Source organism: Methanofollis fontis, from assembly GCF_004297185.1.
Lineage (GTDB): Archaea > Halobacteriota > Methanomicrobia > Methanomicrobiales > Methanofollaceae > Methanofollis > Methanofollis fontis.
This window is the reverse complement of sequence record NZ_PGCL01000003.1, coordinates 397,256-454,926: the sequence shown is the minus strand read 5'-3', so window position 1 is coordinate 454,926 and position 57,671 is coordinate 397,256. Positions and strand designations below refer to the sequence as shown.

The 57,671-nt window shown below is 57.3% G+C and carries 48 protein-coding genes, 2 tRNA genes and 1 pseudogene (2 of these 51 running past the window's edge); 16 read left to right on the top strand and 35 right to left on the bottom strand.

What is annotated here, in order from left to right:
• The 5 genes from CUJ86_RS09080 to CUJ86_RS09060 form a co-directional block, all read right to left on the bottom strand.
• Positions 1-1,434 carry the start of a hypothetical protein gene (locus CUJ86_RS09080; RefSeq protein ID WP_130647245.1) on the bottom strand. It extends 2,097 nt beyond the left edge of the window, so 1,434 of the gene's 3,531 nt are visible here — the first part of the coding sequence; the start codon lies at positions 1,432-1,434; its stop codon lies beyond the left edge, outside the window.
• A 230-nt stretch (positions 1,435-1,664) separates the two neighbouring features.
• On the bottom strand, positions 1,665-3,059 hold the full coding sequence (gene glmM, locus CUJ86_RS09075; protein ID WP_130647244.1) for a phosphoglucosamine mutase: 1,395 nt from the start codon (positions 3,057-3,059) through the stop codon (positions 1,665-1,667).
• Positions 3,060-3,068: 9 nt separating this feature from the next.
• Positions 3,069-3,821, bottom strand: coding sequence for a molybdopterin-guanine dinucleotide biosynthesis protein B (gene mobB / locus CUJ86_RS09070; RefSeq protein ID WP_130647243.1), 753 nt, complete (start codon positions 3,819-3,821; stop codon positions 3,069-3,071).
• Positions 3,818-4,351 (bottom strand): DUF5806 family protein, encoded by a 534-nt coding sequence (locus CUJ86_RS09065; protein WP_130647242.1) that lies wholly within the window; start codon positions 4,349-4,351, stop codon positions 3,818-3,820. Before CUJ86_RS09065 ends, mobB begins: the two co-directional genes overlap by 4 nt.
• A 1,397-nt stretch (positions 4,352-5,748) precedes the next feature.
• The gene (locus tag CUJ86_RS09060) at positions 5,749-6,345 is read right to left on the bottom strand and encodes an SANT/Myb-like DNA-binding domain-containing protein (protein ID WP_130647241.1); all 597 of its coding nucleotides are present in this window, start codon (positions 6,343-6,345) and stop codon (positions 5,749-5,751) included.
• A 543-nt stretch (positions 6,346-6,888) separates the two neighbouring features.
• Between CUJ86_RS09060 and xerA the strand changes: the two genes are divergently transcribed.
• Both xerA and CUJ86_RS09050 read left to right on the top strand, forming a co-directional pair.
• Positions 6,889-7,809 (top strand): site-specific tyrosine recombinase/integron integrase, encoded by a 921-nt coding sequence (xerA, locus tag CUJ86_RS09055; RefSeq protein WP_130647240.1) that lies wholly within the window; start codon positions 6,889-6,891, stop codon positions 7,807-7,809.
• A gap of 173 nt (positions 7,810-7,982) precedes the next feature.
• Positions 7,983-8,492, top strand: a complete 510-nt coding sequence (locus CUJ86_RS09050) for a type 1 glutamine amidotransferase domain-containing protein (RefSeq protein ID WP_130647239.1) — start codon at positions 7,983-7,985, stop codon at positions 8,490-8,492.
• A gap of 49 nt (positions 8,493-8,541) precedes the next feature.
• On the opposite strand, the gene CUJ86_RS09045 is transcribed toward CUJ86_RS09050, so the two are convergent.
• Both CUJ86_RS09045 and CUJ86_RS09040 read right to left on the bottom strand, forming a co-directional pair.
• Complete coding sequence (locus CUJ86_RS09045; protein ID WP_165394850.1) at positions 8,542-10,371, bottom strand: PKD domain-containing protein; 1,830 nt, start codon at positions 10,369-10,371, stop codon at positions 8,542-8,544.
• A gap of 362 nt (positions 10,372-10,733) precedes the next feature.
• Complete coding sequence (locus CUJ86_RS09040) at positions 10,734-11,579, bottom strand: MBL fold metallo-hydrolase (protein ID WP_165394849.1); 846 nt, start codon at positions 11,577-11,579, stop codon at positions 10,734-10,736.
• A gap of 115 nt (positions 11,580-11,694) precedes the next feature.
• Here CUJ86_RS09040 and CUJ86_RS09035 point away from each other — a divergent pair.
• Positions 11,695-11,767, top strand: a tRNA-Gln gene (locus CUJ86_RS09035).
• 196 nt (positions 11,768-11,963) lie between these two features.
• Here the strand turns inward: CUJ86_RS09035 and CUJ86_RS09030 are convergent.
• Both CUJ86_RS09030 and CUJ86_RS09025 read right to left on the bottom strand, forming a co-directional pair.
• Complete coding sequence (locus CUJ86_RS09030; protein WP_130647236.1) at positions 11,964-12,920, bottom strand: nucleoside recognition protein; 957 nt, start codon at positions 12,918-12,920, stop codon at positions 11,964-11,966.
• A gap of 640 nt (positions 12,921-13,560) precedes the next feature.
• Positions 13,561-15,099, bottom strand: coding sequence for a sodium-dependent transporter (locus CUJ86_RS09025; protein WP_130647235.1), 1,539 nt, complete (start codon positions 15,097-15,099; stop codon positions 13,561-13,563).
• 316 nt (positions 15,100-15,415) lie between these two features.
• On the opposite strand from CUJ86_RS09025, the gene CUJ86_RS09020 reads away from it, so the two are divergent.
• The 4 genes from CUJ86_RS09020 (at position 15,416) to CUJ86_RS09005 (ending at position 17,715) form a co-directional block, all read left to right on the top strand.
• On the top strand, positions 15,416-15,778 hold the full coding sequence (locus tag CUJ86_RS09020) for a hypothetical protein (protein ID WP_130647234.1): 363 nt from the start codon (positions 15,416-15,418) through the stop codon (positions 15,776-15,778).
• Positions 15,779-15,936: 158 nt separating this feature from the next.
• Positions 15,937-16,512, top strand: coding sequence for a type-4 uracil-DNA glycosylase (gene udg, locus CUJ86_RS09015; RefSeq protein ID WP_130647233.1), 576 nt, complete (start codon positions 15,937-15,939; stop codon positions 16,510-16,512).
• A 171-nt stretch (positions 16,513-16,683) separates the two neighbouring features.
• A complete protein-coding gene (locus CUJ86_RS09010; protein WP_130647232.1) occupies positions 16,684-17,139 on the top strand; it encodes a YbhB/YbcL family Raf kinase inhibitor-like protein in 456 nt (151 codons plus the stop codon).
• A 129-nt stretch (positions 17,140-17,268) separates the two neighbouring features.
• Positions 17,269-17,715, top strand: a complete 447-nt coding sequence (locus CUJ86_RS09005) for a CBS domain-containing protein (RefSeq protein ID WP_130647231.1) — start codon at positions 17,269-17,271, stop codon at positions 17,713-17,715.
• Here CUJ86_RS09005 and CUJ86_RS09000 read toward each other — a convergent pair.
• From CUJ86_RS09000 to CUJ86_RS08935, 15 genes and pseudogenes are all read right to left on the bottom strand, one after another.
• Positions 17,681-18,871, bottom strand: a complete 1,191-nt coding sequence (locus CUJ86_RS09000; RefSeq protein ID WP_130647230.1) for a cation:proton antiporter — start codon at positions 18,869-18,871, stop codon at positions 17,681-17,683. The genes CUJ86_RS09005 and CUJ86_RS09000 overlap by 35 nt on opposite strands.
• A gap of 8 nt (positions 18,872-18,879) precedes the next feature.
• Positions 18,880-20,793 (bottom strand): sensor histidine kinase, encoded by a 1,914-nt coding sequence (locus CUJ86_RS08995; protein WP_130647229.1) that lies wholly within the window; start codon positions 20,791-20,793, stop codon positions 18,880-18,882.
• A 154-nt stretch (positions 20,794-20,947) separates the two neighbouring features.
• Entirely contained in the window at positions 20,948-21,280 is a 333-nt protein-coding gene (locus tag CUJ86_RS12300; RefSeq protein ID WP_268878248.1) for an SPASM domain-containing protein, read from the bottom strand.
• Between the two features lie 159 nt (positions 21,281-21,439).
• Positions 21,440-21,853: pseudogene (locus CUJ86_RS12295) on the bottom strand (radical SAM protein); the annotation flags it as partial.
• Positions 21,854-22,068: 215 nt separating this feature from the next.
• Entirely contained in the window at positions 22,069-24,135 is a 2,067-nt protein-coding gene (locus tag CUJ86_RS08985; RefSeq protein ID WP_130647227.1) for a fasciclin domain-containing protein, read from the bottom strand.
• Positions 24,126-24,851: a hypothetical protein gene (locus CUJ86_RS08980; RefSeq protein WP_130647226.1), complete on the bottom strand. Its 726-nt coding sequence runs from the start codon at positions 24,849-24,851 to the stop codon at positions 24,126-24,128. Before CUJ86_RS08980 ends, CUJ86_RS08985 begins: the two co-directional genes overlap by 10 nt.
• A 1,591-nt stretch (positions 24,852-26,442) precedes the next feature.
• Positions 26,443-28,281, bottom strand: coding sequence for a threonine--tRNA ligase (locus tag CUJ86_RS08975; RefSeq protein WP_130647225.1), 1,839 nt, complete (start codon positions 28,279-28,281; stop codon positions 26,443-26,445).
• 62 nt (positions 28,282-28,343) lie between these two features.
• The gene (gene dcd / locus CUJ86_RS08970; RefSeq protein ID WP_130647224.1) at positions 28,344-28,901 is read right to left on the bottom strand and encodes a dCTP deaminase; all 558 of its coding nucleotides are present in this window, start codon (positions 28,899-28,901) and stop codon (positions 28,344-28,346) included.
• Positions 28,902-28,926: 25 nt separating this feature from the next.
• On the bottom strand, positions 28,927-29,643 hold the full coding sequence (locus CUJ86_RS08965; RefSeq protein ID WP_130647223.1) for an RNA methyltransferase: 717 nt from the start codon (positions 29,641-29,643) through the stop codon (positions 28,927-28,929).
• A gap of 7 nt (positions 29,644-29,650) precedes the next feature.
• The gene (locus tag CUJ86_RS08960; protein ID WP_130647368.1) at positions 29,651-30,340 is read right to left on the bottom strand and encodes a phosphoglycerol geranylgeranyltransferase; all 690 of its coding nucleotides are present in this window, start codon (positions 30,338-30,340) and stop codon (positions 29,651-29,653) included.
• Positions 30,341-30,359: 19 nt separating this feature from the next.
• On the bottom strand, positions 30,360-33,173 hold the full coding sequence (locus tag CUJ86_RS08955; RefSeq protein ID WP_130647222.1) for a DNA topoisomerase I: 2,814 nt from the start codon (positions 33,171-33,173) through the stop codon (positions 30,360-30,362).
• Between the two features lie 3 nt (positions 33,174-33,176).
• The gene (gene gatB, locus CUJ86_RS08950; protein WP_130647221.1) at positions 33,177-34,613 is read right to left on the bottom strand and encodes an Asp-tRNA(Asn)/Glu-tRNA(Gln) amidotransferase subunit GatB; all 1,437 of its coding nucleotides are present in this window, start codon (positions 34,611-34,613) and stop codon (positions 33,177-33,179) included.
• On the bottom strand, positions 34,610-35,905 hold the full coding sequence (gene gatA / locus CUJ86_RS08945; RefSeq protein ID WP_130647220.1) for an Asp-tRNA(Asn)/Glu-tRNA(Gln) amidotransferase subunit GatA: 1,296 nt from the start codon (positions 35,903-35,905) through the stop codon (positions 34,610-34,612). Before gatA ends, gatB begins: the two co-directional genes overlap by 4 nt.
• Positions 35,906-36,175: an Asp-tRNA(Asn)/Glu-tRNA(Gln) amidotransferase subunit GatC gene (gene gatC / locus CUJ86_RS08940; RefSeq protein ID WP_130647219.1), complete on the bottom strand. Its 270-nt coding sequence runs from the start codon at positions 36,173-36,175 to the stop codon at positions 35,906-35,908.
• The gene (locus tag CUJ86_RS08935; RefSeq protein WP_130647218.1) at positions 36,165-37,172 is read right to left on the bottom strand and encodes an asparagine synthase C-terminal domain-containing protein; all 1,008 of its coding nucleotides are present in this window, start codon (positions 37,170-37,172) and stop codon (positions 36,165-36,167) included. Before CUJ86_RS08935 ends, gatC begins: the two co-directional genes overlap by 11 nt.
• 144 nt (positions 37,173-37,316) lie before the next feature.
• On the opposite strand from CUJ86_RS08935, the gene CUJ86_RS08930 reads away from it, so the two are divergent.
• Positions 37,317-37,748 carry a nuclear transport factor 2 family protein gene (locus CUJ86_RS08930; RefSeq protein ID WP_165394848.1) on the top strand — a complete coding sequence of 144 codons (432 nt, stop codon included), beginning with the start codon at positions 37,317-37,319 and terminating at the stop codon, positions 37,746-37,748.
• 23 nt (positions 37,749-37,771) lie between these two features.
• On the opposite strand, the gene CUJ86_RS08925 is transcribed toward CUJ86_RS08930, so the two are convergent.
• The 3 genes from CUJ86_RS08925 to CUJ86_RS08915 form a co-directional block, all read right to left on the bottom strand.
• Entirely contained in the window at positions 37,772-39,433 is a 1,662-nt protein-coding gene (locus tag CUJ86_RS08925) for a PAS domain-containing protein (protein ID WP_394342418.1), read from the bottom strand.
• Positions 39,434-39,775: 342 nt separating this feature from the next.
• Positions 39,776-41,110 (bottom strand): adenylosuccinate lyase, encoded by a 1,335-nt coding sequence (gene purB / locus CUJ86_RS08920; protein WP_130647215.1) that lies wholly within the window; start codon positions 41,108-41,110, stop codon positions 39,776-39,778.
• A 63-nt stretch (positions 41,111-41,173) separates the two neighbouring features.
• Positions 41,174-42,145, bottom strand: coding sequence for a mechanosensitive ion channel family protein (locus tag CUJ86_RS08915; RefSeq protein ID WP_130647214.1), 972 nt, complete (start codon positions 42,143-42,145; stop codon positions 41,174-41,176).
• 82 nt (positions 42,146-42,227) lie between these two features.
• On the opposite strand from CUJ86_RS08915, the gene CUJ86_RS08910 reads away from it, so the two are divergent.
• The 4 genes from CUJ86_RS08910 to mobA are packed head-to-tail and all read left to right on the top strand — an operon-like array spanning position 42,228 to position 46,259.
• Positions 42,228-44,237 (top strand): ATP-dependent DNA helicase, encoded by a 2,010-nt coding sequence (locus tag CUJ86_RS08910; protein ID WP_130647213.1) that lies wholly within the window; start codon positions 42,228-42,230, stop codon positions 44,235-44,237.
• On the top strand, positions 44,228-44,662 hold the full coding sequence (locus CUJ86_RS08905) for a methylated-DNA--[protein]-cysteine S-methyltransferase (RefSeq protein ID WP_130647212.1): 435 nt from the start codon (positions 44,228-44,230) through the stop codon (positions 44,660-44,662). The genes CUJ86_RS08910 and CUJ86_RS08905 overlap by 10 nt, the downstream gene beginning before the upstream one ends.
• Positions 44,663-44,703: 41 nt before the next feature.
• Positions 44,704-45,621 carry a ketopantoate reductase family protein gene (locus CUJ86_RS08900; RefSeq protein WP_130647211.1) on the top strand — a complete coding sequence of 306 codons (918 nt, stop codon included), beginning with the start codon at positions 44,704-44,706 and terminating at the stop codon, positions 45,619-45,621.
• Between the two features lie 2 nt (positions 45,622-45,623).
• The gene (mobA, locus tag CUJ86_RS08895; protein ID WP_130647210.1) at positions 45,624-46,259 is read left to right on the top strand and encodes a molybdenum cofactor guanylyltransferase; all 636 of its coding nucleotides are present in this window, start codon (positions 45,624-45,626) and stop codon (positions 46,257-46,259) included.
• Positions 46,260-46,323: 64 nt separating this feature from the next.
• On the opposite strand, the gene CUJ86_RS08890 is transcribed toward mobA, so the two are convergent.
• Both CUJ86_RS08890 and CUJ86_RS08885 read right to left on the bottom strand, forming a co-directional pair.
• Positions 46,324-47,142, bottom strand: coding sequence for a dihydroorotate dehydrogenase electron transfer subunit (locus CUJ86_RS08890; protein ID WP_130647209.1), 819 nt, complete (start codon positions 47,140-47,142; stop codon positions 46,324-46,326).
• Positions 47,135-48,022 (bottom strand): dihydroorotate dehydrogenase, encoded by an 888-nt coding sequence (locus CUJ86_RS08885; protein ID WP_130647208.1) that lies wholly within the window; start codon positions 48,020-48,022, stop codon positions 47,135-47,137. The genes CUJ86_RS08890 and CUJ86_RS08885 overlap by 8 nt, the downstream gene beginning before the upstream one ends.
• A 50-nt stretch (positions 48,023-48,072) precedes the next feature.
• On the opposite strand from CUJ86_RS08885, the gene CUJ86_RS08880 reads away from it, so the two are divergent.
• The 3 genes from CUJ86_RS08880 (at position 48,073) to CUJ86_RS08870 (ending at position 52,624) form a co-directional block, all read left to right on the top strand.
• Positions 48,073-48,942: a malate dehydrogenase gene (locus CUJ86_RS08880; RefSeq protein ID WP_130647207.1), complete on the top strand. Its 870-nt coding sequence runs from the start codon at positions 48,073-48,075 to the stop codon at positions 48,940-48,942.
• Positions 48,935-51,370 (top strand): DNA-directed DNA polymerase, encoded by a 2,436-nt coding sequence (locus tag CUJ86_RS08875; RefSeq protein ID WP_130647206.1) that lies wholly within the window; start codon positions 48,935-48,937, stop codon positions 51,368-51,370. Before CUJ86_RS08880 ends, CUJ86_RS08875 begins: the two co-directional genes overlap by 8 nt.
• A gap of 81 nt (positions 51,371-51,451) precedes the next feature.
• Positions 51,452-52,624, top strand: a complete 1,173-nt coding sequence (locus CUJ86_RS08870) for an MFS transporter (protein WP_130647205.1) — start codon at positions 51,452-51,454, stop codon at positions 52,622-52,624.
• Between the two features lie 91 nt (positions 52,625-52,715).
• On the opposite strand, the gene CUJ86_RS08865 is transcribed toward CUJ86_RS08870, so the two are convergent.
• The 5 genes from CUJ86_RS08865 to iorA are packed head-to-tail and all read right to left on the bottom strand — an operon-like array spanning position 52,716 to position 56,980.
• Positions 52,716-53,246, bottom strand: coding sequence for a flavodoxin domain-containing protein (locus tag CUJ86_RS08865; RefSeq protein ID WP_130647204.1), 531 nt, complete (start codon positions 53,244-53,246; stop codon positions 52,716-52,718).
• Positions 53,239-54,168 (bottom strand): DUF2156 domain-containing protein, encoded by a 930-nt coding sequence (locus CUJ86_RS08860; RefSeq protein WP_130647203.1) that lies wholly within the window; start codon positions 54,166-54,168, stop codon positions 53,239-53,241. Before CUJ86_RS08860 ends, CUJ86_RS08865 begins: the two co-directional genes overlap by 8 nt.
• Positions 54,152-54,586 carry a GNAT family N-acetyltransferase gene (locus CUJ86_RS08855; protein WP_130647202.1) on the bottom strand — a complete coding sequence of 145 codons (435 nt, stop codon included), beginning with the start codon at positions 54,584-54,586 and terminating at the stop codon, positions 54,152-54,154. Before CUJ86_RS08855 ends, CUJ86_RS08860 begins: the two co-directional genes overlap by 17 nt.
• A 40-nt stretch (positions 54,587-54,626) precedes the next feature.
• The gene (locus CUJ86_RS08850; protein WP_130647201.1) at positions 54,627-55,211 is read right to left on the bottom strand and encodes an indolepyruvate oxidoreductase subunit beta; all 585 of its coding nucleotides are present in this window, start codon (positions 55,209-55,211) and stop codon (positions 54,627-54,629) included.
• Positions 55,208-56,980: an indolepyruvate ferredoxin oxidoreductase subunit alpha gene (gene iorA, locus CUJ86_RS08845; RefSeq protein WP_130647367.1), complete on the bottom strand. Its 1,773-nt coding sequence runs from the start codon at positions 56,978-56,980 to the stop codon at positions 55,208-55,210. Before iorA ends, CUJ86_RS08850 begins: the two co-directional genes overlap by 4 nt.
• A 126-nt stretch (positions 56,981-57,106) precedes the next feature.
• Between iorA and CUJ86_RS08840 the strand changes: the two genes are divergently transcribed.
• Positions 57,107-57,179, top strand: a tRNA-Ile gene (locus CUJ86_RS08840).
• A gap of 219 nt (positions 57,180-57,398) precedes the next feature.
• On the opposite strand, the gene serS is transcribed toward CUJ86_RS08840, so the two are convergent.
• Positions 57,399-57,671, bottom strand: the final stretch of a protein-coding gene (gene serS, locus CUJ86_RS08835; protein ID WP_130647200.1) for a serine--tRNA ligase. Its footprint extends 1,005 nt past the window's final position; the window shows 273 of its 1,278 coding nt (coding positions 1,006-1,278); its start codon lies off the right edge, out of view; its stop codon occupies positions 57,399-57,401.

Below are 57,671 nucleotides of genomic sequence, written 5' to 3'. Positions count from 1 at the left end.
GAGTTGTTCATCCCGGTGTCGGTGCATTCCGGCAAGGGCGACAAGGGAGGAGATATGATGAATGATCTCGCCCAGACTCGTATGTTTGCAGATATCTGCAATGCTCCTCTGGATCAGATTCTCCCTGGTCTCTGTATCCATCCGCGCGAACACCTGATCCCGTATCTGGTCGACGCGGTCCCTGAGGACACCTGCACTGACTAGCATCACCGAGGTGTCCCAGAACTGGGTGCCTGTCTGGATGAGCTCCGTGAATGAAGTGATTCTGGTATAGATGTCGACGGCATGGGTGAAGGCGCCCCGCTGGAGCATGGTGTGGACGAGCTGCAGATAGATTGCATAGGCCCGCGGTCCGGTGACGGCTTCTTCGACGATCGGGACGATGTCAAGCAGAAACTTTGCCTCTCCTGTCCGTTCGACGACCGAGATTCCCGCACGGATGATCTCTCTGATCTGGACTTCATCGGATGGAGAGAGCTGAGTATTGAACCTGAGTGCCGATTCAAGATAATATGGGTCTCCGAAGTGTTCCGCTGCCTTTAACAATTCGGTGATGGTGGCCTGGAGGGTGAAGGGATACTCTTTCAGCACCTCTTCCAGGTGTGATATGACGGCGCCCTTGTCATGGGCGCGTCTGATCTTCTCACCGATAAGTGCGGCGGTGATCTCTGAGATCTGCTCCTCCTCCAGCCCCTCCATCCGGGCAAGCACTGCCGGAATATCTGATATCGAGGAGCCAAGGGGTGATTTCCATACCTGACCGATAATCGAATCGATGCTGTTTGTCCGGCGGATCTTCTGTTTGATCCCTGCGGCATCCCTGAGTGCATCGATGATCAGATTAAATTCCCTCTTTGCAATCCCGATCCGCCCGATGGCCTTCGTGACCTCGCTCTGGAGAAGGGAACGTTTGGATATATCTCCTATCCCTTCGATCAGACCGAGCGCCTCCTTCAGGAGAGTGGTGTCGCGGATGGTGATGCTCCAGACAATATGCAGGGGAACAATGTCCATCAGAATCGCCGAGCGGTATTTTCTGAAACTGATCTGATGGAATGTTTTCATGCCCGCCTCAATCAGGTCGGCATCTGCGTGATCCACGCCGGATTCGATGAGGTTTTTTGTGACTTCAGAGAGGATCTGGGACTGTGAACTTTTCCGGTCAAGAGATTCGGCAAGATCGTAAACGGCGTTCAGCCATGCGGGCTCTTTGGTATCGATAAAATGATGGGTTGCCCTGTGGATATAATCATAAATCTCATTTTTGGGAAGAATGACTGGAAGTCTGGCCAGTTCCGGGTGGTTTTCACGAAAGGCGGTTTCGAGAATGGTGGCATGGATTGTCTCCAGCAATTCCTTCTTCTCTTTTCTGCGGGGAATCTGCGAGATGTCACTCAGAAGAACTTCAATCTCGTCTTCGTTTCCTCGTGCCACGACCGAATGTATCCGGTTTACGATCTCAACTTCATTATTGGGCAAGGTTCTTCCTACCAAAATATAATCCAACAATAGTTAAAAAAGTTTCCCTCTGGTGACTTTTGATATTATATTCCCAATAACAAATTGAAGAATATTACATGTATTGAACCGGTCTGATATGGTGAAAAAGAGATCCGGGAGTGATGGCGGTGTGCATTATAAAATGTTTTAAATATTGGGTGTATTTATTGGTGGCCGGCCTGCGGTTCGAGAAGATCCGGGGCTGCAGCATGAATGCTCTCCATTATCTCCTCGAAAAATTCCTGACAGGTGGAGTCGTCGGTTGCCTCCACGATTATGCGCATCATGGGTTCGGTGCCCGAGGGGCGGACAAGTGCCCATGCTCCCTCCCGGTTGATCCGGATCCCGTCCCGGCAGTCGATCCGCTCCGTTGAATGCCGTTCTTTCAGGGTGGCGATGACCTCCTCGGCATGGGCGGTTTTTACCTTCTCTTTGATAATCCGGTAGGAGGGCATTGCATCGACGAGAGTCGAGAGTTTCTCTCCCCGGGCGTGCAGGACGGCGACCATCATGGCAGCGGTCATCCCCCCGTCGCGGCAGAACTGGTGTTCGGGAAAAATCAGCCCTCCATTCCCTTCACCGCCAAAAGCGACTTTCTCACCTGCGGCGATGAGTTCTCGCATTTTTCTGGCGACATATATGCTGCCGACCGGGGTGAATTCGACCCGACAGTCATTCTTTCCGGCGACGGTCTCTGCAATCATGGAGGTCGATACCGGAGTAACCACAATTCCCGTCCGTCCGCTGCAGATGTGTCCTTCTATCAGGCCGAACTCCATGTTCTCCTCGATATATCGTCCCTGATCATCGACAAACACGGCCCGATCAGCATCACCGTCGTGGGCGACACCGAAGGCGGCGCCTGTCGCCCTGACCATCTCTGCGAGGGGGGCAAGCCCTTCCGGACTTGGTTCAGGGAGTCGGCCCGGGAACCGCCCGTCCATGCGGGCATTGATGGTATGGACCCGGCAGCCGAGGCGGGTGAGGATCTGCGGGGTGGTCTCTGCCGCCGGTCCGGAACCGGGGTCAACGACGACGGTCATGCCGTCGCCCGCACCTGCGGGAAAATGGTTGACGATGGCATCGACATAGGTGGTGCGCAGGTTTTTGTCCTCGGTCTTCTGCCCGACCCGTTCCCATGCGACCTCTTTGAAGTCGCCTGAAAAGATGAGGTCTTCAAGTTTCAGGGTTTCCTGATCGCCCATCTCGGTCCCGTCTGGTTCGATGATCTTGACGCCGTTGTACTCCGGGGGGTTGTGGGAAGCGGTGATCATGGCCCCGGCATCAAAGTGGTCCCTGACGATGTACTGGAGTGCAGGGGTGGGCAGGACGCCGCAGTCGACAACATCACATCCGGTTGCCATCAGCCCTGCAGAGATGGCGGATGACAGCGCCTCTCCTGATGTCCGTGTGTCCCGCCCGACGGCGATCCGTCCGCCCCGCATGCTGCCGAGCGCCTTGCCGATCCGCATCACCAGGTCGGCGGTCATATCTGATCCAACGATGCCCCGTACTCCGTTCGTTCCGAACAATCTCTTTTGAACTCTTGTTTCGCTCATGCACTCTCCTCACGGTTTATTGTGTGCCTCACTCTTGAGGCGGTCGATGGCGCGGCTCATTGCGGCGAAGGCCTCCTGCCGGTGTTCGGCGATCAGTGCAAAGTAGGTGATGTCCTCTCCTGCACAGAGTCTTCCTTTCTGGTGGTGGAATCTGGCGCCGATGACGCCGGGCGTGTTTCTGGCCTCTTCTTCGAGGCTTTCGATGATGGGATCGATGGAGGGGGCGAAATCCAGGTATTCGGTCCGCTGGTCTCCGGTGATCTCCCGCACGAGACCGTTGAAGGTGAGGATGCAGCCTGCCCGTTCGGTGGATATGGTCCGCCTGAGTTCTCTGACCACTCCCTGCATCGTGTAGTAGTCTTCAAACAGGGCGAGAGAAGAGATGACGTCTGCAGTCGACGGATTTCTCAGGACCGCCCCCTCTGTTTCCAGGTCGCCGATCACAATTCTCGGGAAGGGGATGGTTTTGAAGCCTTCGATGATACAGACCTCGACTCCGGCATCGCATATCTCGGTGAGGGCAGTCTTCAGGTCGGCGGTGTCCAGAATTGCGACCGATTTGATATCGTCGATGCCGACCGATCGATCGGCGCCTGCCGCCATGTAGCGGGAGGTGTCCTTTCCCTCATTGACCGCAAAGCGATCATGTCCGAGGTGCTTTATGACTGCGATACTTCCCTGCTCCCTGAGAATGGGGATCAGGGCTTCGATAAATGTGGTCTTACCACTGTTTGATCTGCCGACAACCTGAATTATCTTCATGTATCCTCACCATGGTGCGCATTTTTCATCCTTTCATTGAGCAGTTCTGCCGATGAACGGGAGACTTTTTTCATTACCTCTGAAACCCGGTCTTCGAGTTCGATTTCCTCATCGATCCCCAGGTTGGTCCCCTCGATCTCCATGAGGAAACGGGCGACCTCGCTTGCTTCGAACAGGATATCGTCAAGCTCCTCGGTTGTAAAAAAGCCGCAGAGGGCCCCGTAAAAAAACGTGGCTCCGGCCATTTTCACCTTATTTTTAAAGGCGTTTCTTGCCTGATTGACCGCCTGCGGGGTGTAGGGCTCGGTCATGAATGGGACGAGTTCGGGGAGGTGTGCGCCGATGAATGTCATCTCCGCTCCGCTCGTCGTCTGGAAATCAGCACAGAGGCGGGCGATTGCCCACTCTCGTGCAGTGATGTAGGTGTGTTTCCTGAGAAACTGGTTTACTCGATGGTAGGTCGAACCTTCAACCTTTCTGAATTTCCGGTATTTCTTGATCTCTTCAGCACGGTCTGCTGATTCCTTCATCTGATGATCTCTCCTGCCTTCGATCTCCCTGCCCTGATCGGTCTTCTTTGTATATCGCATGATATGGTTTATATTTGTGGTGTTTTCGTCCTGAAAAATCGGTTATAATCTCCTGTTTCTTTTTCTATCCGGTGCAATGGCGCCTGATAGGAAAATTCGGCGGAGTTGTCCGGGTGGTGGTTGAACTCTTCTGCATCTGAGGGGGCGAGACCCTCTTTTGAGCCTTTCCGGATCGGCAGGGGGTCTTATCCGAAAGCTCCTCTCTAAATTGTCCTGCCCGCCGGGCCCTTCATGCTCCTCTGTCTTCGGCACGCCATTCCGGCACCCGCTGTAAGGGCGATCCGGTCCTCATGCGCCTGATCGCCGGGATACCTTCCGCGTAATATTTGGAGAGAAGAACCGGGGGGGGAGTTGTGCTGTGGCGTCTCCCCTCTTTGGGGTGCGCCGATCGCTGTGCAGGATCGGTTGTGGCGAGGGGTGCATCGTCCATGATCGTGGATCTGAATTATCTGGCCATCATCAGATTCCCGGCAGATGAATGGTTGGGCCTCCAACGCGCCTGGGAGCGTTCAGTCGTCGCCACACATGCGGGGGATGCAAGTGATCCGCTGATCGTATGGTGGGTCCCAGCGTCACGGCAGGTTCGGTTATCGCTGGCTTTGTGGTCTGCTTCCCTTTGTGATCAACGCAAAGGGCGGTCAGCGACGATTGTGATCCGGCGTGGGTCATCATCATTTTCTGTCTGGTGCTGTTCCATACGTGGTGGACGGCGGGGCGTGGTCGTCGACTTTTTTCTGTGGTGTGTGGGTGCGTGGCGGGTGGTGAGAGCCGGTTCTGGGGGCGCCGCTTACATATAGCATCATATGGTTTATGGGTGGAGGATGTGAGGGGTCTTTGCTGATCCTGAAATGAAAATGGGGGGAACAGGTATTCTTCTCCGGGCAGGAGGCTTTCAAAAAGGCCCGGTTTATGGGGCGTTATTTAAAAAACAAGAATGAAACTCTCATTCAATCATTTTCGTCCAGGGGGGTGGCCGGGTCTCGCTTCTAAATCGGATCGCCGTTGAAACCGCGGTTATTTCCTGGCAATTTACATCGGTGCCCGCAATGGGATTCTATTTGTCTTCGGCAGTAAAAATTGACACATTTTCTCCCCTCCCCTGAATTTTTCTGGTATGGGTGATTGTGGGGTGTATTCGACGGCAAAATGTATTCTCCATTGCGGCGGCTGCCGGGAATTCTCCGGGCTTTTCCCCCTGGAACTCTAAAAATTCCTCAGTGTCCGGTTTTGGCCTTCCCCCATTCGATCATCCTGATTGAATTTTGGGGGGTCGGTGTTTTGAAACATTTCAACCGTGCCTGAATGCTCTGAATTCCACTCCGGCCGAGTTTATGCTGTCAAAGGCGTTCTGATAAATGGTTGTCCGGGTTGATATTTTCGAAATGTCTCGCAACGGATATGCACATATTTATGAAATCTCTAGCTTTGTGCTCTCGTTTGCATGAGTTGATGATGGAGCAGCATAATGCGACGTTGTTCTTGGTGTAGCCTTCGTCTGGGTTAATTCGGTCCACGGACAGGCAACGGGGATCCCTGGGATCTGTGCTCATTTCAACTCCGGAATAGAAACATTTTCCTCTCTGCTTCTCCCAGATTTCTTTTAAGTCTCCAACTCCCAATTCGAGCACATTCGCATTCTTTTTTATCAGGGATGGTTGCTGTATGTGTTGGTTCATTGTCTTGAGGCGAACGTTCAGAAGTCCGTCGAGATCTAGATTATTATAATATTTTTTTGCTCGATCTCGTTCGTAATCGAATATTTCGGGATTCTTTAACTTCTTATATCTGTGGGCAATGGAGGAGTATGATCTCTCCATCAAACGTGCCGCGATATACATGTCCTGGTGTTGATCCATTAATTGGGTGAGGGTCATGTCTTCCTCTGGCGTCCATCTCCCTCTCTTTTTTCCCTTAATATTGTAATCTCTGCTCATTTAATCATCGAATGGTGTTTGCCAATCAAATAAGTTGTGTTTTCAATTGCTCTTTATTGGGGTTCTCATTCGCCCGGGCTTGATGAAATATATTGCAGGTGTTGTGGGGGCGAATGAGTGGCTGTTGGGTGGGGGTGCCGGAGTCCGGGGCATCTGGCGTCTGGGTGGTGAAAACTCTGAATCTGCGAATGTTTGTGGAAAAACATTGTATTCTCTCTTTTTGAGGGCACTATTTTGGTATTAATTGTGGATGTCAATGGTTTGGGATTGTGGGTCGGAAATCTGGCTCTTGTATCTCATTGAAAAACGATAAATTGGGACTATTTTGGTGTCCATTTCTTTGTTGGTGTCTGGGTGGGGTGGCGGTTCCTATTGGTTTTTTGGAATTAAATTCGGGCCTATTTTACATCCTCTTATTGTTTTGATCCTGGCGTCCTGTTTTCTCTCTCTTTTCAGGTCGGCAATCCTGGATCTTTTTGGGGTTGTCGCCAAATGTATATTCTGCGACAAAGTTATATGTGGGCAAAACAGACAAAATAATGGATGGATAGTGGATTTTTTCCAGAATGGCTTGATCGATATGTGGGATACTTAAGGATGAGGAATTATTCGCCTCGGACGGTCCGAAGTTATGAGCAGACGGTACGGCATTTTGCCCGTTATGTCTTCCTCCGGCAGCATGCGGGTGGTGACCGGCGATCCTTCGGGCCGGATGAGGTGGACGGGGCGAGGTGCGATGTGTGTGTTGCTGTTTCAACCGCGATTGTTACTGATTATTTCTCTTCTCTTGCAGAACAGTATGAATATAAGCCGAAAACTCTCCATCGAATGATTTCGACGCTTGCGTCATTTTATTCGTATCTCTATGCTCAGGGCGGCGTGTCGGTGAACCCGATGCTTGGTGTTGAAAGGCCCAGGATAAAAAATCAGGACTTAAAATACCTGAAGCACAGTCAGGTGGTGCGTTTGATCAATTCTATTGACGATCCTGCCGATCGGTTAATTGTTCGGTTGATATATGCGACTGGCGTTCGGGTTTCTGAACTGTGCAATATGAATATTGAGGATATTGACTTCGAGGAGCATACGATACGGGTAACCGGGAAAGGGGACAAAATCCGTGTTGTTTTTGTGGATGAGGCGACTCTTTCGGAAATTGATCGTCATATTGGGCATCGGATCATGGGGCCGCTCTTTGTGGGTCAGCAGGGGCACCACATTTCTCCCCGGACGATCCAGAGGATCTTCCGAAAATATGCCCCTCCCGGCATCACTCCTCACAAGATCCGCCACAGTTATGCCTCCGAACTCTACCGGCGCTCCAAAAATCTCAGGGTGGTGCAGGAGAACCTGGGGCACTCGTCCATCAAGACGACCGAAGTCTACCTGCATACCGATCTCGATGAACGCCGTGCCGTGTACCGGGAATTTTTCCCGCTCTCCAATGGCAACTCCGGGCCATAAACCGTATGATGCTATATGTCCGGGGGTCCCCGGTGGATCAGGGAGGGGGGAACTTCGGGCGTGGATATCATGCTGCGGGAGGGGAAGAGATCAGGGGGCAGTGCCCTCCCTCCTTCAGGTTGTGACGATATCTTGATATGGGGAGAACAGAACCCGGTGTATGGGGGACGATCATGAAACGGGTTGCTGTTCTGATTGACGGGATGTTTGAGGATTCGGAGTACACTGTGCCGGTGCGTGCCATCCGGTCCGCTGGCCATGAGGTTGTCAATCTCGGGCTGAAGGCAGGGAGTATGGTGAAGGGGAAGACCGATGCCAGTTCTGTTCGTATCGATGTATCAGTCAGGGATTCTTCAATCGATGATTATGATGCCCTCCTGATCCCGGGGGGCTACTCGCCGGATCGGCTGCGTGCTTTTCCTGAACCGGTCCGGTTCGTGCGAGATTTTGTCAGGAAGGGGAAACCCGTCTTTGTCATCTGTCATGGCCCGCAACTCCTGATCTCGGCACGGGTGCTGGACGGAAGACGGGTGACCGGGTGGCGTTCGATCGAGATCGATATCAGGAACGCAGGCGCCGATTTTCTGGATCAGGAGGTGGTTGTGGATGGAAATCTTGTATCGAGCCGGAGCCCGGACGACCTTCCGGCGTTTGTCCGGACCGTGCTGGATGTACTCGGGTAGGGGGTGTTATACCCCCTGCCGAATCTCCACAAGCACCGTTGGGGCCTCTTTATCCGCCACCCGGGGGGTGCGGTGGTGATGGGGTGGTGGTGTTTCTATTCCAGATGATCCCCGGTGCAATGCTCATGATCCTGGATGTCAGGGTGCCGGGGACCGGAGAACCGAGTACGCCGTCCCTCTCCATAAAGATCCAGTAGCCCTTCATCGGGTGGACCGGATCGGAAACCTCTGCCGGATCGCTCTCATTGTTGACAATGGTCAGTTCATAGAACTGTCCGGCCGCGTCATACCCGATCAGATATCTCCAGGCGTCCCGGACTGAAATGAGCGCCGTGCCGGCGGTCCGGTCGCTGCTCCCGGTGAAGCCGATGGCATTCCAGCCGCTGAGGAGGTGTTTTTCGGGAGGGGGCGAGACCGGATCATCGTCATAGATCAGGTCCACGACCGAAGAGGCGTTGGCATATATCCAGATGCCGTCGAGCGGTCTGAGTTCATTGTCCGCCGCCATGGGGATGAACCCCTCTCCCGGTTCATATAGCAGGATCTCGTTTCCTGCCATGTCGACATCAGTGAAGACCTCTGTTACGGTTGAAGAACCGGGCGCCAGTCGTTGCGGAACGGAGATAAAGTTCCACCCCTCGTACAGGTGGAGCGCCCCCACCGGTTCTGCCACCCTGATGTAATCCGGTTTTGTCATGGTGTCGCTCCCGGTCGCGGTGCTCACCGTGAGGCTGACCGTATAGGTGCCAGGGAGTCCGTAGGTGTGAACCGGGTTCTGCTCCTCTGAAGTGGCCCCGTCACCGAACTCCCATGCCCATGATTCCGGCATGCCGCTGCTGGTGTCATTGAACTCTACTGTCAGCGGTGCGGTCCCGACTGTGCGGTTCGCCCTGAAATCTGCAACAGGGATGAAACCGGGTCCGTCTTCGGGGGTGTAGAGATAGATGTCCGGGTTGCCGTTCCGGTGGTCCTCCCAGACGATACGCCCGCCGGAGATGGACGGGTCGGATTGCCATGCCGGATCATCGGTGATCCGGGTCTCTGCCCCGGAGGAGATATTGAAGAGATAGATCTCCTTGTCCCCGTTCCGCCGGTCTTCCCAGGTGATCAGGTCGCCATCGATGGCCGGCATCGCCTGTGATGAGTTATTGGTGCAGATCGGTGTTTCGTTCTCGGTGGTGAGGTCGTACATATAGATGTCGCTCTGTGTCACTTCGCGGTAATCGGTCCAGACCACGCGGTCGCCCCAGATCTTCGGGTGGTTTTGCTCGTCCGGGATGCTCAGTCTGACATATCTGCCGGTTGGAATATACCATGCATAGATGTCGCCGCCTGATTCATAGACCAACCATTCGTCATTGATGTCGGGATGGACGGTTCCATAATGATCAGAGACCTTCACGTCTTCTTTCAGCGTGAAATCGTAGGTGTATATTGTATAGGAACCGTGCCTGAGGTCCTGCCAGACAATCTGCCCCTCATTGACGGCTGGATGCCGCTGTGCATGCCGTTCGGTACAGATTTCCATCTCCTGCCCGGTACTGAGGTCATAGAGATAGATATCGTGGTTTCCGTTGCGCTCGTCGTCCCAGACGATCCAGTTTTCGGAGATCACGGGGTCCCACTGGTCGGCAGGATCGGTGCAGATCGGGCGCTCTTCTCCGGATGTGAGGTTGTAGAGGTAGATATCATAATTGCCGTTCCGGTAGTCCATCCAGACGATCAACTCCCCGTCGATGTCCGGCAATACCTGCGATGAGTTATTGGTGCAGATCGGAATCTCTCGAGCTGCGGCGGGCACCATGCCGCAGGCGGCGATCACCATGGCCAGAATGACGACCATGGATCTGATGGGGATCATTCTGTTCCTTTTCTCCATTGAGGACTCACCTCTTTTATTCCGTCCTGGAAGTGGATCGCTCCGATTGTGTGATACTGTACTCGCTTGTTTCTGCACATGCATGGTTTTGGTGCGGATGCGTGGCCTTTTGGTGGTTTATGGTGGCACTGTCCCTTCCATGGTGGGGGGTGAGGTCATTGACAATTTAAATAATTTGTGCGTGGGGGTGCCACAAGAAGGGGTCCTGTGATGTGATTTTTATCGCGTATGTGCGTCGTATTTGTTGGTTTGGTGATGGGGGGATTGTTGTGATCGTCGTGGATTTTTTGACATCGGTGTGCACCTGGATCTCTGGAACGCCTGTCCGGTGTTCTACATAAAACCCCATTCTGTCTCTCTATTCAGGGTGGGATGCCACACGCCCAGAGTTCTGCCCTCATCGCTTCCAGAAGTCTGGGTTCTTCCCCCATGAATTCGGCTGCCGAGAGGATGCGGCATGCTGTTGCTTTTCTGAGGCCTTTCATCCACCGATCGCCCACCATCGACCTGAGAAGATGGTGATCGATGACAAGGCAGGTGCATGAGCGTGCGAGATGGAGCGCATTTGAAAAGGCGTTTTCCTCCTGCTCCCTGGTGAATGAGTGCAGATAGAGCGGCGGGCCGGAAACGAAGACGAGTGACGGGTGCCATCCGGCGACCACCCCGATTGCATCCGGGGAGGTGCACTGGATGTCGGATGCATGGACGAAGCATGCCTCACCCTCCCTGACCGCGGTCATCATCACCGAACCGCCGCTGCTCCCATGGGGGACGGGCGGGGAACAGGCCACCACTCCGTCGTCTGTTCCCTCTGCGTTCGGGAATCCGCGACCGAGGGCGTTCTCAAGATCAGATCTCCGTTGTGCCGAGGTCCGGGAGATCCCGTCCGGTCCTTTTGCGTGGACGACGACACCCTCCGGGGGGGTGAAATCGTCCAGAGCAATCTGATGGCAGTCCGGGTCTTTGAGGGGCACATGGTCGCCGTGGTAATGGGTGAAGACGATGTCGGTCGTCCGGGGGAGATGTCTGAGGATCGATTCCCTGATACGTGCCGCCGCTGCCGCCTCATCGGGGTGTGGAGGGAGCCTGAACCGGAACCGCCCGAGGGCGACACCGGGATCGATGAGCACTGTTCGATCCGCTGTTTCGACGACCGTTGCCATGGAGCGTGCGCCGAGGGACTCGGCACCAAGGATGAGGACACGCATTTGATGCTCTCCAGAGGTGGTGGTATCATGATCCATTGTCCTTATATCACCACCCCCGTCCTTGTATCGGAAAACACTATGATATAGCATGAAAACCAACACCTAACGGCAGTTCACCCCCGTAGTGTAGTGGTCAATCATACAGGACTTTGGATCCGGTGACGGCGGTTCGAATCCGCCCGGGGGTATTGTATATTCACGCTCGAATCCTTTGAAAAACGCTTATATTTTCTTTTCCCGACCACACATTGTGGTGTTCTGTGAGGGCGGCATTCTGGCTGATTTCCGTCGAATTTCTGGCATTCAAGGGTTAATTTGCCGAAATAGCACGGAATGGGCTCAATCTCATCCATGGAAGATGCGGTCGGAAACGATCCCCTCTCATCACCAGCCAAGGCCGTACGCCAGCACGATGACTAACACCGCCATAATACTGTTCCGGAGTGCTGTCGAAATCAACATGATCTCCGTTCCGGTCCGCATCCCGAATATCGCCGCATAGGATGAACCGAACCAGCGGATGCTCCGGGTTACGCTGGTGAGAATGTTGCCGACGAGCAGGGTAAGCACAATCTGCTGCCAGTTCATGTCCCCTGCCGCGAGCAGGGCGGACGCGACGCTCGCACCTGCAACGAAACTCCCGAACTGAGCGGCGATGATCGCGAAACCTTCCGGAGGAATCGGGAAGAACCCGCCTGCACCCTGCATCATCCCGGCGAGTCGGTCGAATGTACCTGCGTTGATGAGGAAAGCGACGATGATGATGGTAGGGACGGTGACTTTAAGCAGGCGCGTCAGGGTTTTCCGGGAAGAGGCGCCTGCCTCCCGCAGCGCCTCACGCAACGTAACTGCGGCTGGCTCCTCCACGGACCGAACCTGAACGGTCGGAGCCGGTGTGAGGACGACCCGCCCGGCAACCATGATGATCGCGGTCTTCGCAAGCCCCACCAGCATCAGCAGACCGAAATAGATGAGGCCGGGAATACCAAGAAGGGGGACGTAGACCGGGAGGAGGTAGCGCCAGTGCATGACAACCGTCGGAAACGAATTCATGATGGCTGCAATGATAACCTCGCGCCGGCTAATGATCTCCTTCGCATGGTAATCCACCAGCATGGCGTTGGCGGCAGGAGGCGAAACGAAGGCCATGAGGAAACTGGTGCCACACTCCTCACGGAGGCAGGCGAATCTGGTGAGCGGACGGGAGAGAACTGCAATCCTCCCGGCGATCTTCATTGCGACGAGCAGCTCGGCGAAAAAGACACCGATGACCATCATTGGGACTATCTCACCGAGCAGTCCGACCGCCAGCGTCACCGTCTGAACAATACTGTCGTACATGGCCCATTAACAGAGGATCTCATAACCTGAGGTCGTGCACTGAACAGGGGGGTGCGTCTCTCAGTGTATCCGGTGCTCCCATATCAGTGGGTGTGAGTATGTTGTATAAATGAATTACTTATTTGGCAAACATTTTAGCATTTACATATAATGTGCGAATGATGTTATGATGGGTAATACGATACAGGGTCTGTGCATAAGCCGGACAATCTTCCGCTCTTCTTCGTCATTGTTGTGAACGGATGTAAACCGCAATGCCCTACTTCTGCTCCTCATCGTTCCCACAGGAAAAGAAATAAAATCCGGCTTTGTTGAATCGGATAAGCCAGGAGTATGACTCAGGCAGATCGGTATAAAAGAAACACGAAAGATCCGGAGAACAGAAGAACGGTACAGTTCGATCTGGATCCTTATAGGATAAGAGGAGTTGTTGAACGATCCTTTGGCCGGGTTGGAGTGTTTTAGAAAATTTTTCCCGGGCATGAACAAAACGAGGGTCATTCATTGGATTCATCCTCTTTGCATGCAGCATCATGATCTGCAGGATTGTGGGATGACTACTCTTACATTTTCATGACAGATGTCTCCTGCGTATTGCACACCTTCCATCTGTCGTCTCCGCTGTTGCGGTACGGCAGTATCAGTCCTCAGCAACCGGTTCGGCATCCTCCTCTTCGGTCTGCAACGCCCATTCGGATGGTTCATCCCTACTGGGTTTGCCTCCAAACACCCCGGATATCGCCACGGCGGCGATCGGAGCGCCGAAAACGAGCGCCAAACCCACGGCCTGTGCGAGGGGCGGGTATCCCCCATATGGCGTGCCGATCCTGTCGATGAGGTTCATGGCAACTGCGACGATCAGGACGACAGGAACGAGATACCTGATACAGACGTCCCACCACTCCCCGACCGGGTGCGATGCTGATTCGTTCATGAACGAACGGAGTCTCCCGGCGCCGTACAGGTGACCGATCGCTATCGCCTCCAGGATGCCGACGATGAGAACGGCGAACGAGTTGTAGTAGGAGTCGATGAGATCGATCCAGTACAACCCCCCGTTCGTCATGAAGAGCAGTCCGACGAGGAAGACTCCTGCGGAGACCATGGCGGAGAGCAGCACGCGCGGTATGCCGAGATAGTCCTCCAGTGATATGCTGATCCCCTCGACCGCAGCGAAGATGGAGTCGACTGCAAGGGTGACGAACATCAGAAAGAAGAGGATGCCGAATATCTCGGGAGCGAGAGGCAGGAGGCTGATTGCCGCCGGGTAGACCACGAACACGAGTTCGACGCCTCCTTTCACGACTTCGGGGACCGGGACGCCGGTGGTGTGGGCCAGGTATCCAAGGGTCGAAAAGACGGCAACTCCGGCGATGAGCGATGTCACACCATTCGCGATGCAGATTACATATCCGCTCCTGACGAGGTCGTGGCGGTCCGGGAGAAACTTCGCGTAGGCGATCATGATCCCCATACCGATCGAGAGCGAGTAGAAGATCTGTCCGAACGCGGCCACCCAGACACCGGGTCTCATGAGCGCCGCAAAGTCCGGCGTCAGGTAGTATACAAGCCCGTCGAGCGCTCCCGGCAGCGTCACGCCCCGGACGACCATCATGATCAGGCAGAGCCAGGGAAGGAGGACCGTCAGCCAGACGACCTTTTCAACGCTCCTGATCCCGCGGAAGATCGAAACGTATACTGCCGTCCAGGAGATGACGGCACCGAGAACGACCGCCCAGTTCAGGCCGCCGAGCGTAAAGATGTCGGGAGAGAGATGGAGAAAGGTCTCGTGGAAGAACCCTTCGGGATCCGACCCCCAGGCCAGCGTTGAGGCAAATCCGATGTAGTTCACGCCCCAGGCCATGATCACCGAATAGTATGCCATCAGGATCACGGTCAGGATCACGACGAGCCAGCCGATCCATTCGACCTTTCGGCCGATAAGCGTCCGGAACGAACCGGGCACTCCTGCCCGCGCCCGGTATCCGAGAGCGCTCTCCATGAGCCAGAGCGGTACGCCGGCGAAGAGCAGGGCGACGATATAGGGTATAAGAAATGCCCCGCCACCGTTATCATAACAGACATAGGGAAAACGCCAGAGGTTTCCGAGGCCTATTGCCGCCCCTATCCCGGCGAGAATGAAGGTGAACCGGGAACTCCAACGTTCTTCTGCACTCATTGCCCAGATTTCGTGTTCCGGGGAGGAAAGATGTTTCGTTTTCTTTCATGGGGCTCTTCACCCTTCCCTGTGGGCAACGCTTCCACGCCTGCCTATCGATCAACCCTGAGAGAGGTCAGATGAAGAAGCATGGCCACCCGCACAGAGATCCTTTCTCTCCGAACGCCCCTCGATTGCATATGAGCGGGAGCGACCCCCTGAAGATTTTCAGTTTTGCATTACAGGTTGTCACGGAACAATGAACTGCTCATGCCTGTGAAAATAGCCTTGTTTTCCCGGCAAAAGGATTAAATTGGACCTGCGGAGACATCTGAGCATGAAGGCGTGGACCAAAGATGCGCTGTGCCTCGGTACGTTTCTCTGGCTGATCGGGTATCTTGCCTCCCTCGTGCTGTTCTTCACCCCGTTTGCGGAGATGATGGGGTGGGTCCTGACGGCCGTCTTCACGCCTGTCACCATCGCAATTACATGGTGGTGGTTCAGACAACGGCACCTTCCACTCATCTATTTCGTAAAAGTGGGAATCGTATGGGTGGTGATCGCAGTGGTGCTCGACTACCTCTTTATCGTCCTGCTGTTCCAGACCGCCTACTACAGCACCCACGTATTTCTCTACTATGCCCTCACCTTCCTGATCCCGGTGGGCATCGGCCTTTCCCTGAACCGGGCTCGAGAATAACGGGCGGCTGAGTGGAGATGAAGAGGTGTTCACGCAAGATCGCGCTCCCTTTGTGGTATTCACCTTTCTCTCCTGCTCCATCTGCCCTAAAACCGTCTTCAGAGCAATCTCTGGATATCCATAACACTCTTTCCTGTCGAACATCAAGAAATGGGTATATGCATGAGGTTGAACGCCTGAAGACCGAGATCCTGAACTGCACACACTGTCCCCTCTCAGAAACGAGGACACACGCAGTTCCCGGTGAGGGACCGAAGGATGCAGAAATCGTGTTCATCGGCGAGGCGCCGGGCAGGCAGGAAGATCTCCAGGGCAGACCGTTTGTCGGGCGTGCAGGGCGAATTCTGGATTCAATGCTGGATTCGGCCGGCATATCCCGTGAAGAGGTGTTTATCACCAATGTCGTGAAGTGCCGCCCCCCCGAGAACCGCGACCCGCAAAACGAGGAGATCGCCGCCTGCCGTCCATATCTTGTAGAGCAGATCTCGGCGATCAGGCCCCGTTTCATAGTTACCCTTGGAAGGTTTGCGATGCGTCTGGTTCTTGAGATGTTCGGGGTGGAAGCGGGCAGCATCGGTGAAATGCACGGGCAGGTGATCACCGTGTCGCAAGGGGGGGCGGTGTTCACTGTAATTCCCATGTATCATCCAGCGGCATCCATCTACAACAGGCAGGTCAGGGCGGACCTTGAGGACGATTTCCAGACCCTCGGACGTCTGCTCAGGGGAGAGTGATGGTTGCCTTTTTTCCGGGGGATTGCGGGAGCAAATCCCGAAAATATGGGTATGAGGGTGATTCGTCGCCATTGATCGTCTTCTGTAATGATACGGGTCGGTGTGTTCTGCGGTCATGATTAGAGTTTTATATTCGTGGGGCCATGTTTCGCCGGAGAGAGGAGGTTGTCCATGGCAAATCCCATAGTCGAGATCGATTTCACTGTCTTTCCAAAGAGGCACACCTGTGTGGGTGAGGACGTATCGCCGGAAATTCGTATATCCCGTCTTGAATCGCCGTATTGTGCATTAATTCTCTCAGACCCGGGTGCGCCGGGCGGGGAGTTTGCGCACTGGTTGATCTGGAACATCAAAAAGCCCGACCGCATCCCGGAAAACATCCCGAAAACACCCGAGGTGTCTTCACCCTTCGCCGCTCTGCAGGGGACGAACGATTTTGGAAAAATCGGTTACAACGGGCCGTGCCCGCCAAAAGGGTCGGCCCATGAGTACTACTTTAACCTCTATGGCCTTGATGCCCCGCTCCAGTGCGCACCCGGGGCGACACTGGCCGAACTCAAACAGGCAATGAAAGGGCATGAGAAGGAGTATAGCGGCACTGCCGTTGCCACGTTCAGGCGGGAGTGAGCACCCCAGGGTGGACTGACCCACCCTGACCGATGGAACCGATCAATCAGGGGGATCCCCCCTGATTGGTGGCGTTCCAACAGGGCGAACGACTATTAGGCATCGGGGCAACTCTCAATCTGACCTTCTATGGAACCTGGCGAAATACCGATCAAACTGGTGATGTCGCAAGAAATCGTCACCATTGGCCCCGACACTCCGCTTCCCGAAGTTTTCGAGCGTTTTTCTGAGAAAGGATGTACCGACCTCATCGTAGCCGCCCCGGACGGACAATTTCTCGGTTTCATCACGGCCCTCGATCTCCTCGCCTCGGTCGGGCCGGTGATCGGGGTCAGGACCCTAAAAAAGACCACGTGCATCGATTGTCTGCTCAAGCGTGACACCACGACGGCGGCCGATATCATGACACGCAGTCATATCGCACTTTCGGACGATTCCACGCTCAGGGATGCCATGGAGGCGATGGAACGCTACCGCTATCCTGTGCTGATCGTCGTCGATGAGAGGGGTGCCGCCGTCGGGCGCCTGGAGGTCTGCATGATCATCTCGCATTTGCGGGTTGCCGGTCACCTCTGATCTCAAGGCGTCGGAAGGCAGATGTCATCAGGACCGGTGTGAGCAGCACAGATATGATCACCATAATGGTAAATGAAGAGAAGAGCGCCTGTCCAATAATTCCTGTCATCAGGGCGATCTGTGCAATCACCAGGGTGATTTCGCCCCGCGGGCAGAGGCCGATGCCGACAATGAGCGCCCCTGCCTGCGAATCCATAAATTGTGTCGAACCCGCCCATCCTCCGAGGATCTTGCCTGCGAATGCAATGACGATGAGTGGCAGGATAAAGGGGGAGAACAGGGTTTCAGGAGTGATGGTGACCAGGAGCCCGATGGAGGCGAAGAAGAAGGTGACAAAAAAACCGAATGAAAAGTCTGCTATGCCTTCAAAAAGGCTGCGATCGTTTCTGATCTGGTCACCCAGCAGTAAACCCGCAAAAAACGCTCCTATGGCATAATGGAGTCCGGCAAGGTCGGATAGATAGGCCATGCACAGGGCGATTGCAATCGCTGCCGTATAGGTCATCTCATGGGTCTGTGTTGAGCGGGCCCGGTCCATTATGGCGGGAAGCACCCGCCGTCCGACGACCAGGCTCCCGCCGATGAAGAGTCCGCCGGTGATGAGGGTCGAGAACAGCGACCCCTCGCTCCCGGTAAATACCGCTGTTAGCCCGGCCAGCAGCAGGATCCCCAGGATATCATCGATCACCGCTGCCCCAACGATGGTGGTCCCTGCCGGCGTTTCCAGTTTTTTCAGGTCGATCAGTGTCCGGATTGATATGCCAATGGACGTAACCGAAAGGGCAATCCCGATGAAGATGGCCTCAATGGAATCAAAACCGGCGATATGGGCAAACCCTGCCCCCATCAGGAATGGCACCACCATACCGGCAATTGCGGTGAACAATGCGGGTTTTTCAGAAGCGGCAAACGATCGCATATTCATCTGGATGCCACTGATAAACAGGAGGGCGATAATTCCTATATCTGCAAGAAATTCCATCGTCCCTTCATAAGCAACAATTGAGAGCAACGACGGACCGAGTACGATCCCTGCCGCTATTTCCCCGATGAGGGAGGGATACCCGGCACGTTCGGCCAGTTCACCCGCCAGCTTCGCAACGGTCAGGATCAGGATCACCTGAAGGATGGGATCCATTGCGGCGTAGTCGATCATGACAGGATTTATCCCTGTCGTCCCTTCTCCTTCTCAGCGACCCGGACAAGGGTGAATCGGATCGCCGCACCGGCAGTTTGTTGTCCGGGTATCCGGTCATCTGCCCAGACCCTTCCACCGTAATTCTCCACCAGCGATCTGACGATATAGAGGCCAAGGCCCTTTCCTGTCTGCCGTTCGCTCCCCCTCTTGAAGCGGTTGAAGATGACCTCCTTGAGTTCATCGGGAATGCCCGGTCCTGTATCCTCCACCGAAACCATGATCTCCCTGTCCTCATCGGAGACGCGAATCGTGATATCGCCATCCTTCTCCATAAACTTCAGTGAGTTTGAGATCAGGTTCGAAAAGACTTCTGAGAGGAGCGAATCCGCATAGACCTTCAGACCTTCGCAACCCGAAAAATGGATCCTGGCCTCGGGATTATGGGCGATCTCATCTCTGATTACCCGGTCCAGGTCCACTGGTTGGAGGGGGAGGCGTTTCTGGTGTATCATCCTGATGGTTGCGACATTATGGATGATTCCACTGCTTCTGTGAATGGTTCTGGTGATTTTTTCGGCATACTCCCTATCTCCACCTGAGAGGCGCCGTCTTAATATGTGGACATATCCAAGCCCGATGGTATTCACATTGTTGATGTCGTGGGATATGATGTCAAGATAGAGGTTTGCCTCTGCATTTGCATTCTGGAGATCTGCGGTTCGTTTTTCAACAATTTTTTCAAGGTTCTCATTCGTCTGTTTCAGGGCCTCTTCTGATTCCTGTGCCCGTGTAAGGCTTGATTTCAGGGTGCCAACCATGGCGTTGATGCTCTCCTCCAGTCTGGTGAGTTCAACACCCCGGGTATGCTGGATCCGGTGATCCAGGTCACCATGGGCGATCTGATCGACGTCGGCAACCATACGGGAAATCGGTTTTGATATATATCGAATCAGGGAAAATGCGAGGATCATGCTGATCAGGAGAGCGAGGAGTGCGATCAGGAGATGGGTGAAGAAGATCGAATTCAGACTTCTTTCAAGGGGGGCGGTGGTGAAGGTGAGTTCGATCACCAGACTCATATCAGAAGGATAGTCAGGATCGAAGAGATCGATAAAGATATAGTCAGTCGCGGTTTTGTTCGCCGGATCATAGGACTGGTTCCCTGTGCGCTCCTGTATCGCCGCTTTGATCCGTTCTTGCTGGAGGGGGGTTGGGACATGACTCTTGTTGCCGACAGTTTTGCCAAATATATCATAAATTCGAATGGATTGCAGGTTCCGGTTTATTTTTTTGAGATCTTCGGCGGCATCCACATAGGAGAGTCCGAGTTTCCGGTCTTTCAGGAGATCCGGCACCAGTCCGAGTTCGAGGATATACCTGTGGTCTGGCGTTGGCATATAGGCAAATTTCCTGATTGCACCCGTAGAGCTCTCCCGCACCACCCGGTCCGCTGAAAAATTGTCGCTCTCCCTGATAGAGGTGAGATATTGATAAAATTCCGGGATCTGAGAAAAATCAACGCCGATTTCTTCAGCAACAGTGCTGTATTCGATCACGCCGCTTGAATTGATGATATAGAGGTCCATTGTATTGTCAAGCCCGGTTTTGAGATCCTCCAGATTCATCCTGGAGGGATCGCCCCCCGAATCCTGGTATGCCTCGAGAAAACCCTCAAAACTGTCTTTCATCCTTAAATCGAGGGTGTCATCATACATCTTCAGGCCCTCATCGACAAGGGTCATCCACTGGATGATGCTCTGTTCGGTCTCTATCTGGAGCAGGCGTTCACGCTCTTCAAGCCCGGACTGTGCTTCATAATAGGAGAAGGCGGAAAGCGAGGCAATTATGAGCACGATCAGTATGATCACCGAGATCATGAGGTGTTCGGTGAGGGGTCGATCCTTCAGTAAACGCGAAAAAAAAGCCTTTATATCCAGCATTGTTCCGACCCTGTTCTCCTGCCCGCTTCCTGTGGGAAGGGATTTATCACTGTAAATTATCAGGGAATTACTTATATCCTTTCCCTTTTTGATGCAACATCAATATGGAAAATTGTTATTTTATGGAACAGGTTTTAAAAATTGGTTATTTTTCTCACAAATGACATATTTGTTCGGCAACATGCCGGAAACAGGGTGCCTGACAGATCAGTCGTTCATTGGAGCTTGCCGCCATCTTTCTGAACCACATTGCTGTAGAACCGGTCCATATTCTCATAAATGAGTCGTTTCGGATATTCCCAAATACAATCTGTGGTATTGATGAACAGGGCAGAACCTCTCCATAGGGTGACACATATGCTGTTGCTGTTCCTGCCCCGCAGTTCTGGACCCCTGAAATCCCTAATTTTCCATCTTTTGCCTCTTCTGCCGATACCGGGAAATCATCGGATGAGAGCTGCACCTCGATTCCGAAACGTTGCCCCATTTCTATGAGTCGCTTCGCACATGCCAGATCTCCTTTAGGTCCATGCAAATCCGCATTTTCAGGATCAGATGCTCTTCCGCTATTTTTTATAACTGAAACCTTCACAATTCTGGCATTCCGTGATTGCAGGTCTGCAAATAGATGATCCAGGCTCTCTTCACTTCTCCGGGAGAGTGTCAGGCGGCAGACAGTGCGGTTTCCTGTATCAACCAGGTGTTCTATGGCCCTGAGTGCCCGGTCATATGTGCCGTTTCCCCTGATACCGTCATTCACCTCCCGGCATCCTTCGAAACTGACTCTGGTCTCCATCACGCCCAGTGCCGCCAGCTTTTGTGCGATTTCATGAGTGACCAGCATGCCATTGGTGGAGATCATCACATTCATCCGGCAGTTTCGGATTTGATCCATCAAAGAGAAAATCTCCGGATAAATTAAGGGCTCTCCACCAGTTATAGCCACTTCCAGGACGCCGGCACGGCAACACGATCGAATGAGGCTTCGGAGGTGCTCCATGCCAACTTCCCTGTTTTTCTCTGCTACGGGAGAGGAACGGGTGATGCAATGACGGCAGGCAAGGTTACAGCGTTAGGTGGGATCGAGATAAAGGCGGAGGGGTGCGAGGGGATTGTGGTCTGGCGGTGCCCAGATCTCATTGTCATCGATGAACGCGGGCCGTTGCTTCTGCATGACCCCGGTCCTGGTGTTGTAATATATCTCATCCTCTCCGTTTACTCTCCACGTCCACTCCTGTTCCACTTCTTTCCCCCCCGTTTTCCGATTATTTGGTTTTAGATCATTCCGTACAGCGTTACCACATCGTCATAGTCCAGAACACCGTTTGCATTGAAATCAAACAAGGCCGTCAGGTTATTCTCTTCAATCCATAAGAAGTTCCTTGAGAAACCCACGACATCGTCGTAGTCCAGCATTCCGTTTCCGTTGACGTCCTCATAGAGTCCATCACCGTCCAGATCGGCTGGCGGGTTGGTGTATCCAGGCAACGGTGGAATGGCGGTCACTTCGATTGTTGCCTCGCCGGTTTTGGGTGTGACCGCCTCACCTCCGTCTGCTGTCATCGCCACCACATCGACTATCAGGGTGGTGTTCCCTGCCGAGAGTCCGGTGAGGATCACGGTCCCGAGAACGACGTCTGTTGCATTTGATCCGACCATCTCTCCGAGATCGACCGTTTTCATCCAGGCGCTTGCATTGGGAAGATCTGACGTTCCATTGATCTCTGCCCACTCCGGGAATGTGATGCCGGAAATTGTCGCAACGGCAGGATTGACGACACTCAGGTTCAGTGTATATCCTGCAAGACCTGAGGGCGCAGAATCAAGGATCATTGTGAATTCAGCCGTCTGACCTCCCCCCACCGTTGCGTTGACCGGTGTGAAGGATATGGCCGAACCGGCGGCAGGTTCGGTGACCTGGATATAATCGATCTTCACCTCAGAATAGGTCTCGTTCATTGCGTCCTTGATCGTCAGGCCGACAGTGTAGATGCCGGGCATTGCATAGGTGTATGTCGGGTTCTGTTCTGTGGATGTGGCATTCTCCACGCCGAAATCCCACGCCCATGCCGTTATATTTTCGACGGTGCTCATGTCGGTGAAGGTGACGGTCAGCGGCGCTGGACCGGAGAGGACGTCCGCCTCAAAGTCTGCCTCTGCCTCTTCTTCCGGCGGGATCAGCACGGTGTCGACTGCATGGATGACCCCATTGGTGCACTCCATGTCGGCGATGATCACGGTTGCGTCATTCACCATCAGCGTCGCATTCGCATCATCCCAGGTGATGCTTACCGTCGGACCGAGCAGTGTCTGGAGTTTATCCATTGCGGTGAGGTCTTCAGCCATGTACGATTCTCCGGCCACATGGTAGAGGAGCACATCGGTGAGCGCAGCAGTATCGTTGAGAAGGGCATCGAGGAGATCATCTGGAAGTGAGGCAAAGGCGTCATCCGTCGGTGCGAAGACGGTGTATGTGCCGGGTTCATGGAGCGTGGCGTTCAGGCCGGTAAGATCGAGCGCACCGACAAGGCTTGTGAAGTTCCCGTCTGCAACTGCTGTCTCATAGATGCTCATGCCTCCCCCTTCGCTGACATTGATGTAGCCCTCTCTGACTATGGTGTTATTGTCCCCCATCTCATTGGTGACTGTCAGGCTGACTGTGTAGATGCCGGGCATCTCATAGGTATATGTCGGGTTCTGCTCCTCTGATGTGGCATTTTCCATACCAAAATCCCATACCCATCCGGTCGGGTTTCCGGTGGAGAGGTCACTGAACGCAACGGTCAACGGCGCCTCTCCGGAGGTCACGCTGGCGGTAAAGTTGGCGATGAGTTCCTCAACCGGTTCTTCTGCAATGACACTGATGCTTGCGGGGACAACCGTGATCGCATAGAGGTCACTCCGCCGGTCCGCGACGGTGATCGGTCCAATGGTGATCTCGCTCGATCCCGGTACGTCACCGCGGACGGTGACGGTTAAGAGTTCAATATTCTCAAAGCCTGACCCGCCTGTCAGATCAACCGTCTGAATCGTCACTTCATCGGCAGGAAGTATAACGTCCTGCGGGATCTGTGCCCAGTGCGGGACGTTAACCCCGACGATCTCACCGACTGTCCCGTTTTCAAGGGATACTGTCATGGTATACCTTGACACTCCCCACATGGCGGTGTCCATGACAAATGAATAGTCCATGGTCTCATTCACATCAACTTCCGCCGTTGCCGGCAGAATCGAGATGGTGGCGAACTCCACATTTGGTATGGCCTCTGCAGCCAGCGCCCCCTGCACCAGAAGGATGCAGAAAAGCAGTGTGCTGAAAGCCAGCATCGTTTTCATTTCCATCTTTTTTCACTCCGTTTAATGATGTAAAGTCCGGCAAACAGGGTTAGAAGGCAAATAAAAGGGGAAATAAAACCTGATTCTGCGTTCTGTATGGTTGGTGCTGCCTCAGTCTCAATCTGCGGGGTCGGGGGGGGTGAGGTTGTCATTGAAGGAGAGGGGGTATCGGTGATATTCATGGTTGGTCCGGGTGTTGATGTGGCGGGGGGTTCTGTTGAGACCTGTTCATCATTGCCTCCTCCCCCGCTGGAAGCCTCCACATGGATTTCAACCTCATATCCGTCGATCTCATAGGAGTTACCCCTGTTGTCCTGAATATTCAGGGAATGAATGCGGAGGGTGGTCGTCCCTGCCGTGTTGGCCTGAAGTATGACACTGCCGAGGCTGATCGGTCCCTCATTTCCTTCAGCCGTATCTCCGATATCGATGGCTTCTATCCAGGTTTCTCCTGCAGGAAGTGTGCCATTATCATGCAGTGCTGCCCATTCCGGGTAAGAAAACCCTCTGATATGAGCAATCTGGGAATCAATAACTGAAAGCGACATATTGTATCCAGAAAGGCCGTTTTCAGCGTCCTTGAGGATGATAGCGGCGGTGATATCCTCTCCATCTGAGATCAAGGTCGATTGTTGGGTTATCAGGACTGGCGTGGCCTGACAGGCTCCTGAAAGAAGAATACATAACACAACAATTCCTGTTACAGATATTGGCAGTCTCATTCTATCTCCTCGCAAAACTCGAAGGCGCCACAAAAACTGATTCTGGGTGTGATATGATCGATTTTATGATGGTTTGATTGTCTCCATCGACCAAATCGAAATAATTCCGACGATGTCCCGAAATCGGATCGGCGTCCCTCCGGTCGCAATCGGCACCATCATACACTTCCGAGAACGGACCCGCCGGCACCTCCTCTCTGACCGTGATTCTGTCTGGTTGCGCCTGGATTTGCACCCTCATGTACATGGACCAAAGAAGTGGAACGTACGGGCGCTCCGGTGTGGGTGCTGGATCGGTTCTGTTCCGGTGGTGGCACCTCATCACCGAAAAACCATAGTCCTCGGTTATTCCATCCGTCCTATTCTCTGGTGCTCCCGCTCTCCGGCGGCGCTGCATCCTTCTGGTGTCTGGCTGAGACACAAAGAGGCGGTGATCTGTCGGCACCCGGGGCCGGAAAGATCGTGCGGGTTGTGGTCCTGTTGTTGAAATATAATTCCATCCTGGAGGATCGGGTTCAAGGGTCATCCGCCCCGGGATGGTATATCCCTGTCCGGAGAGCTGGTCAGTCCTGAGGATAGGGGTTCTATTTCGTATCTCTGGTTCGGAGTGTAGCATGGACACGAGGCTGAGAATCGAAAGGCGTTCAGAGGCGGTGGGATCACAGGGATCTCTCCCCGGCGTATACATCTCAGGGTTTCGGGGTCCGCCCTGACATAATGTGAATGAATGAAAAAATGCTGCCGGCTCTGTCCCCCGGTGACCGATGGTGATCGTTTCCATCGGGACGTCATCGCCGTTCTGACCTGGTGTGCTGTCGGTTATTTTGAAGCGTTTCTTTTTATCATCGTTTTCCGGCATCACCACGGTCTGTCCCTCTAAAATTCGGTTGTCTGGGTGTTTCCATTCCGGGAGGCCATATCCTGCAGGGTTGCGATGGGATCGGGCCCGGTGGAGAGGGAGCCATCGTCCTCATGATGGTTCGATTCTCCCTCCATTATGACAGGTGCCCTGTTCGCGATCTCGATTACAGCCAGACCGGTATGGAAGCGATATATGTGATGTGGATATGATTTTCTGGTGAGATCTCCATCTCCCGTTCTCTGTACAATGCAACGATGACAGGTGATCGATGGTGCCAATGTGCGGAAATGGTGATTTTTACACAATGATCGTCTGGTCATGGACTCTCTGAATATCCTGGATGATTAGCAATATCGATCCACTATCGGTATCTTTCCCGCATTCTGAATACAATATTATATTAATATTTGCATGGTTCGGTGCATCCTGTGGTGGCATCGGAGTGCAGAGATGCTGGATTGGGGGTCGTGATGGCGGTAAAATTATTGTCCTGAAAAATTGACGGAAATGGATATTATGACAATTGGCCCTTATGAGGCCGGCGTGGTTCCGGAATGATGCGAGGATTGAATGACATGAACCATTTCTGATCTCCATCTGACGGGAAGGGTGTCAGACGTATGATGTGGAGCAACCACGACACGCCCTATTGCAGGAAAGGAGCAGAGATGTGGCGGTGTCCAATCATCAAAAAAAGATGGGTCTGCCGGCGGCATTCCCGAAGAATATTCAGATAAACCGCGGCCGTATGGAGAGGCGTTTTGCGGTGTACATTGGACGGAACGGTTTGCCGGCACATTCGTCCCGGATGGCGGCAATGAGGTCATCGGAGGTCATCTCCTCTTTATGCGGGCGTTTCGGCTCAGAGAGTTTTCGGATGGTGACGGTCAGTTTGCCCTCATCCATCTCACGGTCGCCGATCACCGCCACATAGGGCACCCATTCGGTCCCGGCCTCGCGGACCTTCTTGTTCACCGATTCGTCACGGTCGTCCACATCGGCCCTGATGCCGGCGGCATTGAACCGGTCGCAGATGTCGGCGGCATAGGCGACATGCCGCTCGGCGACCGGGACAAATCTGACCTGTATGGGGGAGAGCCAGGCAGGGAGGCGGGGCACCTGCTGGTATGCCGTGTTCTCGAGCATGGCACAGATCACCCGCTCGATCGAACCGCTTGGCGAGCAGTGGAGGATCGGCGGATGCACATCGGCATCGTGCATCCGATAGGAGATGTCGAACCGCCGTGCGCTCTCCACGTCGATCTGCACCGTCGGGTTCTCGATCGGTCTGCCCTGACCGTCGATAGCGGCGAGATCGACCTTTGCCACCCAGTAGTGGACGCGGTCAGAGAGGACCTCGACGAGCATCGGGACGCTGGACTCCCTGACCATCTCCCGGAGCCATGCCTCATGCTCGTCCCAGAAGTCCTGCGTGCACCTGAACACGCCGACCAGTGGCGTCTCGAGGTCGCGCCCGCTCTGCCACCCCATCCTGAGCTGTTCGGCAAAACATACGAGTGCATTGTCCATGTCCCGGCAGAGGGTGTGCATGTCCGGCATGGTGAAGGCGCGGAGACGTTTGAGACCGATGACCTCGCCGCGCTGCTCGTGACGGAACGAGTAGGTGGAGAGTTCGTACATCTTCATCGGCAGGGTGTTGGGCGAGATGTGCATATCGCGCATGAACGAGAACATCCCGAAACACGCCGCGAACCTGAGCATCATATTGCGGTTGCCGCTCTTGAAGCGGTACTGCCGCTCCCCGAACTTGGCGGCGTGCTCGGCGATCGCCGGGTCGTCCAGGTCGTACATCACCGGCGTCTCCACCGGCATGCCGCCATAGTCCAGCACGAGTCCGAGCACATAGTCCTCCAGGAGGTCGCGGATAAGCCGCCCCTTCGGCATCCACCTGAGGTTGCCGACGTCGGAGGCGGGTTCATAGTCCACGAGTTCCTTGCTCCGCATCAGTTCCACATGGATGGGTTCGCCCCCTGAGGCACCCGGCAGACCGAGTTCCTTCTTCACCAGTGCCCCGAAGGCGGAATCGTCTGCGAAGTCGTTGGCGTCCAGCTGTTCCCCTTCCGGGGTGAGCACGAAAAACGTATGGGTGACCTCTTTTTTGGCCGGTTTCGCCTCGCCCTCCGCGCCGCCCGGCACAATCGTGCGGGAGAGTTCGGAGAGAGGATGGCCCTTGCATGAGAGGGTGAAGGACTTGTACCACCCGAAGGGTGCGCGCCTGACGGTCAGTCCTCCGGCGGCGGTGAGGGCCTCTTCCATCCCCTTCAGCACCTTCTTTGCCGCATCAGGCCCCGAGAGATCGGAGCTGAGGTGGGCGTACGGATAGATGAGCACCCGATCGGTATTCAGTTCACGGGCGGTTTTTTCGATTTCGGATGTGGCGCGTACGATGACGTCGTCGATATCTTCTTCATCCGATGATTCAACGGCACAAAAGGCGACGAGCGCTTCGTCGAGTTCGTCCTCAAGGACGGCACCCTCTTCGGCGACGGGCGTCTTCTTTCTGGCCTGATAGTCGATATGATCTGAGTGAATTAAGAGAAGCCGCATTGAAAACCCCTATTCCTGTTCAGGTATTCCGTAGTACGTTCATCCTTCCTGTATATATGCCTTCAAACCGCGCGCCGGTTCTCGTGGTAGCGGGAGAGTGTCGCCTGCCGCTGATCCATGTACTTGGCGTCGTTTTTGAGGTTGTACGGGTTTTCCGCGCGCTCGGTGGTGTAGAAGACCAGCTGACCGATCGGCATACCGGCATAGATGCGCACCGGTCGCCTGTTGACATTGCACATCTCGAGCGTGATCGTGCCCCTGAAACCTGCATCGATCCAGCCCCCTGTCTGGTGGAGTTCGATCCCGAGACGGGCGATGGAGCTCTTCCCCTCGATACTGGCGACGACATTGTCCGGAAGACTCACCGCCTCGAAGGTCTCGGCCAGGATAAAGGCGCCGGGCTCCATCACGATGGAATCGGTGCGCTTTTCGTCGACGCGGGAGGTGACGCTGTCATGGTCATAGGGATCGATCACGTCATCGCATGGTTCATACCAGACAAAATGGTCCCCGAGCCTGATATCAAGAGAGTTGGGCTGGATCAGGGAGGGATCATAGGGGTCTATCCCGATCTGCCCCCGCCGGATCCGGTCCTCGATCTGCCAGTCGACAAGAATCATCGTGAAAGGTTTGCCCTGCCGGATGTTAGATATTATCGTTTTCAGTGTCCCGGTGATCCAGGTGCCACTCTGCACGCCTCAGCAGACCATGGAGCGTGGAGACCTCGCGGGTGGTCAGGGCCGTGCGCCCGAAGATCCGGCGCATCATCAGCAGGGTGTTCGAGCGTTTATGCTCCGGGTGCTCGATCCGTTCCAGAAAACTGCCGAAATGCTCGATGAGCGCCTCGCGCTCGATCTTTCCGGCCAGACGATAGGTGCCGCGCGGAATGGCCGCCAGTTCAGAGCAGACAATTGCAACGGCGTGCGAGAGGTTCAGGATCGGGTAGATCTCCGAGGTCGGGATGGTGCAGATCAGGTCTGCCCGGGAGACCTCCTCGTTGTTGAGTCCCCAGTTCTCCCGACCGAAGAGGATGCTCACTCTCCCGTCCGCCCCCTCCAGGATCGATCCGATCTCTGAGGGGCGGTAATACGGCATCCGCATCGATGTGCAGACCGACTTCGAGAGTTCGCCAGTCGTGGCAACGACCAGATCGCTCCTGTCATAGACCTCCCGCAGACTCATCCGTTCGGCGTTTTCAAGAACGTCCCGGGCATGGGAGGCGCGGGCGATGGCATCGTCACCGATTTCGCAGGGATCGACAAGAACGAGACGGGTGAAACCGAAATTTTTCATCGCCCGTGCCGTAAACCCGATATTCCCCTCATAAAGGGGCTGTACAAGCACAATCTCAATCTCGGGCATGCTCTTCTTACTGGACGGCCCGAACCGTCGCCTTCAGGGTCTCGACCCCTGCCTCGTATACGGCATTGCCGACGACGATGGTGTCGGCGTACTTCCCCATCTCGGCGGCACGCTCTGCGGAGTTGATCCCGCCGCCATAGTAGAGTGTTGCATCATCAATCGCCTCTGCCGCCGCCTTCACGACCGCTGGATCACCATACATCCCGGAATATTCGATATAGATGATCGGAAACCGGAAGTAGTGCTCGGCACAGCGGGCATATGCCGCAACTTCGGCCGGCGAAAGGTCACAGACCGCTCCTGTCACCCTTCCCACAGCCGAATTCGGGTTCAGCACGACATAGGCCTCGGGCACGACAAGGTTCCATGGGATATCCGGGCATTCAAGTGCCCAGCGCTGATGTTTCCCGACAACCCAGCGTGAGTCCGGGGTGTTCAGCACGCTCGGCACGAACAGCATGTCCACGCCGTCGAACAGCGCACCGTCGGTGTCTGCGGGTTCCACAACAAGGGGGATTCCATACCCTTCGACCTGTTCGCGCAGGGCGGTGAGGTTTTCGGGGGTCACGTTCAGGGTTCCGGAGAGAAGGATCGCATCGGTGCCACTCGTCGCCACCTCCTCGATTGCCCCTGGATTGAGGTGTTTGTCGGGATCGAGTTTTGTCACATGGGTCCAGTTTTTCCATTTCAGATGCATGCCAGTCACGTTCGTACTCCTATTGTGATTTCTGTGACCTAATAGATGCGATGTAGGCGCGGATCTTCGCCTCCGGCAGTCCGGATCTGGCGGCGACCTCGTCGGGGTCGGCGGCGGCAAGACCGGCGGCATCCACAATGCCGGCGAAGGCCAGTTTTTCAAGGGTCCCCTCGCCGATGCCGGGCACGGAGAGCAGTTCGTTGCGCCCTTTTTCAACCTGTTTCCGGGTGACGCGGGGCGGGGCCTCCCGCCCGATATGGGCGCATGCGGTTTCGGCATGTTTGCAGACCGTTTCAACCCGGATCCCGCTCTTCATGGCGATGTAGGCGGGGTGGATCTCTGCAAAGTCCTCGGGCCCGGACAGACCCGCGTCAAGATATTTTTTAATGCTCACGGCAGGGAGTCCGGCCTCACGCAACCGCTGTTCGGTCCCGATGGCGCGGGCCTTTGCAGTGAGGCCTTTAATCTCCTCCTCGGATAGCCCGGCACCCTTCAGGACTGCGGCATCCGCGGATCCGAGGGCTGCAATATCGTCTATACCATCTTCATGCAGCTTTTTGACGATCTTTGCATGGCTCCGCCCGCGCCGCGGGGCGATCTCTGAGCGGATGAACTTCTTCATCTCCGAGCGTTTCCGCAGCAGATCGAGGACGTCTCCCGCCTCACGGACCAGCAGTGCCGCTGCAGATCCCTCTATCCCCAGTGTTCCGGCGAGATCTGTCGGCTCCATCCGGGCGATCTCGGGCACGGTGTAGATATGATGTTCATGGAGTCGGTCGAGGAGGACATCGCTCATATGCGGCATCATCCGCAGGGTTGCGGCATTTGACTCGATGTGAGAGCAGAGCGGACAGCCGATATCCCATGGCCGGGCCCCCTTCCGGATCAGTCTGACATGGCTGAGGCCGTGCTCGTTGCAGACCGTATCGGTCCTGATCGCCTTGCCCCACTGCACACCGGGCAGGCTGATGTTGAAGGTGCAGTCGGGATAGCCGGAGCAGCCGATAAACTGGGAGGCGCCGTGGGCCTGCCGGATCTGGAGGTCCTTGCCGCAGACCGGGCACGGTCCGATCGTTCGTTCCTCGACCGTTCTGTCCATGATCTCAATGCCGATCTGGTCCTCGTTCGCCTCGAGGTCATCAAAGACCGAGTGGAGCATCTCTCGCGACTCCCCGACCACGTCTTCGCGGCCCCGCCGGCTCTCCTTGATCTGCTGCATGTGCGACTCAAGGGTGCGGGTCATATCCGGGCGGGTGATGGTGTCGGCATGGCGCTCCAGCGATTCCGTCACCGCCTGCCCGACAAGTGTCGGTCGAAGCGGACTCCCCTGCACGTAGCGCCGCGAGATCAGCTTCCCGATCACCTCGTGGCGCGTACTCTTTGTCCCGAGACCGAGTTCCTCCATCGTCTGGATCAGTCTGCTCTGGGTGAACCTCGGCGGGGGCGTCGTCTCCTTCTCATCGCATCTGGTGGTGAGGATCGGCAGACGCTCTCCAACGGTGCAGGCCGGAATGATGCGTTCGGTCGCTTCACTGTAGGGATACAGCCTCCGCCACCCTTCCTCTTTCAGGCGTCCGCCGGTGACGGTATAGGGTTCGCCGGCGGCGTCGAAGTTCACCTTCATGGTCAGCCATCTGGCATCCGGCGAGAGGGTTGCAAGGAACCGCCGCACGACAAGTTCATAGAGTTTCCAGCGGTCTTCGCCGAGTTGCGAACGGGTTGCCGCTGCTGTGGGATAAATCGGGGGGTGATCGGTGCTGGATTTCTTGCCCCGTGTCGGTTCGGGCCGGCGGTGCCGTTTCACCCATTCGACGTCTGAGGAGAACTCGGTCGTCTTCAGGGTGTCGAGCACGTCGTCGAGGTTGAGGCTCTTTGGATAGACGGTATTGTCGGTCCTCGGGTATGAGATGAAACCGTTCATGTAGAGATCTTCGGCGACCCGCATGGCGTTTGCCGCCGAAAATCCTATCCGCCCGGCAGCAACAAGGAGTGCCGTGGTGTCGAAGGGAGTGGGGGCGCGATCGTTTTTCACCCCTTCTTTCACATCGGTGACCTGGAGTGGCTCTTTTGTCCGCTCAAGCGCAGAAATTGCCTCCCCGTGGTCCATGAACCGGCCGTGGGTGTGTCGGAGTTCGAGGGGTTTTCCGTCCTTCTGCGTATCCAGCGTGAGCATCCAGTATTTTTGCGGGACGAACGCCTCGATCTCTCGTTCACGGTCCACGATCATCGCAAGCGTCGGGCTCTGCACCCTTCCGACAGAAAGGATGTTCGCCCCACCCCGTTTTGCTGCGATCGATATGAAGCGGGTGAGCGAGGCGCCCCACATCAGGTCGATGATCTGACGGGACTCCCCGGCGGCGGCCAGGGCGAAATCGAGTTCAGTCAGTTCGGAGAAGGCCCGCTTGATCTCCTGCGGCGTAATGGCGGAAAAACGGGCCCGCAGGATCTTCACGCCGGAATTCACCGCCCTGACCAGTTCGAAGGCCTCCTTGCCGATCAGTTCTCCCTCGGTATCAAAATCGGTGGCGATGACGACGAGATCCGCCTTCCGTGCGAGTTTCTGGAGAAGGGAGACGATCCGCTTCTCGGTCGGGCGCTTGATGATGCCGGCATCGATGAGTGAGCGGGGGGGGCGTTCGGCGCTCCGCCAGTTGGCGTAGCCCTCCACGAAATCGACCTCGACCACATGCCCCTTCAGTCCGACCACGACGGTGTCATCGAAGGAGTAGGTGTCCACTCCCCCCTGTTTCTGCGTTGAAACGTGTCCGCCGTCTGCAAGAATGGCAGCGACACGGCGTGCCGAGATGTTCTTTTCAGCGACAATCAAGCGCACGATCTATGTCCCCTCCCCGGTGTCTATCCGTGCGGCAATTAAAGGTGTGATTTCCTTTGGATCTGCCCGGCCGCGCGTCTTTTTCATCACCTGACCGACCAGGAAGTTCAGGGCCGGACGCTTCCCGGCGCGGTAATCGGCAACTGCGGCCTCATTTTCGGCGATCACTTCGTCGATCACGGCGGAAAAGGCGTCTGCCTCTCCCTTGCCGAGATTATGTTTTGCGACATATTCAGACGGCATCGTCGGTGTTTCCCCGCTCACGACGGCATCGAGGAGGGCGCGGAGCACATCCACTGCCACGCGGTCGGTGACCGTTCCGGCACCGGCGATGGTGACGAGGTCGGCAACGTGGTCGAGCGGCACCGCCGTCACCGGCATGTCCCGGTAGTTCAGCTCACCGAGGAGGATGTCGGCCGTCCATGTGGCGGCCAGCACCGGATCGACCTTTGCGGCCAGGGCCTCGTAGAACTCCGCAAGACGGAGATCACCTGTGAGGGTGCGGGCATGGTTGAGCGAGATGCCGAACTCTGCCATAAAACGGTCGCGGCGTGCGTCCGGGAGTTCGGGAAGAGGGATCTGTTCCAGCCAGTCCGTCACCCGCAGGGGGCGGAGGTCGGGTTCGGGGAAGTAGCGGTAATCGGTCTCGCTCTCCTTGGACCGACCGGCGGTGGTGACGCCGCGGCCCTCCTGGAAGTGGCGGGTCTCCCGCTGCACCGCCATCCCCCGGCGGATCAGGCTTTTCTGCCGGGTGATCTCGAAGGTGAGCGCTTTCTCGACACCCTTGTACGAGGTGATGTTCTTCACCTCGACCCGTTCCGATCCCTTGATGGAGATGTTGGCGTCGACACGGAGCGCCCCATCGCGCTCCCCGTCGAAGACGCCGAGATACTCAAGGGTGGCGCGGAGTTTATTCAGGAAACGGCGCGCCTCCTTTGGCGACCTGAGATCGGGTTCGGTGACGATCTCGATGAGCGGGATGCCGGAACGGTTGTAGTCCACCAGCGTGTAGGCCGCTCGCCCGGCGCCCCCCTTATGCACGAGTTTGCCCGGGTCCTCCTCAAGATGGATCCTGGTGATCCGCACGCGTTTTTCGCCCTCCTCCCCTTCGATGTCAAGATGGCCCCAGACCGCGAGGGGACGGTCGTACATCGTGATCTGGTAGCCCTTCGGGAGGTCGGGGTAGAAGTAGTTCTTCCGTGCAAACTCCGACTCTTCGGGCACCTCAAGGTTGAGGGCCTTTGCGACGCGCAGGCCGTACTCGACGGCCTTATTGTTGATCATCGGGAGGGCGCCGGGAAGGCCGAGGCAGACCGGGCAGACGTGGGTGTTAGGGCCATCGGTCTTGTAGTCGGTCGAACACCCGCAGAAGAGTTTTGTGCGGGTGTTCAGCTGGCAGTGGATCTCAAGACCGATGATCACGTCGGTATGGGTGCTCATTTCCGCACCCCCTCATAGGCGAAGGCGGTGTCGACAATACGCTCCTCTTCGCAGTGCCGTCCGATGATCTGGAGGCCGACGGGCAGGCCTCCGACATCGCCGCAGGGGACTGAGATGGCCGGCACCCCGGCGAGATTTGCGGGGACGGTCAGGATATCGGCAAGATACATGGAGAGGGGATCGGTCTTCTCCCCGAGGGCGAAGGCCGTCGTCGGCATGGTGGGGCCGGCGATCACGTCCACGTCACGGAACAGTCGGGCGAAGTCCTCACGCACGTTTGTTCTGGCAGCCTGCGCCTTTGAATAATACTTCCCGTAATAGCCGGCAGAGAGGGCGAAGGTGCCGAGCATGATCCGCCGCCTGACCTCGGCGCCGAACCGCTCCCGCCGGTGTTCCTGGTAGGCATCGTGCCAGGAGCGCTTCGATTCGTTTCCTGGGCCATACCGGATCCCGTCAAAGCGGGCCAGGTTGGATGATGCCTCTGAGGTGCAGGTGACGTAGTAGGCGGCCAGGGCATATTTCATGCTTGGCATCGAGCACTCGACGATCTCTGCGCCCAGCCCTTCCAGATCGCCGATCGCCGTTCTTACTGTCTCTGCCACAGAATCGTCCACTCCCTCGCCGAAGAATTCGGCCGGCACACCGATCCGCATCCCCCGGATCTCCGATGAGGGCGTGTGGGTGTAGGGGCGGTCGATCGAGGTGGCGTCCCGCGGGTCTTTCCCGGCGATGACCGAGAAGAGGCGCGAGACATCGGTCACATTCCCTGCCATCGGGCCGATTCCCTCGAGGGAGTTGGCATAGGCGATGAGGCCGTACCGGGAGACGCGGCCATAGGTGGGTTTGAGCCCGACGATGCCGCAGAATGCCGCGGGGCAGCGGATCGACCCGCCGGTATCGGTGCCGAGCGCCATCGGGACCATGCCGGACGCCACGGCGGCGGCGCTCCCGCCCGAGGAACCGCCGGGCACATGGGCGACATTGACCGGGTTGGTGGTCGGCCCGAATGCGCTCGACTCGGTCGTCGTGCCCATGCCGAACTCGTCCATATTGGTCTTGCCGACGATGGCGGCACCGGCCGCTTTGAGCAGGGACACCGCATGGGCGTCATAGGGGGGGAGGTATCCTTCCAGGATCGCCGAACCGCAGGTGGTCTGGATGCCGGCGGTGGAGATGTTGTCCTTGACGGCGACCGGCACCCCGGCGAGCGGACCGTCGCCGTGCTCTGCATTCCGGCAGATCGTGACGAAGGCGTTCCAGCGGTCGTCGGCATCAAATGCGAGGGTGCCCACCTACATCACCTTCGGAGCCCTGATGTAGCCGTCTTCAGACTCCCCGGCATTTTCAAGCACTGCGTCCGGTGTGAGGGAGGGGACGACCTCGTCGTCCCTGAAGATATTCGTCTGTTCTGCCTCGGGTCGCTCCTCGGCCTCGACCTGATCGAGGAGATCGAAATAGTCGAGGATTGCATTGAACTGACCGGTAAACTCGGCGAGTTCCTCTCTGCTGATCCCGATATCTGCAAGTATTGCGATATGTGCTACGTCTGATTCAGTAACCATGCATGTCCCAACCCATGTCAGTTAAGTACCCTTGTACCGACTTTTTATAACCATTGTGACGTGCCAGCTGCCGGATCACCCGCCAGATCCCGCTCCCGTACTGCATCGCCTTCTTCTCTCCGCCGGCGAAATCCGGCGGTATATGACGCTCTGCGACCCGCCGGAGGGGGAGTTTGCGCACACCGTTGACGATCCTCTCTGCAGGGGGGATGGCGCGGGCTGCGGCCACGACGCGCAGATCCAGGTACGGCAGCGAGAATGTAGTACTATAAGGGGATGCGACCGCCCCGTCCCGCTCCACCTGTCTGGGGAGATCGACGACGTCGGCGTCCATCATGGCGCCGGGATCTGCAGATTCGAGATAGCGGGCATACCCGCCGAAGAGTTCGTCTGCGCCCTGACCTGCCAGGACCCGCCGGTAGCCCTGCTCGTGCGCCCACCTCATCACAAAATATTCAGTGGTGGCGATGGCGGCATCGACGGGGTTTGGATTCACAAGAAGCCTGACGACCTCGGAGAGCGCCTCCTCGACCTCGGGTGCGGTGACCGTCACCACATCGCAGGGGAGGTCGAGGGCTTCGGCAAGGGCGAGGGCGCGTCGGTGGTCATGGGATCCGGTGCACCCGACGACCACGCAGGGGAGGCGTGCGAGAGCGGCGACAAGGCCAGAATCCACCCCGCCGGAGAGGGCGACGGCGGCACCCTCCACAGTCCTGAGGGCGACCGCCTCGACGATCGCCGCTTCAAGGTCGCCGGCCGGGTAGCAGGGATCGATCCGCCCGACGACTGCTCCGTTGTGGGTGAGCGTTCCTGCAGGGCAATCACCGGCAACGATCCCGAAGTGGTCGCGCCCCCGCCACCCGCCATAGGTGAACGAGAACTCGCCGCCGAAGCGCAGGGCGGCACGGGGGTCCTTTGAGAGGATGGACTGCACCTCCTCACCGGCGAGGCGCCGCCCGCCGCACTCGATCCATCCGCTCAGGGCGAGGTCTGGCATGCCGCTCCTCCGGGTGACTGCTGGATCTCCGTCATATCCTGAGAAGATGGGGGCTGCACCATAATGATAGGCACGATCCCGGACATCTGGCACCCCATGCACAAAATGGAAAAGACTTACGCTATCCTGTGCCACTCAGTTATGATGTTTCTGAGTGAAAAGACACGGGAGGCCATTATCAGCACGATGTACGCCTATGCCTCGGCCTACAGCCGGATGGACGTTAATGGCGTCATGGAACTGATGGCGCCCGAGGTCATGGCGATCGGGTCAGGAGAGGACGAGTGGCTCGAAGGGCGGGAACAGGTGCAGGCCGGCACGGAACGGGACTTCTCAGAGTGCGAAACGGTCTCGATCGAATACGGTGACCTGCGGATCGCCGCCGACGGTATCATCGCCTGGGTGGCGACACCCTTTGAAATCACGGCGATCGCCGGGGGCAGGATGCAGGTGTTCCGGGGCCGCCTGACCGCAGTGCTGATGGACACATGGGAAGGCTGGCGTTTTGTCCAGATGCACTTCTCGTTTCCCAATGCGGATCAGGAGGAAGGGCGGTCGTTCCCGGTGCAGGGGTAAAGGGATCCCGGCTGATCCTGCCTTTATCGGCCGTCTTGCCCATCCTCAAAGAGCCCGTAATGCTTTTTCAGCATTTCGTGCACCTTTTTCGATTCGAGCCAGCCCTGATCAAGCCGGTCCACCAGCTCATCGATCTCTGATAAGAAGGGTTGAATCTTCTCGGCAAGATCTGGATCTTTCAGGAGCACCGTACCGAGTATCATCTGGAGGGGGTTTCGTATCTCGTCATTCAATATCGCAAGTTTTTCCATATTTTTCTCAAGAGATATCACCGATTCCTGATACATCGTCATGTCTCGTGCAACGGCAAGGAGCAATTCGGCGTCACTCCCGAGCGGCACCGGCCTTATATGGACATTGAACCAGCGGGATTCTTCCCCTTCAGAGGTGCGGATCAGAAAATCGGTTGTCCCCTGTTCCTGTACCTGATGAATGCCCTCCATCAGGTGTTCTGTCAGGTCGCCGGAAAAAAACGATTTGAGATTGCACCCGATGACTGAACATTGGGTATTGCCGAAATAGTCCAGACCCGCGCTATTCATATACCGGATCTCACCGTGTGTGCTGGTCATCAAAATGATGTCATCGGATGATTCGGCCAGGATCTTATATTTTTCCTCTGATTCTCTGATGCTGCGCTCGGCCATTTTATAGTCGCTATAATCAATAAAAGACTCCAGAAGAAGAGGTTGATCAAAAAATTTGAATTCACTCACGCTTTTCAGAATGGGGATATGGTTGCCGAAACGGTCGACCAGAATACGTTCCGAACGGTCGAGCGTTTGATGCCTATCAAAAATTGGGCATGCATCCTTATCTGCGGGACAGAGGGCTTCATAGCAAATTTTACCGGACAGTTCGGCTGGAGAAAGACGTTTCATCAGGTTCAGGGCCTCTCGGTTTACAAATCTGATGACTTTATTGTGGTTAACGATGACAATCCCGAACGGCAGGGCATCGAGGAGTTCCTGATATTTTCTGCGTAGATCTGAAAAATTATAGATGTACAGTGCCACTCCTGTAATATTCCCGATAGGGTCTCTGATCGGACACAGGATCTCTTCTATCCAGTGTTCACCTATTTCAACATTCATTGTTACGGATTTTCCGGAGAAACTCTCTTTTAACGCCTCCAATAAATCCTCTGAAAAGGGATCCCGGCCGATCAGATCCTCTATCGACGTGCCGATCAGGTCGTCGGCTGACCGGTTTATTCTCCTGGCGGCCTCCTGGTTGATCGACCTGACGGCATACGTCCTGTCGATCAGGACGATGCCGACAGAAGGAATATCCAGAAGTTTATTCAGGGTTTTTTCATGCTCTTTCGCACCCTGTTCTCTCCTGTATTTATTGAGGGCGAAGGCGACGACGACACGGACGGTATCCGGATCAGAGTTACGGTGCATATACCCGTAGGGGGTTGCCGATACCGCCCTCTCGCTATCGATCCCGCCTCCGGACAGAAAAACAACCGGGATGCTGTATCGGGATCCAATCGTGATTGCAGTCTGGACTCCGTCCGGGTCCCCGTCCATGTCTGCATTGATGATCATGAGTTCGGGACTGAGGCGTTCTGCCGCTTTGGTTGCCTCTGCTCCATGGGTGACGATCTCTGGCACCTCATATCCTGATGATATGAGGATATGTCTGAGATGCTCTGCAGCCTCGACATTGTCGTCAACCACTGCGATCACATTATGTACCACTGGAAATACTCCTGAAGATCCGAGAGACGGGATTGACTGGTATAGAGTGGGTTCACCCCATATTGATATATGCCGACTTGTTGTTGGGGTTTTTTATCCCTCTTTACAGGTGTTATGTGAAAAATATTCGCAATTATTTTTGTATATCCGTATCAGGGAGTTCTATGCTCAGCTGTTCTGTCTCTCTCTTTCAGCAGTCCCCTGATAGTCTAAAAAATCATCATATCCATGCACATCCTCTTCTTCCGGTCTTATGCGCTTATGTCGGTGTCGGCAGCGGGCATCAGAAGAATATTATGGAGGGGGATCTGGCGATCAGGCCTAAAGGGGGGTGAGTTTTGCGATCACCCGCTCCACCTGCTCGACCGCCGTCCCGATATACTGTGCGGGATCGAGGAGGGCAGCGATCGCATCGGCGCTCAGGAGAGCGGCGACATCCGGATTTTCCGCGAGCAATCCCGCAATCGGACGCCCTTCTGCAAGCGCCGTCATACTCGCCACGCGCACCGCCTCATGCGCCTCCTGCCGTCCCATGCCGCTCCTGGTCAGTTCGATCATCACCGACTCGGCGAGGTTCACGCCGTGGAGGAGGTTGAGGTTGCGTTCGATGTTCTCCTCCCTGATATTCAGTCCGTCGATGACCCCGATCATCAGGTTGAGGATGTGATCGGCGAGCACCGATGCCTCGGGGAAGACCACCCGCTCGCAGGAGGAGTTCGTCAGGTCGCGCTCGTCCCAGAGGGTGTTGTTCTGGAGGGCCGGTTCGACCATCGCCCTGACGATCCGGGCCAGTCCGCAGACCTGCTCGCTCTTGATCGGGTTGCGTTTGTGCGGCATCGTCGAGGACCCTACCTGTTTCTTCCCGAAGGCCTCCTCCACCTCGGCGATCTCGGTCCGCTGGAGGGACCGGATCTCGACCCCGATCTTGTCCAGGGTGGTCGCCATGTTTGCAACAAACATCACGTACTCCGCATAGCGGTCGCGGGAGATCACCTGATTGGAGACGTCCACGGGCTGGAGATCGAGGCGGCGCATCATGCCCGCCTGCACGGCCGGACCCTTCGGCCCCATCGCCGCCTGCGTCCCCACGGCGCCGGTCATCTGGCCGACGGCGACGCGGGGGCGCATCTCGCGGAGGCGATCGATGTGCCGCCCGATCTCGCTTGCCCAGATGGCGAACCTGAGCCCATAGGTGGTCGGCACGCCGTGCTGACCGTGGGTGCGCCCGACACAGACGAGGTGTTTCGTCTCGTCCGCACGCCTGAGCAGCACGGCAAGCAGACGGTGGAGTTTCACCTCGATGATCTCCATCGCCTCCTTCATCTGGAGACCGGTCGCCGTATCCAGGATGTCGTTGGATGTGGCGCCATAATGGATCCACCGTCCCGCATCGCCGCAGACCTCGGTGACGGCCTTCACGATCGCCATCATGTCATGGTTGATCTCGGCCTCGATCTCCTTTGCCCGCGCAAGCGATGCCTGCCCGGCACAGGCAGCGATCGCCGCCGCCGCTTCGGCCGGGATCATGCCCTCCTCCGCTTCCGCCTCTGCAAGAGCGACCTCGGCGGCAACGACCGCTGAAAACCTTTTTTCCTCTGACCAGACGGCCTTCATCTCCGGGGTGCCGTACCGGTAATCGATCGGGTGAATCGCCATGGGGAACAGTATGGACGTCTGGCGATAAAAGGGGGTGGTGCGTGAGGGTGCCGGACCGCCCCTTCAGGTCTGGCGGGTGCCGCTGCTCTCTCCTCTTCTCTCCCGGACGCTGAGGTCCCCGGCGATCTCAAGGGTCGTGCTCGCGATCCTGATGCGGTCGTTCCCGTCGATCTCATCCAGGATTGCACGGCTGATCCGGTCCCGCTCCGCCCGGCGCCCCCAGACGCCGGTGACATATCTGAGGGTGAGACTCACCCAGTTGTCGGTGAGCGTCACATAGACGGCCGGTTCGATCCCCTGCTCGAGGAGATAATATTTCCCGCCGGCCTGGACAATCGCCTCTCCCGCACCCTGTACGGCGTCGGCCGTTTCTTTCTCAGCAATAGAGCGGATCAGTTCGATCGCCTCTCCGACACTGCTGTCATAGGTGATCGGGACGGTGATCTCGTCCCAGACGAAGGTATAGTCCTTTGTATAATTCTGGACCGTCCCGGAGAGCACCTGCCCGTTCGGGACGATCGTGATCCGCCCGCTCGGCTGGTCTCCGCCGACCCATCCGCCGAGTTCCATCAGGGTGGTGCTCATCAGACCGATATCGATGACGTCGCCGATGGAGTCGTCGATCTCGATCCGGTCGCCCACGGTATAGACTCCAGAAAGGAAGAGGACGATGCTCCCGACAAAATTCTTAAAGAAATCCTGCAGGGATATGGCGACGCCGGCCCCGATGATGCCGTAGGCGACGATGAGGCTCTGGGGGTCGTCCACCCAGATGCGCACCCCGATGACCACGACTGCTATGGCATAGAGGACTGAAACCGCCTTCCTGAACGAATAGCGCACTTTTGCGTCTTTGATGGTCCGGGCGAACACCCGTTCAAGCACGATCCTGAGGACGAGATAGGCGATCAGGACGGCAAGCAGGGTGAGTGCGATGCGGTATATGGTCGTATCCGGGTAGAAGGAGTGCGCTGTCCATGCCGCCATCGTCAGCGTCAGCAGTATGAGAAATTTCAGGAGATCGCCTGCCGCCATGTGCTTCAGTTGTTCTGTTGGGATGTAATGCTTCCTCTCTGATCCAAGATTCCATATTGGGCGGGCGCATAGTAGTATGCGGATGGATCGACTCAGCGAATGGTTCCCCTATCCGGAGTTCCGCCCGAACCAGCGGGAGATGCTGTCTTTTGCCGCTGAAACTGCCAGGGACGGTGGCATTGCCCTGATCGATGCTCCCACCGGAAGCGGCAAGTCGAGTGTGGTATCGGCCCTCCTCTCTGAGGCGAACGGACGGAAGGTGATCGTTGCCGTCAGGACCATCTCACAGCTCTCCACATTTATCCGTGAGCTGGCGCTGGTGCGAAAGATGCAGCCCTCCCTGACCTTTTCCTATCTTGTCGGAAAGGGCTCGATGTGCCCGCTCGGGGGAGAAGGGGATCCCTATCGGCGGTGCGAGGGGGTGAAGGCCTTCTCCTCTTCACTGATGCGTGAACGGGCCTATAAGGGCTCGCTTGTGCCCGCCGAGGACAGGGTGATCCAGGACCAGATCCGGCGGATGGACCGGGATCATCCCCTTCTCTGCCCCTATTATATCCGGAGCCGCACCTTCGTGAAGGGCGATGAGGAGAGCGGGCTGAGGCTTGCGCCATCCCATGCGATCCGGAACAAGGCCGAACGCGTGAAGAAGGAGGCGATCCCGCCCGAAGACCTGGTCTCCTTCTGTGGCGGTCTCTGCCCGTACGAGACGATGATGCAGGCGGCCCGGGGCGCCGACGTCCTCATCTGCAATTTCCACCACCTCTTCAACGACGAGATCCGGGACCAGCTCTATACGGCACTCGACGTCGAGCCAAAGGACGTTCTTCTGCTCATCGACGAGGCCCATAACTGTGGTGATGTGGTCACCGGCATCCAGAGTGTCGTGCTCGAGGACCGGCACCTTGAGGCGGCGATGACCGAACTCTCCCATCTCTCCCGCACGATGAAGGACGTGAACGCCGTCCGTCAGGTGGTGCCGAATATCGTCCGTTTTATGGAGGCATTGCAGCGTTCTGAGAAGGGGGAGGACTGGTTTGATCCGTCGATCTTCCACAGGATGGTGATCGGCGGGACGCTCTACCGGGGGCTCGAGGAGATCGTCGCCGACCTCTCGAAGATCACCGAACGGATCCTTGAGAAGAACAAGAACGCCGGGGTGTATAAGGAGAGTGCGATCGAACGACTCACCGGGTTCATGTATCGCGTCTATCGGGCCGGTGCGGACCCGACCTTCCTCACCCTCTACCGCTCCTCGGAGGGGAGGGTCGAACTGGAGGTGCAGAACATCGATCCCGGCGAGAAGATGCAGACGATCGGGCAGGCGCACTGGGGGTGCGTACTGATCTCCGGCACCCTCTCCCCGCTCGACGCCTACCGGAAGTACTACTTTGGCGACCTGCCGGTCAGGACGCTCTCGCTGCCGAACAGTTTTCCGCGGGAAAACCGTCTGATCGTCTGTGCAAAGGACGTCACCACCGCCTTCCGGATGCGGCGGAACAAGGAGAACACCGCCAGAATCGTCGCCTATATCAAGACCTTCGCGCGGGTGCGGGGGAACCTGGCGGTCTATTTCCCATCCTACCAGATCCTCAACACCTATGCCGATGCCTGCGGGGGCCGGATCAACGGAAAACAGGTCTATGTCGAACCCAGGGAGGCGTCAGAGGCGACCGCCGCCCTGCGCGAGTTCATCTCACTGCCCGAACGCGGACGTGCTGGCATCCTCTTCGCGGTCTGCGGCGGAAAATGGAGCGAGGGGCTCGATTACCGGGGGGAGATGCTCAGGGGGGCGATGGTCGTCGGTCTCCCCCTTGCCCCCTATACCAGCGTCCGCCGCATGGTGATCGAGTACTATGTGCACAAGTTCGGGCGGGAGGGCGAGTTCATCTCCTACACCCTCCCGGCGATCAACCGGGCCCTGCAGGCGCTTGGACGGGTGCTGAGGACGCCTGAGGACAGCGGCGTGCTTGTGCTCGCCGAGGAGCGTTTTCTGGAACCGGCGGTCAGCACCGGTCTTCCGCCCTGGATGCAGGAAGAGACAGAGCGATGTGACCTGGAGCGGTTCAGGACTCTGGTGAAGCGATGGTCGTGAACGAGGGGAGTTGCCCGCTCGGGTTGTGGCATGTGCATGTGGTCTGGAGCGGCGATGTGGTCATGCAGGTCTGTTTTCTCCGCACCCCTGCCGCTGAACGCGCTCCTCGTGCGTTTATTCGCTATTGCGCCGGCGAAACCGATGCCCTTCGAGAGTTCAGGACTCCTGCCACCGATGGGGATACGGTCTATGCCCGCATCTATCGGGTCGTGCAGGCGATCCCTGCCGGGCAGACGCGATCCTACGGGGAGGTCGCCGCCATGGTGGGCACCTCGCCGCGGGTCGTCGGAAACGCCATGCGGTCAAACCCGACACCCCTCGTTGTGCCATGCCACCGGGTGGTTGCGAAGGGGGGCATCGGCGGGTTCTCACCCTCGGTAGACCTCAAGCGGGCACTGCTTGCGCTCGAGGGTGTGAGGGTATGAGTTATGGGATATGCAGGCGAACTATGGGGAGTGACTGAGCGATGAAAGTGCTGATACTCGGTGCGGGGGCTGTCGGACTCTCGCTTGCGGCACGTCTGTCCGGAGTATGTGATGTCCGTGCGGTCTGCAGGAAGCGCCACGCCGATGCGATTGCAGAGAGGGGATTTCGGCTCACCGGTCTCTGGGGCGAGGGGACCTTCCGCTTTCCGGCATCTGAGGACGTTCCGGCAGGGGAGCACTTTGATTACATCTTCATTACGGCAAAGTCGCTGGCCACCCGTTCTCTCTGTGAGCAGTTTGCCGGTGTGATCCGCGGCACCGAGACGATCAGCCTTCAGAACGGGCTTGGAAACGAGGAAATAATCTCCGAATACACCGATCGGGTCATCGGGTCGACGATCATCACCGGTTTTGAGTGGAAGGGCGATGCCAGCGTCCATGTCTCGGTCGTCGGCGGTCCGATGAAACTCGGGCGGTTCCCCGACGGGCTGGATGCGCCGGTGGAGGATCTTGCCGCCCTCATCACGGCCGCGGGCATACCGGTTGAGGCGAGTGCCCATGTCCGGGGCGACATCTGGGCGAAGACCCTGTATAATTCGGCCTTAAACCCCCTCGGTGCGCTCATGAATGTGCCGTATGGATCCCTGCTCCATCCGTCGGTATGGGGCGTGATCAGCGGTGTGGTGCACGAGGCGTTCGAGGTCATGGCCGCGGAAGGTGTCTGTCTGCCCTGGTCGAATGCCACCGAATATCTTGCCCATCTCCACGACGTCCAGGTGCCCGATACTGCGGGTCACCATGCGTCGATGCTCCAGGATATCAGGCGGGGAAATCCCACCGAGATCGATTTCATGAACGGGGCGATCGCTGAGAGGGCGAAGAAACGCGGGATCCCCGCACCCTACAACGACTGCATTACGCGGCTCGTGCACTTCCGCGAGTCGCTCTCGGAGACATAGGTATGCGGACGGGGATTGTGCTTGTCGGCGGTGAGGCGCGTCGGGCCGGAGGAATGGAGAAATATTTTTTTGAAGTCTGCGGCCGCACCTTCATCGACCGATTGCTCGAGACCCTCCGAGGGGTGGTCGACGAGATCGTCATCGTCGCCCGAGACGAAGAGCAGTGCAACCGTTTCGCCCCCTATTCATATGTGCGGTGCATCCCTGATCTGAGAAAGGGTCTTGGCCCCATCGGGGGACTCCATGCCGGGTGCCTTGCCGCGCACGGCGATCTGCTGTTTGTCGTCGCCTGTGATATGCCCTGTATCAACGGAGATGTGATTGAGGTGCTTTTCAGTACACTCGGTGAACGGGATGCCGTCATACCCCGCTGGGACGGAGAGATGTACGAGCCCCTCCATGCGGTCTATCGGCGCTCCGCACTGCAGGAATATCTTCGGGAGCATGAATCCCTCTCCCTCCGCTCCATGGTCGACAGTCTTGATGCCGTTTTTCTGCCGGTGGAGTCGTTCAGGTCAATTGACCCCGACCTGCTCACCTTCACAAACATCAATCATATCCATGATCTTGAGCGCTTCCGCATGGAGATGGAGGGGGTCATCCATAAAGAGGTCGCGAACACCGACTCTCCTCTCTAAGATCCAGGGGCTGATATGAGGAGGTGGATCCCCAGAAAAATAGCGGGTTAAGAAGAGGTATCCTTCAAGTCTCCGTTTTTTCCTCTTTTATCTCCCCCTCCGGGCGGGCCGAGGGGAAATAGACCTTCCTTCCCGTCGCATCCCGCGTGTATTTGCCGAACTCCGACTCCAGGATATCGTCGCCGGTGAAGATCGGACCGTCGCGGCAGACCCTGAGACCATGGGGGTCCATCGAGCAGGACCCGCAGATGCCAAGCCCGCACTTCATATAGCGGTGGAGGGAAAACTGGCCTCGATCGGCGATACCGGCCCTCTTCAACCGTTCGAGAACCTTCACCATCATGATCTCCGGGCCGCAGACACAGATGTGATCGAACTCGTCGAGGTCGATCCCGTCCATCAGGTCGGTCACAAATCCGTGGTGCCCCTCGGTCCCGTCGTCCGTTGCAATGTGGAGGTTGCAGGACGAGGCGATCACCGGCGCAAACAGAATCTCATCCCGTGTGCGGGCGCCCAGCAGGAAGGTGCTGACCTTACCGGCCGTGGTGAGGTTCAGGAGGGGTGCGACACCGACGCCGCCGCCGATGGCGAGGGTCTTTCCGCTCACCGTAAAGCCGTTGCCGAGCGGACCCCGCATACCAAGGCGGTCCCCGACATTCAGTCTGAACAGTGCCGCCGTTGCATCGCCGACTTCCTGAACGGTTATCGAATGCTCAGACGAAAGGGCCATCGGGATCTCGTCGTATTCCGGCACCCAGACCATCACGAACTGACCGGGCGAGGAGGGTATGCCGGGGTCGAAATAGAATGTCCGGATCGAGGGCGTTTCCGGGACAATCGCCTTGATCGTCACCGGGACCGGCATCATGGGGAGTTCAGCCATGGGCCACCCCCACGATCTCCTCTGCCGGTGTTCCGTCCTTTGTATAGAGTTTCCGTCTGATCTGGTCGAAGACGCGGATGTCGTCCATCACCGCCGTCCCGATCTCTACCGCCTGTGCACCGGCCATCATCATCTCGATCACATCGTTCGCACTCGATACCCCTCCGCAGCCGATGATCGGGATCTGGCAGGTCTCATAGAGATCCCAGACCGCCTTGACGGCGATCGGAAAGATGGCTCGTCCTGAAAGGCCGCCGCTCCTGTTTCCGAGCACCGGTCGGCGCATTTCCGTGGAGATCCGCATTCCCCGGACCGTGTTGACCGCCACAATGGCGCTCGCCCCGCCCTGTTCGGCGGCACGACCGATGGTGGTGATATCGGTGACATTCGGAGTGAGTTTCACCCAGACCGGCACACCATGGGTGGCCACGGCCCGGGTGCACTCGAGAACGGTCTCGGGATCGGTGCCGATCGCCGCCCCGTAGCCGGCGGCATGGGGGCAGCTGACGTTCAGTTCAAAGCCGCGGGCGTGTCCGGCAAACCAGCCGGCCACCTCCCTGAACTCGTCGGGATCCTTGCCGAAGATACTCACGATCACGGGTTCGTCCTTGAGGGATTCGATCTCCCCGGTGAACTCCTGTGAGGGGTTTGGAAGCCCCATCGCATTCAGGACGCCGCAGTCGGTCCTGATCAGGCAGGGGCCGTGGTGGCCGGACGCCGGTTCGGGTCCGATGGACTTGGTGACCACACCCCCTGCACCGAGTTTCAGTATCCTCTTCAGCGATGCCCCGGTCGTCCCGAGCACTCCGGCAGCCAGGATCAGGTGGTTGCGCAGGTCCACCCCGCCCACGGTAATCTCGCCAGGCTGAAGGGTTATCATCCAAAAGAGATTGTGGTTATTTATTATTAGCATACCCATAGAAGGATCATATGACCAGCCTCGCAGTGATCGGCACCGGACGGGTCGGCGGTGAAGTGGCCTTCCTATCTGCTGCGCTGGGGCTATTCGACGAGATTGTTGTGTGTGACGCCGTCAAGCCCCTCGAACGCGCGCAGGTGCTCGATCTCTCCCATGCCGCCTATGATGTGACCGTGGAGACCGATCCCCTCCTGATGCGGGATGCGGACGTATGTGTGTTCGCCGCCGGACGGCCCCGCTCTCCGGATACAAAGACGAGGGCAGACCTTCTGAGTGCAAACATCCCGGTGCTAGACGACTGCTGCAGACATCTCCCGTCCTTCGGGGGGGTCCTGATCACCATCACCAACCCGATGGACATGAACAACTACTACCTGCACCGATGCCTTGATCTCGAACCTTCACGCTGCATCGGCTTTGGCGGGCAGCTGGACAGCGCACGGTTCGGCTGCAGGATTGCCGCGGAGGGTATCGGCGGCACGGCGACGGTGCTCGGTGAGCACGGCGAGCATCAGGTGCCGGTCTTCTCAAGGCTGGATACGCCGGTGCCGGAGGGGCAGCGGGAAGAGATCCTGCGTTTCCTGCAGGGGGCAAGCATGGAGGTGATCCGCGGCAAGGGGGGAACCGTCTTTGGTCCTGCAGCACATGTGGTCAGGTTGATCGAGGCGGTGCTCGGCAGGAGGAGCAGCGAGGTGATCCCCTGTTCGTGCATCGTCGATGGCGAGTATGGTTATTCCGGGCTTTCCATTGGTCTTCCGGCCATGATCGGAAAGGAGGGGATCACCCGAATCGTCGAATGGGACCTGGACGCATGGGAGCGCCGGAAACTCGATGAAGCGGCGATGTTCCTCCAGGAAATCTGCAGGGATCTGGATGTCTGATTCTCAGGCGACGCTCATACCGGCCGAACCCGAGGGGATCAGGATCGGGATCAACCAGGTGGAATACTCGGTCACCGGGACAGGTCCGGTGATCCATATCTTCGGGCGGCGGCCCGACGGAGGGGCGGTGCACCTGCAGGTGACGGGCTTTCGCCCCTATCTCTATGTGCCGGCAGAGGAGACAGAGCGAAAGCGGCTCCCCTCCCAGGTCACCGGTATTGATGACGCCTCCTACCGTTCGATAAAGGGCGAGGACCTCCGCCGCCTCTATGTTAGCAGGCCGACCGATGTCCGCGACATCAGGAACCTGTTTTCCCGTCACTTCGAGGCGGACATCCCGTTTGCGACGCGCTATATGATCGATGCCGGTCTCACCGGCGGCGTTTCGGTCCCCTCTGAGATCTCGGATTATACCGCGGTGGTGACGGAGGACGTCGATGCACCGGCGAGGCTGTGTTTCATCGATATCGAGTGCGAGGACATCCGGGGGTTCCCCGAACCCGGACGGGACGCCATCATCTGCATCACCTGCTGGGACTCCTTCGAGGCGTCCTATACCACCTTCCTGCTGTGTTCGTCCGGCACCGCACCGGATTTCTCAGAACGCTGGACGGAACAGAACGGCTGCCTCTGGAAGGGGAAGGACGGACATGTCGTCTGCACCTATGAGAGCGAGGAGGCGATGCTGCGGGCGTTTGTGGCCTATATCCGGGAAAAAGATCCGGATATCCTCTCCGGCTGGAACTTTACCGATTTCGATTTTCCCTATATCACACAGCGGATGGAGACGCTCGGGCTTGTGCCGTCCGACCTCTCCCGCCTCCCCGGCATGACAGAACGGGCGGCGGTGCGCGGCAGGGCGCTCTTTGACCTCCTGACCGCCTACAAGAAACTTCAGCCGAGTCAGAAGGAGTCCTACAGGCTCGACGCCATCGCCGAAGAGGAGATCGGGGAGCGGAAGGTCCGATATACCGGGACAATCAGCGACCTCTGGCACGATGACCCTGTCCGGCTTGTGGAGTACAACACCACCGACGTCGAGCTCTGCGTGCGGATCAACGAGAAGAACAGTATTGTTGATTTCTACCGGATGATCGCCCGCTATGTGGGTGTCCCCCTCGACCGGACCCTGAACTCCTCGAACGTCATCGACATCTACATCCTCAGAAAGGCGCACGGCCGTTTTGTGCTCCCCTCGAAGGGGAATGTGGTCGCTGACGAGTTCGAGGGTGCGACGGTCTTTGAACCGACCCTGGGGCTGAAGGAGAATGTGGTGGTGCTCGACCTCAAGTCCCTCTACCCGATGGCGATGATGACTATCAACGCCTCGCCCGAGACAAAGGACCCGCAGGGGGAACTCCGGGCGCCAAACGGGATACGCTTCAGGAAGAGCCCGGACGGGCTGACGCGGAGCATCATCGCCGAACTGATGGAGGAGCGGGACGACCTGAAACGGCGGCGCAACGCCCACCCCTATGGATCGGACGCCTATACCCTGCTCGACCTGCAGCAGGGCGTGATCAAGGTGATCATGAACACCTATTACGGTGTCTCCGGCTATTCGCGGTTCCGCCTCTATGACCGGGAGATCGGCGCCGCCGTCACCTCGGTTGGGAGGGCGATCATCGGGCACACGCGTGAGGTGATCACCGCCATGGGGTACGCGGTGATCTATGGCGACACCGACTCCTGCATGGTGGAGCTCCCGAAGGGCGACCTGGAGGAGACGATCCGGATCGCCCGCTCCATCGAGGAACGCCTGAATGGGAGCTATTCAGAGTTTTCAAAGCGGGTGCTGAACGCCGATCGCCACTACTTCTCCATCAAGTTCGAGAAGGTCTATGAACGCTTTTTCCAGGCCGGACGGAAAAAGCGCTATGCCGGTCACCTTGTCTGGAAGGAGGGGGTGAGCGCCGACACGATCGATATCGTGGGCTTTGAGATGCGGCGGAGCGACTCGCCGCAGATCACGCGCGAGGTGCAGCAGCACGTGATGGAGCTGATCCTGAAGGGTGCGGGTCTATCCGAGGTGAAGTCATACCTCGGCGGGGTGATCCGGACCTACCGGCGGGGCGGCTACTCGCTCGACGAGGCCGGGATTCCGGGCGGGATCGGCAAGGCGCTTGAGGAGTATGAGACAAAGGACGCCCATATCAGGGGGGCGATCTATGCCAACACCCATCTCGGCACCGATTTCAAACGGGGCAGCAAGCCAAAAAGGGTGTATATCAGTCATGTCTCGGCAAAATATCCGCAGACCGATGTGATCGCCTTCGAGTATGCCGATCAGGTGCCCCCTGAATTCGTGGTGGACTGGGAAACGATGCTTGAAAAGACGATCCGGCAGCCGATCGAACGGATCATCGAGGCGCTCGGCTGGAGCTGGCATGATGTGGACCCTACCAGGACGACCCTGTTTGATTTCTGATCCCTCTCAGGATGCTCGTTTCAGCTCCTTTTTCCGGTCGTCCCCGCTGATCCGCATCAGCAGATCGAATCGGGGGTAGTCATGGACACAAACAGGCAGCTCTTTCTCATCCTCTTCGTCTCGGTGTTTGCGGCGATGCTCGGTCTCGGGATCGTCGCCCCGCTCCTGCCGATCTATGCCGGAAATCTCGGGGCGACCGGTCTCTGGGTGGGGGTGATCTTCTCCGCCTTCGCCTTCTCGCGGGCGGTGTTCATGCCGATTGTCGGAAGTCTCTCCGACCGGCACGGCAGAAAAAAGTTCATCGCTGCCGGTCTCCTCGCCTACACCATCCTTTCGTTCGGCTACATCACCGCAGGCGATGTTCTGAGCCTCACGGTTGTCCGACTCCTCCATGGCGCCGCCTCTGCCATGGTCGTCCCGATCGCCATGGCCTATGTGGGGGAGATGGCGCAGGACGGCAGGGAGGGCGGGCTGATGGGCCGTTTCCAGGTCTCCCTCTTTCTCGGGATGGGGTCGGGCCCCTTCATTGGCGGGGTGCTCAACGACACCTTCGGTTTCAGTTCGGCCTTTATCGTGATGGCGGTGCTCACGGCATTCGCCTTTGTGATCATCCTGCTCTTTCTCCCGGAAAAATCGGTTTCTCAGGCAGAACCGTCTGGAACCGGGCGGGGGTCAATCCGATCCCTTCTCGGCATTCCTGTCGTCGCCGGCCTGCTCGCATTCACCCTCTTCAACGCCATCGGCCGGGGTGGACTGATGGTGTTTCTGCCGCTTTACGGCCCCATCCATGAGATCACCCCGTCGGAGACCGGGATCCTGCTCACCGTGAATATATTTCTGATCGCCCTTCTCCAGACGCCTTTTGGCGATATTGCCGATCGGCGGGAGAAAATCCTGCTCATTGTCATCGGTTCGGCGGTGTCGTCGGCGGCACTGGTGGCCCTGCCGTTTTCTGCATCATTTCTGGTGCTTCTGGCCCTCTCGGCCCTGATCGGCATCGGCAGCGCTCTCCAGCAACCGGCGATCATGGCGATGGTCGTGGTCGCCGGCAGGGAGCATGGCATGGGTACGGCGATGGGGGCCTACAACACGGCGATGTCTGCCGGGATGATCATCGCCCCCATTGTCGGCGGTCTGATCATGGACCTCGTCTCCATCGAATGGGTGTTTTATCTCGGAGGGCTGGTCGGATTCGGGGGCACCCTGTTATGTGCGGTGATACTCCGCCTGTGGTTCTCCGCACCCGCCTCCTGAAAATACGAAAAAATGCTCTGGGATAGGGGGGCGGTCACCACCGGATAGCATCGGTCGTCTAAAAATATGAAAAGAGAGTTCCGCTGCTGGCCTAATCCTCTGGTTCGAGGGTGAAGAGGATCGACGGCAATGCCCGTGTCCAGTTCCCGATCATCGTCCAGTCCCGTGCATCCCCGGGCACCGCCCCGGCCATCTTCATAATCTGGAGGTCGGCCTGAGACATGGTGTCAGGATCGAATTTTCCGGCAAATAAGCCTTCGGCCTGTGGCTGAACATACATCGTGACCTCGCTCATCGATGCCCTGGCCGATTTTCTGATCACATCGCTCTCCTCCTTCATCGAGTAACCGACCGCAAATATGGCGAGTGGACGGATCTTCAGATCGTTTCTGAAAAGTTTGATAAAATCGACGGCCTCAACGAGCCATTTCCCCATATATATCGGGCTGCCTGCGACAACTGCTGCATACGGGCCGATGTCCCGGACGTCCATGACATTCATGCAGTCGATTGCGAAGCCCTGCTCCTCAAGAATGCGGGCCATCGATTCCGCGATCTCCTGTGTTGAGCCATATCTGCTTGCATAGGCTATGAGAATCTTCTCTTTTGTATTTTCAGCCATTTTGTTTCCTCCCTCTCTGTCGGTTCAGCAGTTCATCTTTTTTTGCAATATATACTTTTGCCATATGGTGGGGGTGGTAGCGGAGTTTGGCCTCACGCAGACCGGGCACGCCCACATCTGATTCACGGTTGATATAGATATATTGTGCAGAAAGGCGGTGGGCCGCTTCCTGATTGACGGCCTTATAGACCCCTTCGCAGTCGGGCAGGCCCTTCTCAAAATGCACAAGGGCGGTGTCGGTATTGAGGGCGTCATAGATGCTGATCCCCCTGATCGTTTCCCCTGCACGGATAAGGAGGCCGGAAAGGTTGAGGTCCTCGAAATGGTTCATGGCGTAGATGACGGCCTCCTTCTCCCGGGCCAGCACCGGCGATTCGTCGCAATGCCGCCACTCGCACCATTTCTCGAGAAACTCCCTGACCTCGCCGAGGTTGCCATTGTCCATCGCCTCAACTGCAGGATCGCATTCGCGCCTGAAGCGGTTGAGGTGTTTTCTGATGGTCAGGAAGTGTTTTCCCGGCAGTTCCTCGAGTTCTGAGGCGAGGTAGACATAATCGGCGAAGTCCCTGTCGGAGACGAACCTGAGTCCCGGATAGAGGGAGCGAATCCATGCCAGGGTGGCCTCATCGAAGACATAGTAGGGGGCGTCGCACCCCTCCCTGGCGGCGAGATCGAGTACTTCCTCGAGTGCGTCGGGGCTGCGGGGCCCGATCGGTCCCCTGAAGGTCCTGTTGTTTTCGATGGTGCTCATGATCACAACACCGCCGTCTGTCTCCGCCCACTCGTAGTGTGCATAGTGGTTCCAGCACATCATCGTCGTGAAACTCATATCAGAATGCTGCTGGGGGTATTGTGCAAAGAGGTCCAGAAAAAAATCGCGATCTTCAAGGGTGACCGGCGAAAAATCATCTATTTTCAGCATCTGCTTCTCCAAAAAGCATTGGTATGTGCCCTTCCATGACGGAAAAGCCACTGCGTTCATAAAACGTCACCGTCCCGGGCTGGGCGATGAGCCCGATCCAGGACAGTCCGGATTCCCGGCAGTGTTCGACGAGCGCACGGAGTATGGCGCCGCCGATCCCGGAACCCCGATATTCGGGGAGGACAACGATGTCCTGCAGGTAGGCGTCAGAGCAGCCGTCGGAGATCGCCCGCCCCATCCCGACGGCCTGATCGCCGTCCACGGCCACGACAAAGCAGAAACTGCCGCTGATGAGGGGTGCAATTCCTTCGGGCGTCCACTCATCCCGCCACCACCCGCCTGCCCGGTAGAGGGCGACGATCTCCTCTGCAGGCCATGCAGAGACGATCTTCAGGATGATGCCGGAATCCGCCTTCATGCGATATCTCCCACTGCCGTTCCGTATCGGAGGTCCCGGATTATTCGAAGGCTGCAGCCGCCCGCCCGAGGTCGAAGGCCTTCAGGTTCAGCTCCTGCGTCTTCTTCGGGACCGAGCGCGCCACCGCATCCCTGAGCAATTGTTCGCCGAGCGGGAGGTGGCGGGAGGCGGCGCCGAGCATTACCACATTCCCGACAATCGGGTTTCCCGCCTCGGCGGCGAGTGCCTCGGCATCGATCACGGTGATCCTGTAACCGTCGAGGGCGGCGATGAGGTCCTCTCTTGACGGCATCTGGAGTCTGGCGGTGAAGACCGATGTGGGGACAACGGTCCGGTCGTTCACGATGATCTGCCCGTCGGGTTTGAGGTAATGGCGGTAGCGGACCGCCTCCAGCAGGTCGAGGGCGATCATCAGGTCGGCACCGCCTGCCGGGATCAGGGGGCCATGGCGCCCGCCGATCCTGACATGACTCTCGACCGATCCGCCTCGCTGGGCCATGCCGTGGGTCTCCACGCCCCGCACCGGCATCTCTCCGGCAAGACATGCGTTGCCGAGGATGTTCGAGGCGAGGATCGTTCCCTGACCGCCGATCCCGACAATCAGTACGTCATAACTGTCACTCATTTGCGTCCCTCCTTCCTTATGGCGCCGGCAGGGCAGATGGCCGCGCAGACCCCGCACCCACTGCAGAGGTCGTTGATCTCTGCCTTTTCGTCCCCGTCCTTGCCGATCGCCGGGCACCCGAAGCGCAGGCAGGCGCCGCAGGCGGTGCAGAGATCGGCGTCCACGACATAGCGGCCGCGCCTGACCCCGGACCGGCGGGAGGTGATGACGCAGGCCTGTTTTGCGATGATCACCTTTGTCCCGCTACGGTCCCGGGCGGTCTTCAATGTCTCCATCGTGCCCTGGAGGTCGTAGGGATCGACCGTCTCGACAAAAGAGGCGCCACAGGCCCGGCAGAGCGCTTCAAGGGATATCGGGACGCTCGGTTCGCCCATCGCCGTCTTTCCGGTGCAGGGGTTGGGCTGGTGACCGGTCATCGCCGTGATCCGGTTGTCGAGGACGACCAGCGTCATATCGGCGTCATTATAGACGGCGTTCAGGAGGCCCTGGACGCCGGTGTGAAGGAAGGTGGAGTCCCCGATTGTGGCGACGACCGGACGCTTTTCGCCCGAGTGGGCGATGCCGCTTCCCACGGTCACCGACGCCCCCATGCAGATGGTGGTGTCCACCGTGCCGAGCTGGAGGCCGAGGGTGTAGCACCCGATGTCCGAGGGGAAGATGCCGTCAGGGAAGACCCGTTTGATGGCATAGAACATTGCCCGGTGAGCGCATCCCGCACAGAGGATCGGCGGTCTCGGCGGGAGACCTTCGGCCGGGGCGGGGGCGCTGAAGGGGGAGGAGGAGAGGATTTTGGCCCGCACCATCGCCTCTGCAGCGGCGGCGGGGGAGAGTTCCCCTTCCTTCGGGACGGCACCATTCATCTGGCCGTGGACTTCCACCCCGCAGGAGAGCTGGCGGAGTCGCTCCTCGACAATCGGCGCCCCTTCCTCGAGCACCAGCACGAGACGGTGCTGCTGAACAAACTCCTCCATCCACTCGGAATCGATCGGGAAACAGCCGATCTTCATCAGGGAGACATCGGGGGGGAGCACCTCAGTGGCATAGGCGGCGGCGATGCCGCTTGCAACAACGGCCATTTCGCCCCGCACCTCGGCGGTGTTGTAGCCGAGGTCCATCACGGCCTTCCTGACCATGGGCTGCTTTTCATTCAGGATCCTGTGGAGGACGCGGGTGTGGGCCGGGATGACCACATACTGTCGGGGATCCTTTTCAAAGGCGCCGATGCGGTGGTCGTCTGCGATCTTCCCGAGTTCGACATCCCCCTTCGAGTGGCAGATGCGTGTGGTGGGCCGGAAGATCACCGGCAGACCGGTCTGCTCGGAGAGGCTGAAGGCGTCCTTCATCATGTCATGCGCCTCCTGAACAGAGGAGGGGTTCATGCAGGGGATCTTGGCGAAATGGGCGTAGCGCCGGGTGTCCTGCTCGTTCTGTGAGGAGTGGGCGAAGGGATCGTCTGCCGAGAGGATCACGAACCCGCCCTTCACGCCCGTATAGGCGCTCGTCATCAGGGGATCGGCGGCCACGTTGAGGCCCACATGCTTCATCGTCACGAGAGAGCGCTGTCCGCACCATGATGCGGCAAGGGCGTTCTCGAACGCCACCTTCTCGTTCACAGACCACTCGATATAGAAATCCCGGTCTTTCTGTGCCCGAAGGGTGTCGATCACCTCGGATGAGGGCGTTCCTGGATATCCGGTCGCACAATCGATGCCTGCCTCACAGCAGGCATGTGCGATGGCTTCATTGCCAAGGAGATATTGTTTCACCATATCGAACCGTCCCATTGGTATTGCTCCGGCGCCTTCTTTAAGGATGTTGTCCCGGGGCCAGAGCCAGACCCCTCTCCTGGCGGAACCTTTAAATCAAAGAGGATACAACATTTACAGGCACCAGCAGGGCCCGTAGCATAGTCGGTGGTGCACCCGGCTGATAACCGGGAGGTCGTGCGTTCGAGTCGCACCGGGCCCACTCGTAAACCTTCTTCTGTGACGTTTTCTGCTGTCTGGATTCGTGTGATCCATGATTTTTATTCGTGCTTCTGGAATATTTTGTTTGTGTAGTTGTCTCTTCCCCATGCGCCCTGAATAAAGTCTAAAGGTGCGGGAGTGAGTGTCCGTCTCTGTCCCGCGGGTCAGACCGGAAAAAACCGTCCTGGAAAAAAGATGGGATGAGGATCTGTCTGGATGGTCAGAGTGTCTCCGCCCCGTTCATATAGGGCCTGAGCGCTGCGGGTATCTCCACCGTCCCGTCCTCGAGCTGATAGTTCTCGAGGATCGCCCTGAGGGTCCGTGTCGTGGCGACGGCCGTGCTGTTGAGGGTGTGCACAAACCGCTTGGTTTCGAACTCATGGGGGTCGCGCACCCTGATGTTCAGCCTGACCGCCTGGTATGAGGTGCAGTTCGAGCACGAGACCACCTCGCGGTATGTCTCCTCCCTGGGCATCCAGACCTCGATATCATA

Excerpts from the sequence above, each read along its gene's own strand:
- glmM (WP_130647244.1), bottom strand. The coding sequence starts at position 3,059 with ATGAGCGAAACAAGAGTTCAAAAGAGATTGTTCGGAACGAACGGAGTA.
- mobB (WP_130647243.1), bottom strand. The coding sequence starts at position 3,821 with ATGAAGATAATTCAGGTTGTCGGCAGATCAAACAGTGGTAAGACCACA.
- CUJ86_RS09065 (WP_130647242.1), bottom strand. The coding sequence starts at position 4,351 with ATGAAGGAATCAGCAGACCGTGCTGAAGAGATCAAGAAATACCGGAAA.
- CUJ86_RS09060 (WP_130647241.1), bottom strand. The coding sequence starts at position 6,345 with ATGAGCAGAGATTACAATATTAAGGGAAAAAAGAGAGGGAGATGGACG.
- xerA (WP_130647240.1), top strand. The coding sequence starts at position 6,889 with ATGGATAGTGGATTTTTTCCAGAATGGCTTGATCGATATGTGGGATAC.
- CUJ86_RS09050 (WP_130647239.1), top strand. The coding sequence starts at position 7,983 with ATGAAACGGGTTGCTGTTCTGATTGACGGGATGTTTGAGGATTCGGAG.
- CUJ86_RS09045 (WP_165394850.1), bottom strand. The coding sequence starts at position 10,371 with ATGGAGAAAAGGAACAGAATGATCCCCATCAGATCCATGGTCGTCATT.
- CUJ86_RS09040 (WP_165394849.1), bottom strand. The coding sequence starts at position 11,579 with ATGCGTGTCCTCATCCTTGGTGCCGAGTCCCTCGGCGCACGCTCCATG.
- CUJ86_RS09030 (WP_130647236.1), bottom strand. The coding sequence starts at position 12,920 with ATGTACGACAGTATTGTTCAGACGGTGACGCTGGCGGTCGGACTGCTC.
- CUJ86_RS09025 (WP_130647235.1), bottom strand. The coding sequence starts at position 15,099 with ATGAGTGCAGAAGAACGTTGGAGTTCCCGGTTCACCTTCATTCTCGCC.
- CUJ86_RS09020 (WP_130647234.1), top strand. The coding sequence starts at position 15,416 with ATGAAGGCGTGGACCAAAGATGCGCTGTGCCTCGGTACGTTTCTCTGG.
- udg (WP_130647233.1), top strand. The coding sequence starts at position 15,937 with ATGCATGAGGTTGAACGCCTGAAGACCGAGATCCTGAACTGCACACAC.
- CUJ86_RS09010 (WP_130647232.1), top strand. The coding sequence starts at position 16,684 with ATGGCAAATCCCATAGTCGAGATCGATTTCACTGTCTTTCCAAAGAGG.
- CUJ86_RS09005 (WP_130647231.1), top strand. The coding sequence starts at position 17,269 with ATGGAACCTGGCGAAATACCGATCAAACTGGTGATGTCGCAAGAAATC.
- CUJ86_RS09000 (WP_130647230.1), bottom strand. The coding sequence starts at position 18,871 with ATGATCGACTACGCCGCAATGGATCCCATCCTTCAGGTGATCCTGATC.
- CUJ86_RS08995 (WP_130647229.1), bottom strand. The coding sequence starts at position 20,793 with ATGCTGGATATAAAGGCTTTTTTTTCGCGTTTACTGAAGGATCGACCC.
- CUJ86_RS12300 (WP_268878248.1), bottom strand. The coding sequence starts at position 21,280 with ATGGGGCAACGTTTCGGAATCGAGGTGCAGCTCTCATCCGATGATTTC.
- CUJ86_RS08985 (WP_130647227.1), bottom strand. The coding sequence starts at position 24,135 with ATGGAAATGAAAACGATGCTGGCTTTCAGCACACTGCTTTTCTGCATC.
- CUJ86_RS08980 (WP_130647226.1), bottom strand. The coding sequence starts at position 24,851 with ATGAGACTGCCAATATCTGTAACAGGAATTGTTGTGTTATGTATTCTT.
- CUJ86_RS08975 (WP_130647225.1), bottom strand. The coding sequence starts at position 28,281 with ATGCGGCTTCTCTTAATTCACTCAGATCATATCGACTATCAGGCCAGA.
- dcd (WP_130647224.1), bottom strand. The coding sequence starts at position 28,901 with ATGATTCTTGTCGACTGGCAGATCGAGGACCGGATCCGGCGGGGGCAG.
- CUJ86_RS08965 (WP_130647223.1), bottom strand. The coding sequence starts at position 29,643 with ATGCCCGAGATTGAGATTGTGCTTGTACAGCCCCTTTATGAGGGGAAT.
- CUJ86_RS08960 (WP_130647368.1), bottom strand. The coding sequence starts at position 30,340 with ATGCATCTGAAATGGAAAAACTGGACCCATGTGACAAAACTCGATCCC.
- gatB (WP_130647221.1), bottom strand. The coding sequence starts at position 34,613 with ATGAGCACCCATACCGACGTGATCATCGGTCTTGAGATCCACTGCCAG.
- gatC (WP_130647219.1), bottom strand. The coding sequence starts at position 36,175 with ATGGTTACTGAATCAGACGTAGCACATATCGCAATACTTGCAGATATC.
- CUJ86_RS08935 (WP_130647218.1), bottom strand. The coding sequence starts at position 37,172 with ATGCCAGACCTCGCCCTGAGCGGATGGATCGAGTGCGGCGGGCGGCGC.
- CUJ86_RS08930 (WP_165394848.1), top strand. The coding sequence starts at position 37,317 with ATGTTTCTGAGTGAAAAGACACGGGAGGCCATTATCAGCACGATGTAC.
- purB (WP_130647215.1), bottom strand. The coding sequence starts at position 41,110 with ATGGCGATTCACCCGATCGATTACCGGTACGGCACCCCGGAGATGAAG.
- CUJ86_RS08915 (WP_130647214.1), bottom strand. The coding sequence starts at position 42,145 with ATGGCGGCAGGCGATCTCCTGAAATTTCTCATACTGCTGACGCTGACG.
- CUJ86_RS08910 (WP_130647213.1), top strand. The coding sequence starts at position 42,228 with ATGGATCGACTCAGCGAATGGTTCCCCTATCCGGAGTTCCGCCCGAAC.
- CUJ86_RS08905 (WP_130647212.1), top strand. The coding sequence starts at position 44,228 with ATGGTCGTGAACGAGGGGAGTTGCCCGCTCGGGTTGTGGCATGTGCAT.
- CUJ86_RS08900 (WP_130647211.1), top strand. The coding sequence starts at position 44,704 with ATGAAAGTGCTGATACTCGGTGCGGGGGCTGTCGGACTCTCGCTTGCG.
- mobA (WP_130647210.1), top strand. The coding sequence starts at position 45,624 with ATGCGGACGGGGATTGTGCTTGTCGGCGGTGAGGCGCGTCGGGCCGGA.
- CUJ86_RS08890 (WP_130647209.1), bottom strand. The coding sequence starts at position 47,142 with ATGGCTGAACTCCCCATGATGCCGGTCCCGGTGACGATCAAGGCGATT.
- CUJ86_RS08885 (WP_130647208.1), bottom strand. The coding sequence starts at position 48,022 with ATGATAACCCTTCAGCCTGGCGAGATTACCGTGGGCGGGGTGGACCTG.
- CUJ86_RS08880 (WP_130647207.1), top strand. The coding sequence starts at position 48,073 with ATGACCAGCCTCGCAGTGATCGGCACCGGACGGGTCGGCGGTGAAGTG.
- CUJ86_RS08875 (WP_130647206.1), top strand. The coding sequence starts at position 48,935 with ATGTCTGATTCTCAGGCGACGCTCATACCGGCCGAACCCGAGGGGATC.
- CUJ86_RS08870 (WP_130647205.1), top strand. The coding sequence starts at position 51,452 with ATGGACACAAACAGGCAGCTCTTTCTCATCCTCTTCGTCTCGGTGTTT.
- CUJ86_RS08865 (WP_130647204.1), bottom strand. The coding sequence starts at position 53,246 with ATGGCTGAAAATACAAAAGAGAAGATTCTCATAGCCTATGCAAGCAGA.
- CUJ86_RS08860 (WP_130647203.1), bottom strand. The coding sequence starts at position 54,168 with ATGCTGAAAATAGATGATTTTTCGCCGGTCACCCTTGAAGATCGCGAT.
- CUJ86_RS08855 (WP_130647202.1), bottom strand. The coding sequence starts at position 54,586 with ATGAAGGCGGATTCCGGCATCATCCTGAAGATCGTCTCTGCATGGCCT.
- CUJ86_RS08850 (WP_130647201.1), bottom strand. The coding sequence starts at position 55,211 with ATGAGTGACAGTTATGACGTACTGATTGTCGGGATCGGCGGTCAGGGA.
- iorA (WP_130647367.1), bottom strand. The coding sequence starts at position 56,980 with ATGGTGAAACAATATCTCCTTGGCAATGAAGCCATCGCACATGCCTGC.